Annotated in this window: 47 protein-coding genes and 8 pseudogenes (1 of these 55 only partly in view); 31 read left to right on the top strand and 24 right to left on the bottom strand. The window is 68.4% G+C overall.

Features of this window, described 5'->3' with window-relative positions:
- A partial coding sequence (locus PV410_RS24880) for a WD40 repeat domain-containing protein (RefSeq protein WP_500327805.1) occupies nt 1–1,585 on the top strand: 1,585 nt, incomplete at its 5' end.
- A gap of 120 nt (nt 1,586–1,705) precedes the next feature.
- On the opposite strand, the gene PV410_RS24885 is transcribed toward PV410_RS24880, so the two are convergent.
- Genes PV410_RS24885 through PV410_RS24895 form a run of 3 tightly spaced genes read right to left on the bottom strand, consistent with a single transcriptional unit; the run spans nt 1,706 to nt 5,514 of the window.
- Entirely contained in the window at nt 1,706–2,815 is a 1,110-nt protein-coding gene (locus PV410_RS24885) for a glycosyltransferase family 4 protein (protein WP_500327807.1), read from the bottom strand.
- Complete coding sequence (locus PV410_RS24890) at nt 2,812–4,197, bottom strand: hypothetical protein (protein WP_500327808.1); 1,386 nt, start codon at nt 4,195–4,197, stop codon at nt 2,812–2,814. The genes PV410_RS24885 and PV410_RS24890 overlap by 4 nt, the downstream gene beginning before the upstream one ends.
- 57 nt (nt 4,198–4,254) lie before the next feature.
- Nucleotides 4,255–5,514 carry a nucleotide sugar dehydrogenase gene (locus PV410_RS24895; protein ID WP_500327809.1) on the bottom strand — a complete coding sequence of 420 codons (1,260 nt, stop codon included), beginning with the start codon at nt 5,512–5,514 and terminating at the stop codon, nt 4,255–4,257.
- A gap of 30 nt (nt 5,515–5,544) precedes the next feature.
- Between PV410_RS24895 and PV410_RS24900 the strand changes: the two genes are divergently transcribed.
- Complete coding sequence (locus PV410_RS24900) at nt 5,545–6,318, top strand: glycosyltransferase family 2 protein (protein ID WP_500327810.1); 774 nt, start codon at nt 5,545–5,547, stop codon at nt 6,316–6,318.
- 126 nt (nt 6,319–6,444) lie between these two features.
- Here PV410_RS24900 and PV410_RS24905 read toward each other — a convergent pair whose 3' ends face one another.
- Nucleotides 6,445–7,344 (bottom strand): TauD/TfdA family dioxygenase, encoded by a 900-nt coding sequence (locus tag PV410_RS24905; RefSeq protein WP_500327812.1) that lies wholly within the window; start codon nt 7,342–7,344, stop codon nt 6,445–6,447.
- A 396-nt stretch (nt 7,345–7,740) separates the two neighbouring features.
- Between PV410_RS24905 and PV410_RS24910 the strand changes: the two genes are divergently transcribed.
- The 5 genes from PV410_RS24910 to PV410_RS24930 all read left to right on the top strand — a co-directional run bounded on the left by PV410_RS24910 (nt 7,741) and on the right by PV410_RS24930 (nt 14,966).
- A complete protein-coding gene (locus PV410_RS24910) occupies nt 7,741–9,057 on the top strand; it encodes an NsdA family TPR-like regulatory protein (RefSeq protein ID WP_500327813.1) in 1,317 nt (438 codons plus the stop codon).
- 131 nt (nt 9,058–9,188) lie between these two features.
- Nucleotides 9,189–12,296: an NB-ARC domain-containing protein gene (locus PV410_RS24915; RefSeq protein ID WP_500327814.1), complete on the top strand. Its 3,108-nt coding sequence runs from the start codon at nt 9,189–9,191 to the stop codon at nt 12,294–12,296.
- A gap of 379 nt (nt 12,297–12,675) precedes the next feature.
- Nucleotides 12,676–13,905, top strand: a complete 1,230-nt coding sequence (locus tag PV410_RS24920) for an MFS transporter (protein ID WP_500327815.1) — start codon at nt 12,676–12,678, stop codon at nt 13,903–13,905.
- Nucleotides 13,906–13,932: 27 nt separating this feature from the next.
- Nucleotides 13,933–14,151 (top strand): hypothetical protein, encoded by a 219-nt coding sequence (locus PV410_RS24925; protein WP_500327816.1) that lies wholly within the window; start codon nt 13,933–13,935, stop codon nt 14,149–14,151.
- A 557-nt stretch (nt 14,152–14,708) separates the two neighbouring features.
- Nucleotides 14,709–14,966: a hypothetical protein gene (locus tag PV410_RS24930; protein WP_378357614.1), complete on the top strand. Its 258-nt coding sequence runs from the start codon at nt 14,709–14,711 to the stop codon at nt 14,964–14,966.
- Nucleotides 14,967–15,270: 304 nt separating this feature from the next.
- Here the strand turns inward: PV410_RS24930 and PV410_RS24935 are convergent.
- Nucleotides 15,271–15,492, bottom strand: a pseudogene (locus PV410_RS24935) (transposase); the annotation flags it as partial.
- Between PV410_RS24935 and PV410_RS24940 the strand changes: the two are divergent.
- From PV410_RS24940 to PV410_RS24955, 4 genes and pseudogenes are all read left to right on the top strand, one after another.
- A pseudogene (locus PV410_RS24940) lies at nt 15,484–15,975 on the top strand (transposase); the annotation flags it as partial. The pseudogenes PV410_RS24935 and PV410_RS24940 overlap by 9 nt on opposite strands.
- A gap of 193 nt (nt 15,976–16,168) precedes the next feature.
- The gene (locus PV410_RS24945) at nt 16,169–16,693 is read left to right on the top strand and encodes a PadR family transcriptional regulator (protein ID WP_500327818.1); all 525 of its coding nucleotides are present in this window, start codon (nt 16,169–16,171) and stop codon (nt 16,691–16,693) included.
- Nucleotides 16,690–17,376 carry an ABC transporter ATP-binding protein gene (locus PV410_RS24950; protein WP_500327819.1) on the top strand — a complete coding sequence of 229 codons (687 nt, stop codon included), beginning with the start codon at nt 16,690–16,692 and terminating at the stop codon, nt 17,374–17,376. Before PV410_RS24945 ends, PV410_RS24950 begins: the two co-directional genes overlap by 4 nt.
- The gene (locus PV410_RS24955) at nt 17,373–19,754 is read left to right on the top strand and encodes an FtsX-like permease family protein (protein WP_500327820.1); all 2,382 of its coding nucleotides are present in this window, start codon (nt 17,373–17,375) and stop codon (nt 19,752–19,754) included. Before PV410_RS24950 ends, PV410_RS24955 begins: the two co-directional genes overlap by 4 nt.
- Before the next feature lie 641 nt (nt 19,755–20,395).
- Here the strand turns inward: PV410_RS24955 and PV410_RS24960 are convergent.
- Nucleotides 20,396–20,980 (bottom strand): CGNR zinc finger domain-containing protein, encoded by a 585-nt coding sequence (locus tag PV410_RS24960; protein WP_500320839.1) that lies wholly within the window; start codon nt 20,978–20,980, stop codon nt 20,396–20,398.
- Nucleotides 20,981–21,100: 120 nt separating this feature from the next.
- Here PV410_RS24960 and PV410_RS24965 point away from each other — a divergent pair, with 120 nt between their 5' ends.
- Together PV410_RS24965 and PV410_RS24970 are read left to right on the top strand one after the other, a co-directional pair.
- Nucleotides 21,101–22,108, top strand: a complete 1,008-nt coding sequence (locus PV410_RS24965) for a zinc-dependent alcohol dehydrogenase family protein (RefSeq protein ID WP_500327821.1) — start codon at nt 21,101–21,103, stop codon at nt 22,106–22,108.
- A gap of 134 nt (nt 22,109–22,242) precedes the next feature.
- A pseudogene (locus tag PV410_RS24970) lies at nt 22,243–22,344 on the top strand (IS481 family transposase); the annotation flags it as partial.
- A gap of 471 nt (nt 22,345–22,815) precedes the next feature.
- On the opposite strand, the pseudogene PV410_RS24975 reads toward PV410_RS24970, so the two are convergent.
- The 3 genes and pseudogenes from PV410_RS24975 to PV410_RS24985 form a co-directional block, all read right to left on the bottom strand.
- Nucleotides 22,816–23,493 (bottom strand): annotated as a pseudogene (locus tag PV410_RS24975) (IS3 family transposase); the annotation flags it as partial.
- Nucleotides 23,490–23,810 carry a transposase gene (locus tag PV410_RS24980; RefSeq protein ID WP_500327822.1) on the bottom strand — a complete coding sequence of 107 codons (321 nt, stop codon included), beginning with the start codon at nt 23,808–23,810 and terminating at the stop codon, nt 23,490–23,492. The gene PV410_RS24980 and the pseudogene PV410_RS24975, both read right to left, overlap by 4 nt.
- A gap of 124 nt (nt 23,811–23,934) precedes the next feature.
- Entirely contained in the window at nt 23,935–24,558 is a 624-nt protein-coding gene (locus PV410_RS24985; RefSeq protein ID WP_500327823.1) for a DJ-1/PfpI family protein, read from the bottom strand.
- Between the two features lie 88 nt (nt 24,559–24,646).
- Here PV410_RS24985 and PV410_RS24990 point away from each other — a divergent pair, with 88 nt between their 5' ends.
- Entirely contained in the window at nt 24,647–25,984 is a 1,338-nt protein-coding gene (locus PV410_RS24990; RefSeq protein ID WP_500327825.1) for an aminotransferase-like domain-containing protein, read from the top strand.
- Nucleotides 25,985–26,125: 141 nt separating this feature from the next.
- On the opposite strand, the pseudogene PV410_RS24995 reads toward PV410_RS24990, so the two are convergent.
- The 3 genes and pseudogenes from PV410_RS24995 to PV410_RS25005 all read right to left on the bottom strand — a co-directional run.
- Nucleotides 26,126–26,284, bottom strand: a pseudogene (locus tag PV410_RS24995) (Lrp/AsnC ligand binding domain-containing protein); the annotation flags it as partial.
- Between the two features lie 40 nt (nt 26,285–26,324).
- A complete protein-coding gene (locus PV410_RS25000; RefSeq protein WP_500327886.1) occupies nt 26,325–26,474 on the bottom strand; it encodes an integrase core domain-containing protein in 150 nt (49 codons plus the stop codon).
- A 204-nt stretch (nt 26,475–26,678) separates the two neighbouring features.
- Complete coding sequence (locus PV410_RS25005) at nt 26,679–26,909, bottom strand: transposase (protein WP_500327826.1); 231 nt, start codon at nt 26,907–26,909, stop codon at nt 26,679–26,681.
- A gap of 175 nt (nt 26,910–27,084) precedes the next feature.
- On the opposite strand from PV410_RS25005, the gene PV410_RS25010 reads away from it, so the two are divergent.
- On the top strand, nt 27,085–27,393 hold the full coding sequence (locus PV410_RS25010) for a hypothetical protein (protein WP_500327827.1): 309 nt from the start codon (nt 27,085–27,087) through the stop codon (nt 27,391–27,393).
- A gap of 217 nt (nt 27,394–27,610) precedes the next feature.
- On the opposite strand, the gene PV410_RS25015 is transcribed toward PV410_RS25010, so the two are convergent.
- Both PV410_RS25015 and PV410_RS25020 read right to left on the bottom strand, forming a co-directional pair.
- The gene (locus PV410_RS25015; RefSeq protein ID WP_500327828.1) at nt 27,611–31,009 is read right to left on the bottom strand and encodes a S8 family peptidase; all 3,399 of its coding nucleotides are present in this window, start codon (nt 31,007–31,009) and stop codon (nt 27,611–27,613) included.
- Between the two features lie 151 nt (nt 31,010–31,160).
- Nucleotides 31,161–31,655 carry a DDE-type integrase/transposase/recombinase gene (locus tag PV410_RS25020; protein ID WP_500327887.1) on the bottom strand — a complete coding sequence of 165 codons (495 nt, stop codon included), beginning with the start codon at nt 31,653–31,655 and terminating at the stop codon, nt 31,161–31,163.
- Between the two features lie 690 nt (nt 31,656–32,345).
- On the opposite strand from PV410_RS25020, the gene PV410_RS25025 reads away from it, so the two are divergent.
- Nucleotides 32,346–32,714, top strand: coding sequence for an MFS transporter (locus PV410_RS25025; protein ID WP_500327829.1), 369 nt, complete (start codon nt 32,346–32,348; stop codon nt 32,712–32,714).
- Nucleotides 32,715–32,957: 243 nt separating this feature from the next.
- On the opposite strand, the gene PV410_RS25030 is transcribed toward PV410_RS25025, so the two are convergent.
- Nucleotides 32,958–33,677, bottom strand: coding sequence for a hypothetical protein (locus PV410_RS25030; RefSeq protein WP_500327830.1), 720 nt, complete (start codon nt 33,675–33,677; stop codon nt 32,958–32,960).
- A 288-nt stretch (nt 33,678–33,965) separates the two neighbouring features.
- On the bottom strand, nt 33,966–35,384 hold the full coding sequence (locus tag PV410_RS25035) for an MFS transporter (RefSeq protein ID WP_500327832.1): 1,419 nt from the start codon (nt 35,382–35,384) through the stop codon (nt 33,966–33,968).
- 65 nt (nt 35,385–35,449) lie between these two features.
- Between PV410_RS25035 and PV410_RS25040 the strand changes: the two genes are divergently transcribed.
- The 3 genes and pseudogenes from PV410_RS25040 (at nt 35,450) to PV410_RS25050 (ending at nt 36,845) form a co-directional block, all read left to right on the top strand.
- The gene (locus PV410_RS25040; RefSeq protein WP_500327888.1) at nt 35,450–35,956 is read left to right on the top strand and encodes a winged helix-turn-helix transcriptional regulator; all 507 of its coding nucleotides are present in this window, start codon (nt 35,450–35,452) and stop codon (nt 35,954–35,956) included.
- A 120-nt stretch (nt 35,957–36,076) separates the two neighbouring features.
- Nucleotides 36,077–36,238 (top strand): annotated as a pseudogene (locus tag PV410_RS25045) (PAS domain-containing protein); the annotation flags it as partial.
- A gap of 370 nt (nt 36,239–36,608) precedes the next feature.
- Nucleotides 36,609–36,845: a hypothetical protein gene (locus tag PV410_RS25050; RefSeq protein WP_500327896.1), complete on the top strand. Its 237-nt coding sequence runs from the start codon at nt 36,609–36,611 to the stop codon at nt 36,843–36,845.
- A 447-nt stretch (nt 36,846–37,292) separates the two neighbouring features.
- Here the strand turns inward: PV410_RS25050 and PV410_RS25055 are convergent, their stop codons facing one another.
- Together PV410_RS25055 and PV410_RS25060 are read right to left on the bottom strand one after the other, a co-directional pair.
- Complete coding sequence (locus PV410_RS25055) at nt 37,293–39,485, bottom strand: ATP-binding SpoIIE family protein phosphatase (RefSeq protein WP_500327833.1); 2,193 nt, start codon at nt 39,483–39,485, stop codon at nt 37,293–37,295.
- A gap of 259 nt (nt 39,486–39,744) precedes the next feature.
- Nucleotides 39,745–40,005, bottom strand: a pseudogene (locus tag PV410_RS25060) (integrase core domain-containing protein); the annotation flags it as partial.
- A gap of 53 nt (nt 40,006–40,058) precedes the next feature.
- Here PV410_RS25060 and PV410_RS25065 point away from each other — a divergent pair.
- The gene (locus PV410_RS25065; protein ID WP_500327834.1) at nt 40,059–40,319 is read left to right on the top strand and encodes a hypothetical protein; all 261 of its coding nucleotides are present in this window, start codon (nt 40,059–40,061) and stop codon (nt 40,317–40,319) included.
- 309 nt (nt 40,320–40,628) lie between these two features.
- On the opposite strand, the gene PV410_RS25070 is transcribed toward PV410_RS25065, so the two are convergent.
- The 4 genes from PV410_RS25070 to PV410_RS25085 form a co-directional block, all read right to left on the bottom strand.
- Nucleotides 40,629–41,330 carry an SDR family oxidoreductase gene (locus PV410_RS25070; protein WP_500327835.1) on the bottom strand — a complete coding sequence of 234 codons (702 nt, stop codon included), beginning with the start codon at nt 41,328–41,330 and terminating at the stop codon, nt 40,629–40,631.
- Between the two features lie 52 nt (nt 41,331–41,382).
- Nucleotides 41,383–41,991, bottom strand: a complete 609-nt coding sequence (locus PV410_RS25075) for a DJ-1/PfpI family protein (protein ID WP_500327837.1) — start codon at nt 41,989–41,991, stop codon at nt 41,383–41,385.
- Nucleotides 41,992–42,008: 17 nt separating this feature from the next.
- Nucleotides 42,009–42,284, bottom strand: a complete 276-nt coding sequence (locus tag PV410_RS25080; RefSeq protein ID WP_500327838.1) for a hypothetical protein — start codon at nt 42,282–42,284, stop codon at nt 42,009–42,011.
- A 394-nt stretch (nt 42,285–42,678) separates the two neighbouring features.
- Nucleotides 42,679–43,107, bottom strand: coding sequence for a MarR family winged helix-turn-helix transcriptional regulator (locus PV410_RS25085; RefSeq protein ID WP_500327839.1), 429 nt, complete (start codon nt 43,105–43,107; stop codon nt 42,679–42,681).
- An 87-nt stretch (nt 43,108–43,194) separates the two neighbouring features.
- Between PV410_RS25085 and PV410_RS25090 the strand changes: the two genes are divergently transcribed.
- The 3 genes and pseudogenes from PV410_RS25090 (at nt 43,195) to PV410_RS25100 (ending at nt 46,350) form a co-directional block, all read left to right on the top strand.
- Complete coding sequence (locus tag PV410_RS25090; RefSeq protein WP_500327841.1) at nt 43,195–44,277, top strand: ABC-2 transporter permease; 1,083 nt, start codon at nt 43,195–43,197, stop codon at nt 44,275–44,277.
- Nucleotides 44,278–44,632: 355 nt separating this feature from the next.
- Nucleotides 44,633–44,937 (top strand): annotated as a pseudogene (locus PV410_RS25095) (SDR family NAD(P)-dependent oxidoreductase); the annotation flags it as partial.
- 135 nt (nt 44,938–45,072) lie between these two features.
- On the top strand, nt 45,073–46,350 hold the full coding sequence (locus PV410_RS25100) for a PP2C family protein-serine/threonine phosphatase (RefSeq protein ID WP_500327842.1): 1,278 nt from the start codon (nt 45,073–45,075) through the stop codon (nt 46,348–46,350).
- Between the two features lie 336 nt (nt 46,351–46,686).
- Here PV410_RS25100 and PV410_RS25105 read toward each other — a convergent pair whose 3' ends face one another.
- Nucleotides 46,687–47,589 (bottom strand): LysR family transcriptional regulator, encoded by a 903-nt coding sequence (locus PV410_RS25105; protein WP_500327889.1) that lies wholly within the window; start codon nt 47,587–47,589, stop codon nt 46,687–46,689.
- A 452-nt stretch (nt 47,590–48,041) separates the two neighbouring features.
- Here PV410_RS25105 and PV410_RS25110 point away from each other — a divergent pair, with 452 nt between their 5' ends.
- The 7 genes from PV410_RS25110 (at nt 48,042) to PV410_RS25140 (ending at nt 54,451) form a co-directional block, all read left to right on the top strand.
- Nucleotides 48,042–49,193, top strand: coding sequence for a CaiB/BaiF CoA transferase family protein (locus PV410_RS25110; protein ID WP_500327890.1), 1,152 nt, complete (start codon nt 48,042–48,044; stop codon nt 49,191–49,193).
- A gap of 25 nt (nt 49,194–49,218) precedes the next feature.
- Entirely contained in the window at nt 49,219–49,983 is a 765-nt protein-coding gene (locus PV410_RS25115) for a crotonase/enoyl-CoA hydratase family protein (RefSeq protein WP_500327843.1), read from the top strand.
- Nucleotide 49,984: 1 nt separating this feature from the next.
- Nucleotides 49,985–50,731 (top strand): acetoacetate decarboxylase, encoded by a 747-nt coding sequence (locus tag PV410_RS25120; RefSeq protein ID WP_500327844.1) that lies wholly within the window; start codon nt 49,985–49,987, stop codon nt 50,729–50,731.
- Nucleotides 50,728–51,678: a 3-hydroxyacyl-CoA dehydrogenase NAD-binding domain-containing protein gene (locus PV410_RS25125; protein WP_500327845.1), complete on the top strand. Its 951-nt coding sequence runs from the start codon at nt 50,728–50,730 to the stop codon at nt 51,676–51,678. The genes PV410_RS25120 and PV410_RS25125 overlap by 4 nt, the downstream gene beginning before the upstream one ends.
- Nucleotide 51,679: 1 nt before the next feature.
- Nucleotides 51,680–52,882 carry an acyl-CoA dehydrogenase family protein gene (locus PV410_RS25130; protein ID WP_500327846.1) on the top strand — a complete coding sequence of 401 codons (1,203 nt, stop codon included), beginning with the start codon at nt 51,680–51,682 and terminating at the stop codon, nt 52,880–52,882.
- 101 nt (nt 52,883–52,983) lie between these two features.
- Nucleotides 52,984–53,385, top strand: coding sequence for a tautomerase family protein (locus PV410_RS25135; RefSeq protein WP_500327847.1), 402 nt, complete (start codon nt 52,984–52,986; stop codon nt 53,383–53,385).
- 172 nt (nt 53,386–53,557) lie between these two features.
- Complete coding sequence (locus PV410_RS25140; protein WP_500327849.1) at nt 53,558–54,451, top strand: alpha/beta hydrolase; 894 nt, start codon at nt 53,558–53,560, stop codon at nt 54,449–54,451.
- 457 nt (nt 54,452–54,908) lie between these two features.
- On the opposite strand, the gene PV410_RS25145 is transcribed toward PV410_RS25140, so the two are convergent.
- On the bottom strand, nt 54,909–55,514 hold the full coding sequence (locus PV410_RS25145) for a TetR/AcrR family transcriptional regulator (protein ID WP_500327850.1): 606 nt from the start codon (nt 55,512–55,514) through the stop codon (nt 54,909–54,911).
- Nucleotides 55,515–55,793: 279 nt separating this feature from the next.
- On the opposite strand from PV410_RS25145, the gene PV410_RS25150 reads away from it, so the two are divergent.
- Nucleotides 55,794–57,025, top strand: the 5' portion of a protein-coding gene (locus PV410_RS25150; protein ID WP_500327852.1) for an MFS transporter. Its footprint extends 325 nt past the window's final position; 1,232 of the gene's 1,557 nt are visible here — the first part of the coding sequence; it begins with the start codon at nt 55,794–55,796; its stop codon lies beyond the right edge, outside the window.

Genomic DNA, 57,025 nt, shown 5'->3' on the forward strand with positions numbered 1-57,025 from the left:
CCCCGACGGCACCTGGCTCGCCACCACCAGCAACGACAAGACGGTGCGGATCTGGGACCGCGCCACCGGCACCTGCACCGCCACCCTCACCGGCCACACTGGCCACACCGCCTGGGTGACCTCGGTGGCGATTTCCCCCGACGGCACCTGGCTCGCCACCACCAGCAACGACAAGACGGTGCGGATCTGGGACCGCACCACCCGCGCCTGCACCGCCACCCTCACCGGCCACACCGACCAAATGACCTCCGTCGCGATCTCCCCTGATGGCACCTGGCTCGCCACCGCTAGCCACGACCGGACGGTGCGGATCTGGGACCGCGCCACCCGCGCCTGCACCGCCACCCTCACCGGCCACACCGACTGGGTACGAACGGTGGCGATCTCCCCCGACGGCACCTGGCTCGCCACCGCTAGCCACGACCGGACGGTGCGGATCTGGGACTGCGCCACCCGCGCCTGCACCGCCACCCTCACCGGCCACACGGCGCCGGTGGTCTCGGTGGCGATTTCCCCCGACGGCACCTGGCTCGCCACCACCAGCAACGACAAGACGGTGCGGATCTGGGACCGCGCCACCGGCACCTGCACCGCCACCCTCACCGGCCACACCGCCTGGGTGACCTCGGTGGCGATTTCCCCCGACGGCACCTGGCTCGCCACCACCAGCAACGACAAGACGGCGCGGATCTGGGACCGCGCCACCGGCAGCTCCACCGCCACCCTCACCGGCCACACCAATCAAGTGACCTCCGTCGCGATCTCCCCTGATAGCACTTGGCTCGCCACCACCAGCTGGGACATCACGGTGCGGATCTGGGATCACGGTGCTGGAACATCGGAGACAGCTGCGACTGCCCTCACCGACTGGGTACGAACGGTGGCGATCTCCCCCGATGGCACCTGGCTCGCCGCTGCCAGCGACGACCGGACGGTGCGGATCTGGGACCGCGCCACCCGCGCCTGCACCGCCACCCTCACCGGCCACACCGACTGGGTACGAACGGTGGCGATTTCCCCCGACGGCACCTGGCTCGCCACCGCTGGCGACGACCGGACGGTGCGGATCTGGGACCGCGCCACCCGCGCCTGCACCGCCACCCTCACCGGCCACACGGCGCCGGTGGTCTCGGTGGCGATTTCCCCCGACGGCACCTGGCTCGCCACTACCAGCGGCGACCAAGCGGTGCGGATCTGGGACCGCGCCACCGGCACCTGCACCGCCACCCTCACCGGCCACACGGCGCCGGTGGTCTCGGTGGCGATTTCCCCCGACGGCACCTGGCTCGCCACCGCCAGCTACGACAAGACGGTGCGGATCTGGGACCGCGCCACCGGCACCTGCACCGCCACCCTCACCGGCCACACCGCGCCGGTGGTCTCGGTGGCGATTTCCCCCGACGGCACCTGGCTCGCCACCACCAGCAACGACAAGACGGTGCGGATCTGGGGTGCCGGTGGCTGGAACGTCGTCGCCGCCCTTTGCGTCGAAGGGCAGCCTGCACACTGTACGTGGGGGGCGGACAGCCGCAGTCTGGCTTTGGCGGGAGCACGCGGCGTGTATCTGCTGGAACTTCTCACCTGAACATGCCGCATTCGACTGGCCGCCGGTTGTCCCCCCCTGGCCCGCCGGCGCAGGTCGGGGAGGTGGACGGCCGCCCGGCCGCAGTCCGAATCCCAGCCCTCGGCGGTCAGACCGCCGGGATTACGAAGCAGCAAGAAAGGTCAGTTCGCGCAGCTGGCGGCCGGTGGTCGTGATGTCGAATCGGCGCGAGTTACTGACAGCTGCGCTGGTCAGGGCCTTGCGCCGGTGGAAGTCTCGGCCCAACTCGTCGAGGGCCTCGGCCAGCGAGCGCGGGTCGCCAGGAGCATAGGGAACGCCGGCGCCCCCGAGGATCTTTCCCACACCGGGAAGATCGGAGTAGACCACCGGAAGGCCATGGGCCTGGGCCTCAATGAGGACCAGCCCGAACGCCTCCAGACCCCTGGTGGTGAAGACAAAGCCATCGAAGCTCGGCAGACGCCGCCACAGTTCGGCGCGGGGCAGGAACGGATCAAAATGCACCCGTTCTCGGAGCCCGAGTGCGATGGCTCGCTGCTCCAGTTGCTCCCGGAGGCTTCCTTCGCCGATCACGGTCAAGTGGTGCGGCTGATCGGTCAGAGCGAGGGCGTCGATGGCGGTGACCGTGTTCTTGTTGTCGTCCAGACGACCGGCGTGCACCAGCGACAGCGGTCGGGGTCCGGTGGGCGGTTGATCACGTAGCCGGGCGTCGCTCAACCGGATGCCCCACGGGATGACGGTGAGCCGATCGGTGTATCGGTGTCCGGTGAGATCGTCGATGCGGTCGGCGAGGGCGGAGGTCGGAACCACGATCGCGGCGCTTGCGGCAGCGACCTCATTCAGGCTTTCGAGTTCCGATGTGTCGCGCTCGGCCGCCATCACCTCGGGGCCGTGGGTGAGGGAGATGATCGGGATGTTGCCGGCGGTTCGCGCGAACGCCAGGCTGAGCGCGAACCCGAGGTACTGGGCGTGAATGACGTGCGGCCTGGCCTTCTCGATGAGCGCACCGACTTCGCGCGTCAACTCGTCCACGTAGGGGGCGAAGTCCGGGCCCTGGGGGTGTTTCGTGGTGGAGAGGGCGATCAGCTGATCGAACGCAGCCTCCCACGTCTGATCGACCGGCGCCCTGCCCAGGAAGGTCGTGTGGATGTCAGGCATTGCGGCGTAGAGATCGTTGACGAGGATCATGCTCCCGGACGAAGGAGCGGCGGTGCGGTTGATGCCGGTCAGGACACTCAGGATCTCGCCGGTCATGCGGACACTCCATTCATGGTTGACCGGAGGGGCGGAACCGGGGATCGGGCTCCCAGGGCCAGTTCGACTCGTGAGTCATCGGTGGCGTGCCGCGTCTCGCGCTGGCGGGGTGGCGCCCACCACGACGCCAGGTGCGGCATGAAGACGGCCGTGACCTCCTCGGCCGGATGCACGTAGCCCCTACCGTCCAGTTCTGCCGTCCATACCCGGACTGCCGATCGCGGGTAGACGGGATTTACCCCGATCTCCCCCTTGGGGAGGACTCCGTTGAAGGGGGTGGGGAGGCCCTCGCTGTTCCAAAAATCCCATGCCTCCAGCGCCTTGGCTTTCTCGAAGACGTGGTAAAGCTGCTGGTAGCGGGGCATGTACCGGATCTCGCGGAAGATCATCTGGCCGATCAGTCCGGGCGCCGCTTCCCGGAGCGTGCCGAGCTCGACACCTTGGAAGGTGACCGCTGCCGCGTCCTGGGACGGGTCCAGCGCGGTCCGGGCGAACAGGTGCGACAGTCGCCGTCGGACGTACTCGGCGACTTCCGGAGCAAGGGCCGGTTCGATGCCGTCGACGAGCTGGACGAGCCGGTGATGGCGTGGATTGAAACGGGCCAGGTCGAACAGCTGGTCCATGCCGTCCACGGCGGTGAAAGCGAGGCGTTTGTAGAGCCAGTTGTTCAGCTCTCCCGCCTCGGCGCAGGCCTTGGTCTCCGGAGCCACGGAGTGGAGCATCAGGTATTCGGAGACGACCTCGAAGTACAGGTAGCCGAGGAACGGTACGTCGCTCACGGCGGCCGACAGTTGGTCGATGAACTCGGGTGCCGGCGTGGCGTGGCCGGTGGCGTTGCGCAGCGCGATGTCGAGGAACGGTGCGGCGGTACGCAGCCCGGCCAGCACGGTGTGGTCGAGCTGGTCGTTCTCGGCCGGGGTGAGGAAGCTGCTGTAGCGCTGGTAGGTGCGCAGGTGGATGCCGCCGAGGTGCAGGTAGTCGACGCCCTTGGCCGGGATCGGGGCGTCCGGGGTGACCTCAACGATCAGGGGCGTGGTGGAGGGTTTGGTCCGCAGCAGGTAGGCGCCGAGGTTGTGGGGGCGCAGTCCCTCGCGCTGGCTGGTGAGAGGTGCGCAGTACAGGGCCCCGACCAGGCATCCGGTGGAGACGTGTAGCTGCCGGCTGGTGCGGATGGCGTCGATGCTCCTGGTGGTGTGCAGCAGGTACATCGGCCGCCCACTGGCGAGCGCTTCGGTCATGGCGTTGTGCCGGATCAGCCAGCCGTTGGGGGTTGAGCTCAGGTGGTGGCGCCAGTCGCTCTCGCTCTCGGCCAGCGAGGCGGGCATGTGGCGCTGCGCGGGCACGGTGTAGTCCGTGTGGGCGTGTTCCCATTCGGCGCGCAAGAGAACTCCCGGGGAGGAAAGGAAGGAGGGGTCGGCAGCGGGGTTGGGGGCCAGGAGCTAGAGGGTCTCGACGTTCGGTCCGGACAGGCGGTTCCGGCAGTCGAGGACGTAGGACGCGTGTGTCTCGATCACTGCGAGGTCGAACCGTGCGTGGTCCATGAGGAGCACCACGGCGTCGGCGGCTGCGATCTCCTGCGCGTTCGCGTCGACCAAGGGCACGTTGAGCTTGGTGTGGTCGCCGGCCGGAACGTTGGGATCGGCGCCGCGGACCTCGGCGCCGAGGTCGATCAGGAGTTCGGCGACACGCGCCGACGGCGACTCGCGGAGGTCGGTGGCGTTGATCTTGTAGGTCAGGCCGAGCAGCAGGATCCGGGATCCGCTGACGGGCAGGCCGCGCTTGGCCAGTGCTTCCGTCAGACGCCGGACGACGTAGTCGGGCATGTGCCGGTTCACGTCGGCAGCGAGCTCCACGAACCGGCAGGGGACGCCGAGCTCCTGCTGCACCTTCCAGCTCAGGAACATCGGATCGACGGGCAGGCAGTGCCCGCCGACTCCCGGCCCCGGGGTGAACCGGGTGAATCCGAAGCCCTTGGTCGCCGCGGCGTCGATCGACTCCCAGATATTCACGCCGAGGGAAGCCGCCAGCGTCGCCAACTCGTTGACCAGGCAGATGTTGACGAACCGGAAGGTGTTCTCGATCAGCTTGGCCATCTCAGCGACCCTGGTTCCGGACACCGGGACCGTGGTCTGGAAGATGCCGTCGTAGAAGCCCTTGATCGCATCAAGCGATGGGCCGTCGATGCCGGACACCAGTTTCGGCGTCCCGTCGAACGACCACCTCGCGTTCCCCGGCGCGATGCGTTCCGGACTGAACCCGGCCAGGAAGTCCACCCCGGCTTTCAGGCCCGAGGCCTTCTCCAGGATCGGCAGCAGCAGTTCCTCGGTGGTGCCGGGATAGGTCGTGGACTCCAGGACCACCGTCGCGCCGGGGCGGAGGTGCTCGCCCAGCGTCCGGGCGCAGGACTCGATGTAGGTCAGGTCGGGCACGCCGTCGTCCCCCAGCGGGGTCGGCACGGTGATCAGCGCGATGTCGAAGCCGGCCAGCATGGCGGCGTCGGCGGTCGCGGAGTAGGCCCCGGTGTCCAGTACCGTGCGGAGGCGTGCGGAGGTCACGTCCTCCACGTACGACTCGCCCGCGGTGAGGCGCTTGATGCGGTCGGGGTCCACGTCGTAGCCGACGACGCGGTGGCCGACCTCGGCGGCGCGCACGGCGAGCGGCAGTCCCACGTAGCCTTGGCCGGCGACAACAACATCCATGACGACTCCCTCTGGGTAAGGAGCACCGCTGTGCCCCTGGTTTCTGTGGTGATGCCGGTACACAATTCGGCGGCCACGCTCGGGACCTCAGTGAGGTCGGTGCTTGGGCAGACCCATCCCGATCTCGAGCTGCTGATCACCGACGACGGGTCCACGGACGACTCGATGGATCTGCTGAAAGAACTGGCCCAGCAGGACGAGCGGGTCCTGCCGGAGGCAGCGGCACAGCAGGGGGGCGCGGCCCGGGCCCGGAACCTGGCCATTGAGCGGGCCCGGGGCGACTACATCGCTTTCCTCGACAGCGACGACATGTGGCTGCCGACGAAGCTGGAGAAGCAGCTTGCCTTCGCCGCGACGGCCGGGACGCCGCTGACGTTCACCTCCTACTACAAGGTCGACGCCCTGTACGCGGGCGAGGCCGCCGACTTCGTCGCGAACGAGCGTGTGGTGTGGGCGCCGGAGTACGTGGACTACAGCGCGATGCTGGTCCATGACCACATCGGTGCCCTGACCGCCATGTACGACCGCAGGGTGGTCGGGACGAGGCTGATGCCGGACATGCCGAAGAGGCAGGACTACGCGCTCTGGTTGTCGATCATGCGGGATGGGACTCCTGCGCGGGCGCTGCGGGAGCCGTTGGCGCTGTACCGGGCGCAGCGGGCCGGGTCGCTCTCGTCGAACAAGTTGTCGCTCGTCCCGTACAACTGGGACCTCTACCGCCGGCACGAGCACCTCTCTGTGGTCCGATCGGCTCGGGCTCTGGCCGGGGCGGCCTGGCACTCGGTGCGGAAGTCGCGCATCTAGCACCCGTTCACGACCTCGGGGTCCGATCGGGGCGGCGCCCGACCGGGCCCCGCCCCCTGGCTGTGCCGCGTGTTCGGCGGCCGGACCGGGGGCGGGACTCGGTGGGTCACCGGTGTCGTCGGCTGCCTACGTGGCCGGGCCGTCGCCGGCCCGCTCGCGCAGGAACAACTGCAGGAGCAGCCGACGCTCGGCAGCGGGGACGGTCTCCTGCCCGCTGTGGAGCGGCTCCCGGCCGTGCAGGAAGCACCGCTGGTTCACGATGAGGTAGTCGCCGGCCTGGAGCATGAAGGAGACCTGCCCCCGCACCAGCTCCTCGGCGAGCTCGCGGGCGGCGTCGGCGTGCGCCTTGCTCAGCTCGGACCGCTCCAGCATCTTCGCGGTGAACCGGACGAACCCCTGACCCCGGTCGGAGCCGTCCAGGATCGGGAACGGATTGCACTCCTCGCCGAGGCCGTGCAGGTCGAAGAAGGTCCCGTAGTGGTAGGCCGCCTCGGCCAGGAGCGCGCGGCTGTTCTCCGGCAGCCGTGCCACCGCCGCGTGGGGGTCGGACAGGATGCTGGGGCCGCCACCGAGCGGGTCGGGGCGCACGCACAGGAGCGTGGTGTACTCCGGGGGCCGGGTCGCGTTCACCAGGTCCATGTGGAACGCGTTGTAGCCGGTGCCGGAGGACTTGCCGGGGTCCTTGTCGACCTTGACCCCGATGTCCTTCCACTCCGGCCACCGCGGGAAGGGCGAGAAGGGCACGGACACCTCGGCCGCGATGGCCATCGCCAGCCGCCGGAACCGGTCGCCGGTCCCCAGGGCCTTGGCGAGGTTCCCCAGGCGCAGCACGGCGTATCCGCCGCCCTCCCCGGTCAGAGCGTGGCGCAGGGCCACGACGGTCTCCTCGAACTGCGGGACGGCCGCCAGCTCGGCCCGGTACTTCTCCATGGTGGACTGCGCCAGGAACGGTCCGTCCAGTTCCCAGGGCGGGAGGGAACGGCCCATCAGATCGGCTTCGAGTTCGCGAGGGAGGTCGATGCGCACGCGGAGCTTCCTTCTCTCGTGGGGTTCTCGGGTGTCGTTCGGGTGCTGCAGCTGTCGCCGGGCGCAGAAGGCGGTCCGACAACGGGCTGGTCTTCTCGTCACCGCCGCACACCGTCGGCCGGCAGTTGCGGGGACGGGTATGAAGTGCCGGAAGTGAGGCGAGTGATAACTCGCTAGAATTGGTTCGCCGCCCGGGTCGTTTCCGGGGCCGCTATTTGTCCGTCAAAAATGGGAGCGGAGCCCTCTCTCCTGTCACGCAGACCGCTCCCGCACCAGGTCTGACAGTTCGATTTTCGGTCAACTGTGCTACCTGGTCGAGGGATTGGCGGGAGTCCCGCGGGAGTCCCGCCCTTTCCATCGCTACGCTGACATCACGTCCGGTGATTGGATTTCGTCGTGGACGAGCGCACCTGCGACCACCCCTTGGCCTACGCCCGGACAGCACGCGGCATGACCCGCGTGGACCTGGCGCAGCAGATCCGTACGGCCGCACAGCAGCGCGGGCTGCGCTGCTGCGTGGACAAGCAGCGCATCCGGAAATGGGAGGTCGACGGCGTCACGCCTGACCGCGATTCCCAGACCTACATCGCCGAAGCATTCGGCATCCCCGTGAGTGTCGTCGATACCGGCATCTGGCCGCAGTGGCTGCACGGCACCAGCGCGGGCGTGACCCCGCTTGGCCCGCACAGCACCGTTCCCGCCCTCCGAGAGGCCTTAAGTTCCGCCATGGATCGCCGCATCTTCCTTTCCGTTTCCGGCGCCGCACTCACCGCCCTCGCGGCCAGTTGGGCCACCGGCGACACCCGGGCCCTGACCGAAGCCCACACCGGAAAAGCCGTCGACGAAGAATTCATCTCGTTGCTGGAGCGGGCCAGCGCCGAGCTGAACAGCCTCCCCACCGAGAAGCGCCAGCACGTCCCCGCACTGCTCCACGCCCACCTGACCACCGTCACGGAGCTGCTCGAACACGGCCGCTACGCCCGGCCAGTCGGCCTGCGCCTGCACGCGCTGGCAGCCTCGCTGGCGCAGACGGTCGGCTGGCACCGCTTCGACATCGCCGACCATCCCGCGGCCGCGAAGCTCTGGGTCGCCGGCCTGCACAGCGCCCACGCCGGCGGCGACCGCGACATGGGCGCCGCACTCCTGGGCGATTTGGCCTACCAAGCGGCCTGGCGCAAAGACCACACCACAGCCGCCGGAATTCTCGAACACGCTCTGACCCGCACCGAACACCCCGCCGCACAGTCCCTGCTCCACCTGCGCCTCGCGCGGACCCTCGCAGCCCAAGGGGAACGACGCGCCGTTCTGCGCTCGCTGAACGCGGCCGAACGCCTGCTCGACACCGCATCCGGCCGCGAGCGGCCTGCATGGTGCGCCTGGCTGTCCGAAGCCGACCTCGCCGTCGACTCCGGTCAGGCCCTGCTCGACCTCGGCGACACCGCCCGCGCGCACGGCCTCATCGGTGAGGGACAGGCCTTGCTGCCCACTGCCCGCGACAAGACGCGGGGTGTCTTCTTCGCCTACCGGGCCGAAAGCCACCTCAACCTGGGCGAACCCGAGCTCGCCGCGGCGGCCGCGAGCGAATCTCTCCAACTCGCACGCCGCATCGGCGCACCCCGCTGCGTTCAGCTCGTCCAGGACCTCGTCCCGCGCTTCCGAGGCTACCGCGACGCGGAAGGCGTTCCCGAACTGCTCCACCTCGCCGCGAGCTGACGCCTGGCTCTTGCCCGGACCTGGTTTCAGGAATCACGCTGTTCCAGTAAGGGAATGCCCCATAGTGTTCTGCTGCTTTTGCGGGCCGAGCAGTGGGGGAGCCGATGCGAGGACGCGGGCACCGGGCGATCATGACGGCCACCGCCACCGCGGAACTGGTTCTGGCGGCAGCCCTCGGGGTCGCGGCCAACGCAGCCACGGGCGACGCCCAATGGCCGGGACCGTTGGACTTGCTGCGCCAGCACGCGTGGCCTGCCGTCGGTCTACTGGTCACACTGTCCCTGGTCATCTTCATTGCCCGGACTTGGAAGCCCGACGATCTGCAGGCCTGGCGTAATGACCCCCCTCCCCCACCGATCGCCTTGGTCCCTGAGTGGTTCGTGGCACGACCCGAGACCCAGCAAGCAGTGCAGGCCGTGTGTCGTGTAGACGACGACGCCACGGTGGGCATCACCACATCCTTGTGGGGAGCGGGCGGCTTCGGGAAAACCACCTTGGCTACCGCTGTCTGCTCCCACCGACAGGTACGACGAAGCTTCCGTAAACGCATCTACACCGTGACCATCGGGCGCGACGTCCGCGGCCGCGCCGCCATCGCGGCCAAGGTTGCCGAAGTAACCCGGTTCATAACCGGTGACACCACAGAGTACGGTGACGACCCCCAGCTGGCCGGCCAGCATCTCGGCCGCCTCCTCGACGAACGCCCCCGCACGCTGCTCGTCCTGGATGACGTCTGGGAAGAGGAGCAACTCGCCCCGTTCCTGCACGGCGGGCGACTCTGCGTGCGGCTGATCACCACCCGCAATCCGGTGCTGCTCCCTGCAGGCGCCGTTCCGATTCAGGTCGACGAGATGTCACCGGCGCAGGCGCGAGTACTGCTGACCTGGCAACTCCGCCCGATATCTGAGGAGCTGCTCAACGAACTCCTGCAGGCGACGGGCCGCTGGGCGCTGCTACTCCGCTTGACCAACCGGCTCATCGCCGAGCAGACCGCCACGGGCGCCGATCCCGCAGACGCAGCTAGCACCGTTCTCCAGCAACTACGGGCGGCCGGCCCTGCCGCAGTAGATGACCCCGTCAGGGGATGGAACCTGGGCGATCCACGTGAGCGCAGCTTGGCTGTCCGAGCCACCATCGAGGCAGCCACACTGCTGCTGCCCCCAGGCGGGGCGGACCGATTCGCCGAGCTCGCCGTCTTCGCCGAAGACGAGGTCATCCCCATCACCCTGGTAGCCGTGCTATGGGGAGCCACCGCAGGAATCACCGAGGCACAGACCCGCGCCCTGTGCCGGAATCTGGAACGCCTTTCCTTGATCACCATCGTGGCCGACTACGGCGGGCGGATCAACCTCCACGATGTCATCCGCGATTACCTCCGCGCCGACCTCGGTGAGACTGCGCTCATCGCGCTGAACGGCCGCTTCGTCGATGCGGTGGCCGCCACGCTGCCTTCCGCTGCCCCACTTGCCGCCACCGCGCCCGACCCCGAACACGCCTGGTGGACACTGAGCGACGGCTACCTCCTGGACCACCTCATCGAACACATCACCGAAGCTGGCCGCGTTCCCTACGCCGAAGCTGTCGCAGGAGACCTTCGCTGGGTGGAGGCCCGCCTCTACCAACGCGGCCCCACGGCGCCCTGGAATGACCTCACCCGTATTGACACACCCCACGGGCGATCTCTCGCCCATTCCCTCGCCCAAGCCGCACACCTGCTCGCTCCCACCAATCCGCCTCGCGCCCTGGCCGGCGTGCTGTACAACCGCTTGCAACACCACCCTCTGTGGGGCGACCAGGTCGCCGCTCGCCAGAGCGACCCCGACCAACTGCCACTTCTAGCGGCCCGAATGCCTCCCCCTGATCAGCCTGACCCGGCGATGCAGCGCACCCTTACGGGCCACATCAACCCGGTGTCAGCGGTGTACATATCCCCCGATGGCGCATCGATTGTCAGTGCGGCCGGTGAGGTGGCGATCTGGGACGCCGCTACAGGAACCTGCACCAAGATGTTCGCGCGACGTGCTCGCGGAACGATGGCGGTGTCCCCAGACGGCACGTGGCTCGCTACGGGAGGTGACGGTTACACGCTCCACATCTGGGACCGTGCCACGGCGACCTGCACCGCGACCCTCACCGGCCACACCAACTCCGTGCGATCAGTGGCCATTTCCCCGGACGGTACGTGGCTTGCCACGGCAAGCGACGACCGCGCGGTCCGCATCTGGGACCGCGCCACGGCGACCTGCACCGCGACCCTCACCGGCCACACCGACTCCGTGTATAGGGTGGTCGTATCCCCGGACGGTGCGTGGCTTGCCACGGCAAGCGCCGATTGCACGGTCCGCATCTGGGACCGCGCCACGGCGACCTGCACCGCGACCCTCACCGGCCACACCAACGTCGTGCGGTCTGTCGCTATCTCTCCAGACGGCACGTGGCTCGCCACAGGGTGCGGTGACGGCGTCGTTCGTATTTGGGATCGTGGCACCGCAACGTGCACCGCCAATCTACTCGGACATACGAACGCCGTTATGTCCGTGGCCATCTCTCCGGATGGCACGTGGCTCGCCACGGGGTGCGGTGATGGCCCCGTGCGCATCTGGGACCCGGCGGCCGGAAGTGCTGCTGCGGCCCTTGGCCTCATCGACTGGGTCCCGTCGCTCGCTATTTCCGTGGACAACACTTTTTACGTATCAGGAAGTTACGAGGGGACGGTCCGGATTTGGGACCACACCACCGGTATCTGCACGGCTAGGCTCGCTGGTCATACCAGGCCGGTGCTGTCGGTGGCGATCGCCCCGGACGGCACCTGGCTCGCCACCGGCAGCCGGGATAAGACGGTCCGGGTGTGGGACCGCGCCACAGGCACCTGCACCGCCACCCTCACCAGTCACGCTGGCGAGGTGCGGTCGGTGGCAATCGCCCCGGACGGCACCTGGCTCGCCACGGGGTGCGGCGACGCCACGGTGCGGGTCTGGGACCACGCGGCCGGCGCCTGTACGGCTGTCCTCACCGGGCATGAACTGCCGGTGAGGGTGGTGGCGATCGCCCCGGACGGCACCTGGCTCGCTTCCGGAGGCTACGACGGCATGGTGCGGGTCTGGCGCGTCAGAGACGCCTGCACAGTGGCTGTGGCGCGGGCTGATGGGGCCTTGCAAACATGTCTTTGGGGTTCGGATAGTCACGGGCTTGCTGTGGGTGGAGACCGAGGTGTGTACCTGTTCCAGCTGCGCACCTGAAGTGCGGTGCGGACGACTCGACAAGCAGTTTGCCTGGACCCGGGCACTGCTCATTCCGGTACGTGAAAGCTGCTGGCAGATCATTTCGCCTGCTGAACGCGCAGCTGCCTTTCGACGTGCGCAAGTTCCCACCGTCCTGCGTTCTTCCTAGCGTGATGGTCGTCCCCACGTCCGGGGGCCTCACACACCGGAGGAACCATGCGTCCGAACCGCTCCGCGCGCCCCACCCGCTCCGCCCGTCCGAACCGGGCCATCCGTCCGCTCCGGGCCATCCGCCCCAACTGAGCGACGCCACTCCCCTGGTCAGAAGGCGGCCGCACTTCCGCGGCCGCCTTCTGTCTTGCCCGCACCCATCCGTGATCTGCAAGGGGACCGGCCCGTGGCCACCACTGATGCACCCCTCACCCTCACCCGCCACGCGGCGCCCACCCGGACGGGCCGCTCCGTGGTCTGGGCGCTGATCGCCGCCTCCCTGGTCGTGAAAGCGGGCGGCTTCGCCTGGGATTTCCTGGGCTACTACGTGTCGGTCACGCACGGCACTACCGCAGCTGGGGCGTCCATGACCCTTTTCGGCGTCGGCTGGTGCCTTGGCCAGGCGGTCTCCGGCCAGCTCACCGACCGTGCCGGGCAGCGCACCGCGCTGGCGCTCATGATGACGTTCGCCGCCATCTCCTGCGTCGCGCTGACCCTGGTGGCATTGCTGCCTGCACTGCTGATCGTGTCCGTCTGTCTCGGGCTGACCATGGAAACCTATCGCCCGGCGGTCTCGGCGTCGATCAACGAACACATCGCCTCCGGCGGCGCCCGGGCCCGGGCCCAGACCGCGCTGTACTGGACGATCAACGTCGGCATCGCCATCTGCGGCGGACTCGGCGGCTACCTGGCCCACCACTACGGCTACAAGCCGTTGTTCCTCGCCAACGGCGCCGTGTGCCTGGCCTTTGCGCTGCTGGCCCTGCGCCTGCTGGCCGCTCCGCACCCGACACCGGACGAGCCACAGACGGACGTCACCTTCCGCCAGGTGCTGGCCGACCGAGGCCTGCGGTGGATCGCGCTGGTCTCGACGGCAGCCATGGTGTGCGCGTGGGGCATGGTGTCGGTCCTGCCGCTGCTGATGGCCGCCGATGGGCTGCCGCCGACCGCGTACGGCACCGCGATGATCGCCAACACTGTGGCCGTCCTGGTCCTCACCCCGCCGATGACGCGCCTACTCATCGGCCGCGGCGACCCGCTGCGGTTCTCCCCCGTCGTCGTGCTGGCGGCCGGGACGGCCATCCTCGGCGCGGGCATCGGCCTCGCCGCGTATCAGCACACCACGCTCGGCTACTCGATCGCCTGCGCCGCCCTGGTCCCCGGCGAGGTCGCCTACAGCATCGCCATCGGCGCGTACCTGTCCACCGCCGCGCCGGAGGGCGCCGTCGGCCGCTACCAGGCGGTGATCTCCGCTTCGTCCGCCGTCGCGTCCCTGCCCCCACTGGGCATCGCCATCGCGCTGCACGCCGGTGGCCGGCCGCTGGTCGCAGCGCTGCTGGGCGGCTGCGCCCTGCTGGGTGTCGCAGCCTGCCTCCCGCTCTCCCGGGCCCTGCGCCACGGCACCGGAGCCCACTGAGAACCCGCCATCCGGAAGGACTTCGTCATGACCGCCAACTTCCGCAATCTGCCCTGGCCCACCGACCCCGCACCGGTGCCGGCACAGCAGGTCGCTGAGCCTTCGCCCGCCTCCACATCCAACGCGCCGGGCACCACGGCCGGCTGCCGAACGTCGACTGCGCGCACGCCGACCATCTGCGGCCTCGAAGCCCTGCCCGACCTCGGCGCACCTCACCTGGGCCTGCGCATGCCATGGTGGTGGTAGCCACCGGAACGTCACGCGCACAGCGAAGAGCCGGGCGCGGCCAGGGTGGGGGCCCTGGTCGCGCCCGTTGCACGATTCGGCCGCCGCCGCGGGGCGTGCAGATGCGGCAGCGCTGCGCGCGACGTGGATGGAGCCGGCGATCTGGGTGCTGGTGACTTCTTCGGCGGCTCCGAAGAGCCCGTATCCGGCGTTGTTGACGACAACGTCGAGGCCGCCGAGGCCAGCATGGTCAGCGCCTTGCACCTGCGGCAAGCACAGCGCTGGAGACGCCGATTTCCGAGAGCCGACCCGTCGACAGCGGCTGAATCTGGACTCTGCCAAACGATCGTGTCCACGACATAATTCCGCCTGGTCTTCGAAGCGCCGGCGGGGAACGGGAGCGCCGGAGACGAATCGAGAGGGGAACACGCATGTCAGCACGTCGGATCCTTGCACCCCTGGCGGCCGCGGTTCTGGCGGCTGGTGGGCTCACTGCCATGACCACCACGCCAGCCAGCGCAGCAACCTGCCTGGGTACTGCCAGGAGCTTCACTCCCGTCGACAACGGGAACGAGTACGTGTGGCCCACATCCGGATACGCCTACGCCACGTCCAACTGCAACGACATCAACGTCAAGCCGTCCATCGCAGCCGGCGGCGGGTTCGACTTCGTGCCCGTGCGCACCTGCTTCTACCCCACGAGCGGCAGCTCCTACTGCAATGCCTACCGCGACATCACGGTCGGAACCTGGGGTCTGGCAGCCACCGACGTCAAGGACGGCACCAGATTCATAGTGCAATTCCAGTTCAGCACCAAGGGATCGATCGCCTACTGACCTGACTCGTGCAGCCTCCACGAGAGGCTCCGGCGCATCGCACGCGCTGGAGCCCTTCGCCCAAGCTGGAGTTCCGACGAAACGGGTCTCCGACAGTGACGAAAGTCGCTGTCGGGGCCCATTTCTCGTGTTGATCAAGGGACCTGCAGGTCGGCATGGCCGACCGTTGCGTCCCTCGCGTATCGGCGCCCCCTCGTTGGCCGTCAGTGGCCAGCGGGGGGGCTCCTTCGTGGGGGTGATGTCCTGTGTGTGATGCGCGCCACTCGGGTCTGTCCATCGAACGGTGTAACTCGGGTGGTGTGGGTTATCGGTGGCCGGCGGTGAGTCGGCCGTCGAAGGCGATGTCGAAGGCTTGCAGGGCTGGCTTCCAGCGCATGGTCCAGCGTTTGCGGCCGGAGCCGGTGGGGTCCAGGCTCATGACGGCCATGTAGACGCACTTCAGCGCGGCGGCCTCGTTCGGGAAGTGCCCGCGGGCGCGGACGGCCTTGTGGATGCGCGCGTTGACCGACTCGATGGCGTCCGTGGACGCTCCCAGCGCCGCTTCTCCATCGCCGCGCTGACCTGCTACAAGCCAGGAGAACGCTCCTGCCTGATCTACCGGCCCAGACTGCACGAGGACCACAAACGCGGCGGCCGGCGCAGCTTCGCCTGGACCGACTACCGCGACCTGCTCATCACAGCACACCGGCAGCTCGCTGGCCCGATCGTTCTCATCTGGGACAACCTGAACGGGCGCAAGGACGCTCGCATGCGGGCTTTCATCGACAGCCAGGACTGGCTCACGGTCCACTACCTGCCGCCCTACGCACCCGACCTGAACCCGGTCGCGGGCATCTGGTCACTGCTGCGACGCAGCTGCCAGGCCAACACCGCATTCGCCGACCCCGAGCACCTCATCCGCGCACTTCGCCGCGGCCTCCGAAAGATCCAGTACCGCAGCGACCTCATCGACGGCTGCCTCGCCGAAACCGGACTCACCACGACGACAACACGCCTAAAACCCCAGTAACCACCAAAACCCCGTGCACACTGCTCACGGTGGGGAACGACTCGGCACCGCAACTCCGCCCATCCCGGCAGCCACGTAGCGGCCTGGAGGGGAACGCCCGATCAGCGCAGGTCGGAGACGGTTGTGTCACACCCTCGTCACTATGCACAAGATCTATACACTGCGTGTATACGCCTCGTGTAGAGTCCTTCGCATGAGCATCGGCCACACCCTGCTCGGGCTCCTGGAGTCCGGCCCCCGCCACGGCTACGACCTGAAACGGGAATTCGACCACAAGTTCGGCCACGACCGCCCGCTGCACTACGGTCAGGTCTACTCGATCATGGCGCGGCTGCTGAAGAACGGGCTCGTCGAGGTCGACGGCATCGAGGCCGGCGGCGGCCCGGAACGCAAGCGGTACGCGATCACCGACGCAGGCATCACCGACGTCGGCAAGTGGCTCGCGGAACCGGAGAAGCCCGAGCCCTACCTGCAGAGCACCCTTTACACCAAGGTCGTCCTCGCGCTGCTGACCGGCCGCAGCGCCGCCGACCTGCTCGACACCCAGCGCTCGGAGCACCTGCGCCTGATGCGGGAACTGACCGTCCGCAAGCGCGACGGCGACCTCGCGGACCACCTGGTCTGCGACCACGCCCTGTTCCACCTCGAGGCGGACCTGCGGTGGCTGGAACTCACCACTTCACGACTGGACCGACTCTCGGCGGAGGTACGCGCATGACCACCACGGACCGTTTGCTGGAAGCCGTCGGCCTGCACAAGGCCTACGGACCCACCCCGGCCCTGGACGGCGCCGACTTCGCGATACGCGCCGGTGAGGTCGTCGCCGTGATGGGGCCCTCCGGCTCCGGCAAGTCGACGCTGCTGCACTGCCTGGCCGGCATCGTGCGGCCGGACTCCGGCCAGGTGCTGTACCAGGGACGGGAGCTGACCGCGATGAGCGACGCCGAGCGCAGCGCCCTGCGCCGCGGCGAGTTCGGCTTCGTCTTCCAGTTCGGCCAGCTCGTGCCCGAGCTGACCTGCGTGGAGAACGTGGCGCTGCCGCTGCGGCTCAACGGCGTCAAGCGCAAGGAGGCGGAGACCCGCGCCACGGAGTGGATGGCCCGGCTGGAGGTCGACGACCTCACCGGCAAGCGGCCCGGCGAGGTCTCCGGCGGCCAGGGCCAGCGCGTCGCGGTGGCCCGCGCACTGGTCACCGGCCCGCGGGTGGTCTTCGCCGATGAGCCGACCGGCGCCCTGGACTCGCTCAACGGCGAGCGTGTGATGCGCCTGCTCACCGACGCCGCCCGCGACACCAACGCAGCCGTCGTCCTGGTCACCCACGAAGCACGCGTCGCCGCCTACTCCGACCGCGAAGTCGTCGTCCGCGACGGCACGTCACAGGACATGGAGCGCGCCGCATGAGCGCCCTCGAACAAGCAGGGACCGGCGGCACCTTCCGGACCTGGATTCGCGACCTCGGCCTCGGCATGCGCTTCGGAGCGAACGGCGGCCGCGAGGGCTGGACCCGCACCGTACTGACCGCCATCGGCGTCGGCCTCGGCGTCACACTCCTGCTGCTGGCCGCCTCCGTCCCGGCCATGATCAGCGCCCGCAACGACCGCGGCTACGACCGGGACTATTCCTGGAACAAGGCCCAACCCAAGCGAACCGCCAGCACCGTACTGTTCGCGCAAGCCGACACTACTTTTGGCGGGGCGGACATCCGCGGTCTGCTGCTCAAGGCGGACGGCGACCGGCCCTCGCTGCCGCCGGGCGTCAAGACGATGCCGGCACCCGGTGAGATGGTGGTCTCCCCCGCCCTCAAGCGCCTGCTCGACGAGCCAGGCAGCGAACTGCTGCGCGAACGCCTGAACTACCGGATCACCGGCACCATCGGCGACCAGGGCCTGGTCGGGTCCGCCGAGATGGCCTACTACGCGGGCAGCGACAAGCTCGTCGCACGATCCGCGGACGGCAAGACCGGCAACGCCACCCGCATCCCCGACTTCGGACGGGAACGAGGGCCGAGCGAACCGTTGGGCGGTGTGCTGACCCTGCTGCTCATCTTCGGCATCGTGGTGCTGCTGGTGCCGGTCGGCGTCCTCATCGGCACCGCCGTCCGCTTCGGCGGCGAGCGCCGCGACCGCAGACTGGCCGCACTGCGTCTGGTCGGCGCGGACAGCCGGATGACCCGGCGGGTCGCGGCCGGCGAGGCGCTGTTCGGCTCACTGCTCGGACTCGTCGTAGGTACGGGCTTCTTCCTGCTCGCCCGGCACTTCGCGCGCGGTGTGACGGTGTACGACCTCAGCGCGTTCCCTTCCGACATCAGGCCTGCTCCGGTCCTGGCCGCCCTGGTGGCGATCGCGGTGCCCTCCGCGGCGGTCGCGGTGACCCTGATGGCGATGCGCGGCATCGCCATCGAGCCGCTCGGCGTCGTACGCAACGCCGCGGCGCGCCGACGCCGGCTGTGGTGGCGGCTGCTGATCCCGCTGGCCGGTATCGGGCTGCTGGCCCCGCTCTTCGGAACCGTTTCCCAGGAGGACACCGGGGTCAACCCCTACCAGGTGACCCTCGGTGTGGTCCTGCTGCTGGTGGGTCTCACCGCCGTGCTGCCGTGGCTCGTCGAATGGGTCGTCGGCCGCTTCCGCGGCGGCTCGCTGCCCTGGCAGCTGGCCACCCGCCGCATGCAGCTCCACAGCAGCGCCGCCGCCCGTATGGTCAGTGGTGTCACCGTCGCCGTTGCGGGCGCGATCGCCCTGCAGACCCTGTTCACCGGGATCCAAGGCGACTTCATCACGCCGACCGGCCAGGACCCGAGCCGCGCCCAGCTGGGCATCCAGTACAGGGTCGACAGCGGGGCGCAGGCGCAGCAGGTGACGAAGGCCTTCGTCGACACCCCAGGCGTCCGCTCGGTGATCGGCATCGTCCAGGGCGAGGCCGCCCAGGGAAACGCCTCGACACTCAAGTCCCTCGACCAACTCCAGTCCGTCCCCCTCTTCCTGGGGGATTGCTCCGCGCTCCGCGAATTCGCCAATGTCGGAGCAAACTGCGCTGACGGTGACGTCTTCATGATGGAGATCGGCGACTCCCCCCTCTTCAAGCCCGGCGCCACGCTCGACCTCAACATGCCCGGTCCGGAACGCTACACCGGCACGCCACAGCCCTGGCGCATCCCGGCCGACGCCCGCACGGTGCACCATCGCGTAGCGCCCGACGGAAGCATGGAGTGGGGCATCCTGGCGACCCCGGCCGCCTTGGACGTAGCACACCTGCCCAGGCCCAAGGTCCGGCTCATGCTGATCCTCGACCCGACCCCGGACGCGGTCGAGCGCGCCCGCAACACCGCCGCGCTCATCGACCCCTCTATCGTGGTCGATCAGTTCAGTGCCACCATGGTGTCCGACAGATTCGAGACCATCCGCCGCGGCCTGTTCATCGGCGCCACGCTCACCCTGGTCCTGATCGCCGTGAGCCTGCTGGTCTCCACACTGGAGCAACTGCGCGAGCGCCGGAAGCTGCTGGCCATCCTGGTCGCCTTCGGCACCCGGCGATCCGTGCTCGCCCTGTCCGTGCTCTGGCAAACGGCTGTCCCCGTCTTCCTGGGGCTCACCGTCGCCGTGGTCGGTGGCGTCGGCTTGGGCGCCGCCCTGCTGAAGATGGTGCACACGCCGTTCCATGTCGACTGGGCGAGCGTGGGCGAGATGACGGCAATGGGCGGGGCGGTGATTCCCGCGGTCACGGCGCTCACCATGCCGGCGCTGTTGCGGATGATGCGCCCGGACGGCCTGCGCACGGAGTGACCGCCGGGCTGGCGCCTCCTACGTGACCTGACGTCTCCTCAGGAGCCATAGCCGTGCGGCAGTTGTACCACTGCGGCAGGGCGCCGAACCCTGGAGCGCACCTGCACACGGCTCGAGGTGTCCTGCGCAGTACATCTGGGAGGAAGCCCGCCCCCGCGTCGATCAGGGGCTGGTGTCCATCACAGGATGCCATGCACCACAGCAGGGCCCACGTCTGCGAACAGACCCGCCGGTGCAGCAATGCCGCTGCACCGGCGGTCACTTCCTCGCGGGCGCACCTACCGTCTGCGATGCTCCCCGACGCGGCCGACGGCGCTCACGCAACGGACGGCGAGCAGAACGTCGTTGAGGACCCTGTTGCGCTCCGGCCGCACACAAGGCCGGCAAGCGGTGTGGGTGGGTCAGGTGGCGCGGCCACCGCTACGCGAGACCACGGCCCTCCACCTGGCCGGGCTCCACGTCACAGGGGTCTCGCTCCGGTCTGCCGGATGATCAGAACGGGGTGGATCCGTGCAGAGGTGTCTGCCACACCGAAACGTGCGACCTGCTGGGATGCGGTGAAGGGTGCTTCGTTCCGGTCGCCCCAGCGTTCGGAGCGCTGCCGACTCTCCCTCGGCCGCCGATAACCCACACAACCCGAGTTACACCGTTCGTTGGACAGACCCGTATTTGGCGCGGGTTCGGTGCGCGGCGACGTTGGCCCGGTTTCCGCACACTTCGTAGGAGTGCCATCGCTGGTTGCCGCTGCGTGTGGCGTCGTAGAAGGCGTGCTGGCAGTCCGGGTGGGCGCAGATCCGGACGCGGGAGAACTGGCCGCCGGCGACGAGGGCGGCGATCGCGCGGATGACGGCGCCCGCGGCGGGGGATCCGGAGACTTGGTGCTGGTCGACGCTTCCGTCGCCGTCGAAGGCGTGGTGGAAGCCCGTGGTGGCGGCCAGCCGGTTGATCTCCGTCCATGCGGCGTGCCCGGTTTCGGTGCCCGGCAGGTGGACGGCCTCGGTCAGGGCCTGCCGTAGTGAGCGCACCTGGGCGACGTCGTCGTCGGACAGGGGTGCTGCGGCTGTCCGGCCGAACAGGAGCAGCAGCGGCGCGGCGCTCGCGGCGTCCGTGAGTGTGTCGGGGGTCCGCGGGGTGGCGTGGGGGCGTGAGTTGAGCAGTTCGACGACCGCCTCCGCGAGTCCAGGCGCCTGTCGCGGCGTGGTGGGTCTGCTCCCGGGGCTGCTCATGTCCCCAGCATACGAGTAAGGGGCTATCCAGCAAGGGCTTTACGGCGTGAATAGATGATGCTAGGAATGTAAGCGGCTGGCGGCCACGCCACTCACTCTCTCGTTAAGGACTGATCCGTCATGCGTCATCTCACGCTCACCGCCGTCGGCGGAGACCTCAACGACACCGTCTCGCTCGTCGAGGGCCCCGAACCGGCTCTCGCCCCGGGCGAGGTGCTGGTCGAGGTGGACGCGGCACCCGTCAACAATGCGGACCTGCTGTTCACCATGGGCTGGTTCGCGGCCCAGCCCCGACTGCCCCAGGCGCTGGGCGCCGAGGGAGTCGGCCGCGTCGTGCGGGTCGGCGACGACGTGGACCGGTCCCTGACCGGCCGGCGCGTCCTGATCCTGCCCACCTTCGTCCAGGGAACCTGGGCCGAGCAGGTCGTGCTCCCGGCCCACACCGTCGTGCCGCTGTCCGTCGTGGACGATGCGGACGTCCTCCAGCTCGCCATGCTCCCCGTCAACCCGGCGACGGCCCGCGCGCTCCTGCACGACTACGTCGCACTGCGACCCGGCGACTGGATCGGTCTGAACCTCGCCAACTCCGCGGTCGGGCACTACGTCATCGCCCTGGCCAAGCAGGCCGGCATCAAGACCCTGGCCGTCGTCAGGCGCGAGGAAGCGGCCAAGCAGGTGAGCGCACTCGGCGCCGACGCCGTCGTCGTCGACGGCCCGGAACTCGGCGAGCGCATCGCTTCCGCGCTGGACGGCGGACAGCTGCGGCTGGCGCTGGAGGGGACCACCGACCCCGAGCAGACCGCCGCGCTGGTGCGGTCGCTGGAGGACGGCGGCACCGTCGTCACCTTCGCCGCTGCCACCGGACAGGCACCCTCGGTCCCCGTCGGCGACCTGATCTACCGCGGCATCGTGCTGCGCGCCTTCTTCATCCTCAACTGGATCCGCGACACTCCGCGGGAGAAGCGCGAGGAGGTCTACGCGGAGCTTGCCGCGCTGGTCGAGCAGGGCGTCCTCAAGGCTCCGGTCGAGGCGACGTACTCCCTTCAGGAGCACGAGGCCGCCCTGAGCCACGCGGCCAGGCCCGAGCGCACCGGCAAGATCCTTTTCGTTCCGCGGGGCGCCCGCTGACCCGTGCACACAGCCCGAAAGGTTTCCGCTAGCTGTATGGACCACGAGCGTTGTTGACACCTGCGAGGGCTTGATCAAGGCGAAGACCTCCGATGCAGTGGAGCTGTCTATGACTGCACCGCGCGGAGGTCTTCGTGTCCCACCGCAATGCCCGACTGACCGTTCACGGCAGGCGGCTCTTGGTCCAGCGTTTCCAGGCCGGGCGCCCGGTGGCACACGTGGCCGCAGAGATGGGCGCCCGGTTCCCACCCGAGGGCTGATGCTGGGGGGACCGTCGACCATGGCGGGGCGCTCGTACTCGCCCCGAGGTGCCCCCACTGCGCGCAGCGGGCCGGAGCTCGTCCGGCGCCACGGCCAGGCGCAGCTCGGGGAAGCGCGTTCACCAGGACGACCACTCCCGCACTTCCCGCGCTCCGAGGGCCGAGCGCACTATTGGCCGTATTCCTGAGGGCGTCTGCGCGTCGCGACTGGAGGCCTCCGCTGTCGAACTGGTGCGCACCGAGGGTTACACGCACACGTGACCTGACCAATGCTCGAGATCCCCTGCACTTGCAGGGTGTGACCTGGGATCTGGGAAACGATCTTGATGCACGTGGGAAACGGCCGCTTTTGGTTCCACGTAAAGCCCTGATCAGAGCAATTCGTCGGTGCCCCGTCTTGCGGGATCCGGTGCGAAAAGACTGACAGTCATACGCGTCACCGACGGTCCCGATCGATGCCGCGATGCCTGCCTCGGCCAGGCGCTCGGTGAACGCGATCGAGGTGTATTGACTGCCGGCATCCGAGTGATGGATCAAGCCGCTGACCTGCTCGTTCGGCCGGTAGCCGCGCTGCCACAGGGCCTGCTCGACCACGTCCAGGACCAGGGATGTCTGCTTGCTCCGCGACGCCTTCCAGCCCAGGATCCGGCGCGAGAAGGCATCCACGCAGAATGCGACATAGACGGTCCCGGCCCAGGTAGGCACGTAGGTGAAGTCGGCGACCCAGCAGCGGTTCGGGGCCGTGGCGACGAAGTCGCGGTCGAGAAGGTCAGGGGCCCGCTCCGCGGCCTGATCCGGGATGGTGGTGACGACCTTCCTGCCGCGGACGGCGCCGGTTATGCCCAGCTCGCGCATCAGCCGCTCGACGGTGCAGCGGGCCACGGCATGGCCCTGGCGGTTCAGCTCCCGCCAGATCTTCCGGGCTCCGTAGACGCCATAGTTGACCTGATGGATCCTCCGGATCTCCTGGGTCAACTCGGCATCGCGCACCGACCGCGCCGAGGGAGGCCGACGCTTGGCCGCGTAGTAGGTGGAGGCCGAGGCGGGGGTGCCGGCCCAGGTCAAGGTGCGGCAGATCGCCTCAAGGCCGAACCGTTCGCGGTGAGCATCGATGAAACGGATCAACGCGGCGGCTTCGGGTTGAGTTCGGAGGCGAAAAAAACGGCCGCGGCCTTGAGGATCTCATTCGCCCGCCGCAGCTCGGTGACCTCCTTCTCCAGTTCCCTGATCCGCTCACGCTCCTGCTGGGCGGCAGCCGCCTGCGGATCGGCCTGGGCCTCGGCCTTCTTTACCCAGTGCCGCAGGGCCTCGGGATGAATCCCGAGAAGATCTCCGACCTCCCGGATGATCCCCGACCGCCCCGGGGACTGCCTCTGCTTCTCGGAGACCATCCGCACGGCCCGCTCGATCAGCTCCGCTGGGTACTTCCTCTGCGCCGGCATGAGCGCATCCTTCCAAGGTTCAGCGCTCTGCACCGAACCCGGAGCGATTCAGTCGGGCTGCGAATGACCAGCCAGGCTGCCAGGGCGTGAGTTCCTGGTCGGTCACTGCTTGCGACTGGTCGTTTCAGACGAGGGCCGGTGCGGGAGCGGGCAAGTAGGGGGTGATGTTGCGCCACGCGCGCTCGATGTATTCCTCCTTCTCGCCGACCGGGGCGACATAGTGCAGTGCGCTTTCAGCGGCGTCGTTGCCCTTGAGGCGGGCGATGATCCAGGAGGCGAGGTAGTGCGAGGCGAGGCAGCCGCCGGCGGTGGCGATGTTGTCCTTGGCGTAGAAGGGCTGGTTGAGCACCTCGACGCCGGCGGCGATGACCCAGGGCTTGGTGGTCAGGTCGGTGCAGGCGGGGATGTCGTTGAGCAGGCCGAGCTTGGCCAGCACGAGCGCGCCGGAGCACTGCGCGGCGATGAGTTGGCGCGAGGGGTCCAGGCCGCGCAGGATCTTCATGATCGCCTGGTCTTCGACGACCTCGCGGGTAGCGATGCCACTGCCGACGATGACCGCGTCAGCGGCGCACGCCTCCTCAAGGGTGGACATCTGTTCGATGACCACCCCGTTCCTCGACGTCACCTTGGGGCTGGGGGTGGCAATGGTGACGCGCCAGTCGGCGGTCTTGATGCGGTTGAGCACGCCGAGGGCGATCAGGGAGTCGAGCTCGTTGTAGCCCTCGAAGGTGAGGATGGCGATGTGCATGGCGGCCGTCCTTCCGGATGAGTGGGTCTTGACGGTAAGAGCCCGTGAACAGGACAGTCAAAGAATTGTCATGGATACAATTGGGTGTATGGCAGCTTCGCGGTACAAGATCCTGGTCGACGCGCTCGCATCCGACATCCGGACAGGCCGGCTCGCCGCAGGCGAGCGGCTGCCGACACACCGCGGGCTCGCCGCCCGCGAGGGCATCGCCGTGGTGACCGCGACTCGGGTGTACGCCGAGCTGGAAGCGATGGGCTTGGTGAGCCGGGAACAGGGCCGCGGCACGTTCGTGCGTGACATCGCGGTTCCCGCCGGTCACGGCATCGATCTGCAAGTCGTCGCCACGGATGCGGTCGATCTCAACTTCAACTATCCATCGCTGCCCGGCCAGGCCGATCTCCTACGGCAGACTCTGCGAGAGGTGGCCACCTCTGGTGAACTCGACTCGCTGCTGCGCTACCAACCACATCGAGGACGTCCCCAGGACAGAGCCTCGATCGCTCGGCACCTGAGACGTCGAGGAATCACTCCTGACGCGGATCGGATCCTCATCGTCAACGGTGCGCAGCACGGCCTGGCCATCACCGTCTTGGCCGCGCTCAACGCCGGCGACGTCGTCGCGGTCGACGCACTCACCTACCCGGGTTTCAAGGTGCTCGCGCATGCCTTTCATCTCGACCTGGAGCCCATACCCACAACGACCAACGGGCCGGATCTCGATGCCTTCGAGAGGCTGTGCGTGATCCGCCCTGTGCGCGCTATCTACACCATGCCAACCTTGCACAACCCTCTGGGGTGGGTGATGTCGGCAACTGACCGCACCCGCCTGATCGAGATCGCTCGGCAGCACGGTCCGCTCATCATCGAAGACGCCGCTTACGCCTACCTGGTAGAGGACCCTCCACCGCCCCTGGCTGCAAGTGCACCGGACATCACCGTCTACGTCTCGGGACTGTCCAAAAGCGTCGCCACCGGCCTCCGGGTCGGCTTCGTCGTCGCCCCGCCGTCCAGGGTGCCGTCGCTCGAACGCGCGATTCGGGCGACCACATGGAACACCCCGGCCCTCACCACCGCGATTGCCTGCCGCTGGCTCGAGGACGGCACGGTGGACCACTTGGAAGCGCAGAAACGAGACGACGCCAAGGCCCGCCAGGCACTCGCCAGACAAGAACTGGCGGGCCTACCACTCATCAGCCACCCCTCGTCCTACTTCACATGGCTGACCCTGCCCGACGACGCGCGCGCCGATCGCCTGACCGCCACCCTTGCGCGTCAGCACATCTCGGTAAGCACAGCGGAGCCCTTCACCACCTCGAAGCACACACCACAGGCGCTCCGCCTCGCTCTCGGCTCGACCGATCTGGACAGTCTCCAATCGACGCTGCGCACAGTGCGACGAGTCACCATCGAGGACGCCTACGCCTGAACTCCACCCGACCAGCCGATTCCCGCCCGCACCGGCCCATGCGGACGAAAAGCCGTCGGCGCTGGAGCGTGGGGGCCGGACGGCCTGGGACCCGAGCCCGGTGTCGGAAGACGCCGGCTGGTCGGCTGCTGCCGTCGGCACCTCCGTCCCGCTGACCCCGGCGATCGCATAGATGCGGCGCAGTACATCCTGCAACTGCTCGGTCGTCGCAGCCCTGACCTTCACCAGGACCGAGGCGCTTCCGGCGATGACATGCGCTTCCAGGATCTCGGGGATCGCCGCGAAGTCGTCGGCTGATTCTGAGCTTGCTCCGCTTTGACGGACACCATCGGTGTGGTGGTCACGCTGCGAGGACGGTCTCGAACTCGGCAGGACTGCGGTAGCCAAGGCTGCTGTGCAGCCTGCGTGTGTTGTACCACCCTTCGATCCACTCAAAGATTGCTTGGCGGGCAGCAGCTCGGCTGGGCCACGGCTGGTCGCCGATCGACAGGCCGCCTTGAGGGCGTCGGCGACCAGTTCGTCCGCAGGTGGTCCGCGTTGATCTTCTCGGTCAGTTCCGCGTCGCGAACCATGCGCGGGCCGGGGATGGCGGTGCGGCTGGAGTAGAAGGCGGCTCGGGAGACCTTCAGCAGCTCACATGCTCGTTTGACACTGTGCCCTGCCTGCTTCTCCGCCTCGATGAACGGGTGCACCGTTATCGGGTCTCCGTCGCGAAGAAAGCCGTGGCCCGCTTGAGGACCTCTACGTCCTCCCGAAGACGGCGGTTCTCCCGCCGCAGCCGGGCCAGCTCCTCGCGTTCGTCGCTGGTCAGGCCGTCCCGCTCGCCGGCGTCGACCTCGGCCTGCTTCACCCAGTCGCGCACCGCGGTCTCGGTCAGATCGAAGTCCTTGGCGACCTGACCGACCGAGCGATCACCGCGTGGCACAGCTGAACGATCTCGACCTTGAACTCCGGCGTGAACGAGCGGCGAGGACGCGGCTTCTTTTTCGCCATGCTCTCCATGACAAACATCTTCCTTCCGAGGCGGAAGCCCCTGATCTCAGGTGTCCGTCAAAGCGAATCAAGCCCATATGCTCCTTCTCCTGATTACGCTGACACTCGTGGCAGCCATCATCGTCAGCGCGTCATCGGCAGCCGGCGCGCTGCTCGGCGCCGCCCGGGCCCTTGGTGCGACCGTGGTCTTGGCCCTGATGCACAAGGCGCCCAGCCTGTCAGAACTCGCCGCTAGCTCGGACACCACCAGTGAAGAACAGCTACGCCAGGCCAGGGTGACGGCAACCCTTGGGTACCTGCCCGGACTGTGGATCTGCACAGTCAGATCGGAGTGCTCATCCTGCTCTCCACAGCGCGCGCTACTCGGCATGATCAGGTCCGCCCCGGCTTCTGCTATTGCTGGCGATCACCGCTGACACTCGAAGTGCTTTCGCCGGGTCCGCTGGGAGTGACTCGGCAGCCCTCGCAGCCTGCGCGCCACGCCATCTCACCCACGCACGACGGGCCCGCACCCTGCAGCAGCCTTCGCAGCACTTCGCCCCGCCGACCGGTAGATCGACGGGGCGAAGCGCCAGGGCCCGAGTTGACCGACGGCATCGAAGTGTCCGGCGGGCCCCTCGCTGCCGTCGGCGGCTACTTCAGCAGGTAGGCCTTGATAACGGTCTGCTTGAAGGAATTGCCAGCGGCGTCCTTGACGTAGGTGCGCAGGCTGACGGCTCCGCCGGCAGCCTGGCGCGGGCTGTCCACGGTCACGGTGCGCTGCATGCCGGAGCCGTGGACCTCGGCCGCTTGCCAGGTCTTGCCCTCGTCGTACGAGACCTCGGTGGTGAAGGTGCGGATCGGTGACTCGGCGGCGCCGGGCGCTCGCTGGATCAGGAGCGGGATGTCGAGCTCGCGTCCGGCCCTGGCCCGGTTCCACTCGTCCAGCTCCGGCGACATGCGTACCGCGTACAGCGGCAGAGCCTGGCGTGTCGTCGTGGTCTGCGACCGGAACCGCCACTCCGCCCGCACGTCGGAGGAGATGGAGGAGACGGGGTTGCGGTCGCGCTGCACCTCGAGGTTCAGCTGGTAGTCGGCGGGGGTGGCATCGGCCGGTACCGGGGCATAACCCCACCATTCCGAGACCAGTTCACCGTTGCGCCTCAGCTGCGCCGTGGGCCGGCTGGCGGTCGTTGTTCCCGCCAGCAGGTCGAGATTCCCGTTGGCGGAGTCCTGGATGGAGTACTGGATTGTGTCTCCCTCACGGAAGGAGTTCATCCCCTCGGGAGCGAACCCCATGGCCTGTACGCCCTGGTTCCAGCGCTCCTCGACCGTCGCTCCGGCCTTGTAGCCGTGCCGGGTGCTGATGTACATCTGCCCGTTCGGGCTGTCCGGAGCGAGGAAGTCGAACTGGTCGAAGGCGGTCTGCCAGAGCAGGCCGTCGGCCGCCGAGAAGTAGTCGACCCGCTGGCTCGGAACCGGAACGCCCTTCATCATGTGCCAGCCGATACGCAGGTCGTCGACATCCGTGTAGACGAAGCGGAAGGCGGGGGCTCCCGGCGCGGTGGCGGCGAACGTGGTGTTCACCCTGGCCAGCTCCGACGTGCGGGGGTTGTAGCTGGGATTGGCCGGGATGGCGCCGTGCACCGGCCGGGTGAGGTAGTAGACCGACGAGGGGTTGCCGTCCGCGCCGGCCGGGTCGCCCCAGACGGTGTTGACGAGGTAGGTGAACTTCGAGTCCCTGTACTGCGCCGTCGGCGTCGCGTACACGCCCTCGATGTGGTCGGTGCCGATCGCGTTGCTCATGGTGACGGAGAGCAGCTCGTCGTGCAGGCTGATGGTGCCGATCTCGGCCGAGATGATGCGCGCGGCGCGGCTCGGTGCCGAGACGGTGACGGGCTTCGCCTTCCGGGCGTCGATGGCGACCTGCCGGTCGGCGGTCATCACGACCTTCGGCACGCCGACGATGATGCCCTCGGTGAAGGACGCGTCGAAGAAGAAGCCGCTCACCGAGTAGGTGTCCTTCGGCAGCCGCACCACGGTGCTGTTCTTGCCGAGTGCTTCCACCTCGTAGGCCTTGCCGTCGGCCGATTGGACGAGCAGGTAGGCGATGTCGGGGGCCGTGCCCGTGCGGCTCTTCAGGTCGATGCGCAGGTCATAGGAGGGCTGCTCGAGGTCCATGCCGAACGGGACGCGCACCGAGACCTGCCCGTCCGCGGTGGCCGCGCTCACCACGCCGCTGTACGCGGCGTAGAGCGTGGTGGCCTCCGGGGTCGCGGTGAGGGTGACGTCCGCCGTTCCGTGCGCGGGCACGGTGACCGTGTCGGCGCTGAGGCGGAAAAGGCCCTCGGGGGCAGGCACGTCCTTCTTCCCGCTGCTCGCGTTCTGCTTGAGCTGGAGGGTGACCGGCTCCGTGCCCGGGTTGCGGTAGGTGATCGTCTTGGTCACCGGCGGCCGCGCACCGTCGGTCCAGCGGATCAGCCCGAAGTCCAGTCCGGCGGCGTCGGCGGTGACCTCCTGGTCCACCGCCCGCGCGACGTCGACGCGCCCGGCGCCCTGGAAGTATGCGCCGTGCTCCTTGGCGCCGGTCGCCGACTGCATCAGCTGGCGCTTGACCTGGTCGGCCGTCCAGGCGGGGTGCTCCTGGAAGAGGATGGCGGCGGCTCCGGCCACATGCGGCGTGGCCATGGACGTACCGCTCATCGCGATGTAGCCGTCGTCCTCGGTGGTGCCGCCCGCCCTGGCGGCGACGACGCCGACGCCGGGGGCGATGAGGTCCGGCTTGAGGCCGGAGTCGCCCGTCCGCGGACCGACCGAGCTGAAGACGGCGAGGTCGTCGTCGTCCTCGGCGGCGCCGACGGCCAGCGCCCCGCCGGCGGAGGCCGGCGAGGAGACCCTGCTGCCAGAGCCGTTGTTGCCGGCCGCGGCCACGACCAGGGTGCCGTAATCACGGGTGACGGTGTCGACCATGGCCTCGAGGGCGTCGGTCTCCGGGGTGTCCGTATCGCCCAGGCTGAGGCTGATCACCTTGGCGCCGTGCTGAGCGGCCCAGGCCAGACCCTCGACGATGGCGGAGTTGTCGCAGTTGCCGTCCGCGGTGCAGACCTTGCCGAACAGGATCTGCGCGCCCGGTGCCACGCCCTTGTATTTGCCGCCGGAGGCCGCACCGGAACCGGCGACCGTCGAGGTCACGTGAGTGCCGTGGCCGTTCAGGTCGTCGGTGTTCGGCTCGCTGGTGAAGTTCGCCGACTCCGCGACGAGACCCTTGAGGTCCGGGTGGTTCGGGTCGTAGCCGGTGTCGAGGACGGCCACCTTGACACCGGCGCCGGTGTAGCCCTTCTCCCAGGCGTGGGGGGCTCCGATGCGCGGCACCGTCCTGTCGAGCTGGACCTTGGAGTGACCGTCGAGCCAGATCCGGCGGACGCCCGCGCCGAAGGTAGTGGCACCCGCCTCGGCGGGAGCGATGCCCTGCCAAAACCCCCCAGCGTCCTCGCGCTGTTCGGCGAGAGTCGCGAAGGGGGTTCCGGAGATGGGGCGGACCTTGTCGGCCCCGGCGGCGGTGAGCCGGCGCTGTGCGGTGCCCGCGTCACCCGCGTACTGGACGATCAGCGGCAGGCTGGACCGCTCGGCGTACTTCCCCTGGACCAGGGCCGAGACGTTGAACAGCGCCTTGTCGAGACGGCCCGTCGCGAGCAGGGGGAGGGCGTCGACCGGTATAACCGTCCAGTCCGAGCCGTCCTGGCGCTTGAGGAACGTGAGCCGCTCGCGACCTTCGGCGGGCTCGACCGACACACTCTGCTTGCCCGAGCGGTCCGTCTCCAGCGTGACGCGGTCGCCCGTGATCAAGGTGACCTGGTGCCGGGCGACGAACGGCGTCCGGGTCGAGGTCGCCCCGCCCTGCGCGCCCGTGCCGCTCCGTGCGGTGTCCGCGGCGAGGTCCCGTGCCGCGGCGGGAGCGGCGGCCAGGCCGGCCAGCAGCGCCAAGAGGGCCGTGGTGGCCGCGGCACGCCGCGACCCGGGACGCCGGCCCCCGGGGCGCCACCTGTCGTTCATGTATCTCATGAGGTGACAGCGTGATGTCGAAAAAGGCGCAGGTCAGCACTTTCCGGTGTCCACAAAGCGACAAGTCGCTATTACGCCACGGACGAACCTCAATTAATGGTGACAAACGCCGGAGTCCGCAACCCGTCCAAGGGGCGTCCGATCATCGGACAGCCGCCGTCGTAGTGCCGCGCGACGCCGCCCAGCAGCGCACCGACGACCGCACGTCACCAGGTGTTCGACAACCACCTATTTCCCCGGTTGGTGTCCTGCACGCCGGCGGCAGTGACGATGAGAACCATCCGATCGAGGCGGCGATACAGGCCTTCTCCAAGTGCTCGGCCAGCGTGAAGGACGTATATTGCGAGCCCGCGTCCGATTGGTGGACCAACTCCCCAAGCATGGGCGGGTATTGGTCGCGGTCGCGTTGCCACAGTCCCATGTCCAGGGCGTCCAGGACGAGCCGGGTCTGCTGGGTGGTCGAGGCGGACCAGCCGACGATCCGGCGGGAGAAGGTGTCCACGACGAAGGCGACGTAGACGACGCCCGAGAACGTGGCTACGTGCGTGAAGTCGGCGGCCCAGCACCGGTTGGGGGCCGCGGCGACGAAGTCGCGGTCGACCAGGTGGGTCCGGTGCCCGTGGCGCGGTCGGGTCAGGGATCGTGCTGATCACCTTCTTGCCGCGGACGGCGCCGGTGATCCTCGGCTCGCGCATGAGACGTTCGACGCGCGATGGCACGCTAGGAGCAGCCGGCAACCTGCAGCGGACCGGTCAGAGGCTCTCAACGACTGCGGGCGCCCGGTCGGCGTGGACGTGTAGTGCGGCTTGCCACGGCGGAACGCCGTACGCCGCGTGCCGTTTCGCGGCTGGCGGGGTCCGCTGCCGAGACCGGGCCGTCGGTCACCAGCGCAAGAAAGGAAGGATAGACACGGCACCGAGAGGGCCGAGCCAGCGGGCGCCAGTCCGCCGTACTCTGTTGAGCTCCATCCCGCTCTCCGAGTTCGCCACGCACCACCGGCGAACCGTAAAGGTTGCGGGACCCCAAGTGTCCGCGGGTGGCGATCAGGGGCCGTTTGGCGCGGCGGGTGATCCGCCGCGAGCCGTTGCTTTGACTCCGTGTGCGTGGTGACCAACGGTTCTTCCGGTACGTCGCAGCCCCTGGGGGCGGCACTGGACGGTGCGGCGATGTCGCGGCTGCACATGAGGTTCTGGCTGCAGGCGGGGCTGGGGATCTTGCTCGACGGGTCGACTTCTTCATCATCGCGGTGGCGAACCCCTGATCGCGAAATTTCGGGGGCAGTGCGGCACAGCGTGGGCTGCTGTCGGCGGCGGCGATCGTGGGGGCGGTGTTCGGGGCAGCGCTGCTGGGGCCGTTGGGCGACCGGATCGGGCGGAGCCGGGTCTTCAAGGTCGAGCTGTGGTTGTTCGTGGTGTCCTCGGTGGCGTGCGCGTTCGCGTGGGACATCTCGTCGCTGATCGTGTTCCGGCTGCTGCTGGGGTCGCGGTGGGGCTGGACTACCCGATCTCGGCGAGTTATGTGCAGCGGCCGGGGGCGAAGCAAGCCCAGACGGTCCAGGATCAAGCCGAGGCACAGACACCCAAGGCGACGGGCATGGCCGGGCAGGAGGCGCCGGAGACCGAGGACTCGATGGTCGGGCCGCAGTCGCAGGTACCGGGCGCGGCGCACAAGTAGAAGCCGGTGCCCGCGACGCTGACACGGAGTGAATCCAAGACCGCGAGGGACCAGCAAGAAGCCGAACCGAATGAGCCGCCGGTTCCCGAGGGCGGCCCCGGCGACGCAAAGATCAAGGCGAATGGGCAGCGAAGACTTTCGCCAGGTGAGGCCGAAGACCGGGCTCGACTGCTGATCGCACTGCCGACGGCGGGCACGCTGACCCCTCTTCGACCACCGCTTGTCGGTCTCCAGCTCGACGGCCCGGCCTCACTTCCGTCGAGCGTCAGCTGAAGTGGATGTCGCTGAGGTCAATCGAAACCATGACCTCCTCGCGGATGCGGTGACCGGCGGCGTCGCGGCGGTAGGCCCGGCGTTTGGTGGGAAGGATGATGCCCTCCGCTTCCACGTAGTCGTACACGTACTGCGCGGCGGCGAATCCGCCGGCCACATCGACGTGGTAGTCGTGTCGGCGGAGCAGATGATCGGGGCCGAAGTAGAAGTCCTGGTGCGTGCTGTGGCTGGCGATCCCGGGCGGGAAGCCGGCGCGCAGTCCACGCCACAGTTCGTTTCCCTCACGCCAAGGGTCGATCCCGGTGACGGTGAAGCCGGGCATGGCCAGCAGGAACGGTGTGGTGAGGTAGGTCCACAGTGCGTAGCCGTTGAAGTAGGCGCGGTCCAGCGGGTCCCAGGGGGTGTCGAGGGTGTGGCCGCTGAAGGACGACCGGGGGTCCTCGCGAGCGGCCACCACCCGCCCGTCAAGCTTGTCGATGCTCACGCGTCCGGGTGTGAAGTCGGTCTTCTGGTCGGGGGCGCCGAAGGGTCGGACCGAGGCACGCTCCTCATGGAGCAGCACGGTCATCTCTCGCGGCTCGGGATCCTGCGGCAGGCCCTTGGCGGCGAACAGGAGTCCTCCGCTGACAAGGGTGGCTCGCGCCCGGGTCAGATCACGCCAGCGTGTAGTTCCGCCGTGGGCTTCGATTGCCGCGGTGAGCAGTTCGTTCACGTAAATCTCCTGTAATTAATTGCAGGGGCCGGGTCGGTGACCATCGTCGGTATCGCCGCCACCCTCTTCGTCTCCCAGCCGACCTACCGGCGGTAGCTTGGCCGTTGAAGGCCTTCCGCGCCGTCAGTCAAGCCTGCAGGCGCGGCGGAGCCTCGTCGATTCCGGCCGACGTATCGTCTGGAGGTCCTTCTGAAGCCTTGTGCCTGACCGCCGGAACAGCCCCCACCGCCGGACGGGGAAAAGCGGCGGTCTGAACGCATCCGGCAGAGCGTGCGCTACCGCCTCGACCTACTTGGATGCGGCGACTGCCATTCGGGCCGTGCTGCCGCCGCGGCTGAGGTGCACGCCGAACACCGACGTGGTCAGGCCCAGAACGGCGGCTACGCACCAGACGATCCGGAAGTCGTGAAGTGAGGCGGCACCGACGTGGGAGCCGACCACCGCGACCAGGACCGCGACGCCGACCGAGGTCGAGATCTGTCGTACGGAGTTGACCAGTGCCGACCCGGTCGCCGCACGGTGCCCCGGTACGGCGTGCACACCGGCGGCCACCAAGGTGCCCAGGGCCAGACCGACACCCGTACCGGTCAGCAACTGGCTGGGCAGCATGTCGCGCCAGTAGTTGGGCGTGACGGACGCGAAGCGTGCGAACCACACCATGCCGCCGGCGAATAGCAGCCCTCCCGTCGCAACCAGTGGACCGTGCCCGAAGCGCTGTGCGGCGCGAGCGGTCAGGAGGGTGACGACCGGCACGAGGGCGGGGCCTGGGGTCAGGGCGAGACCGGTGTGCAGCGCGCTCCAGTGCCAGACTTCCTGGCACCACAGCACGTTCGACAGCAGCATGATCGCGAAGGCGACGCCGAACACGAGGCTGCCCGCGTTCGCCGCGCCGAAGCGCGGCAGCCGCAGCAGGTCGAGCTCGAACAACGGCCGGGGGTGCCCCAGGGACCTGAGGACGAACACGGTGCCGCTGATCACGGCAACGGCCAGGAGCAGCAGTGTCCTGCCGCTCGTCCAGCCCCAGTCGGGAGCCTGCACCAGGGCCCCGGACAGCGTCGCGACCGAGATGATGACCAGCAGGGCGCCGAGGAGGTCGGGCAGCGGGCCGGCCTCGCGGACGGCCGGCTTCGGCAGGACCGATCGGCCGGCGACGAGCGCGGCGATCCCGATGGGCAGATTGACGGCGAACACCCACCTCCAGTCCACCTCGGCCAACAGGCCGCCGATGACAGGCCCGGCGGCGGCGGCCAGTCCGCCGACCGCGGCCCAGCCCCGGGTTGCCTGGGTACGGCGCTCGGCCGGCACCGTCTCCAGCAGCAGGGCCAGGGAGGTGGGAATCTGGGCGGCCGCCCCGACGGCCTGCACGACCCGGGCCACGATGAGGGTCCCGAGGTTCGGAGCCAGGGCGCAGCCCACCGACGCGAAGGTGAAGACGGCGATCCCGGTAAGGAAGACCGGCCGCTGACCGATGCGGTCACTGGCGCGCCCGACCACCACCAGCAGGGCGGCGAAAGCGATCGCGTAGGCGCTCAGGACCCAGGACAGCGCACCGAGGCTCGTGCTCCTGCCGCCCCCGGAGAACGTCTCTCCCATCGCCGGAAGCGCGACGTTGACGATCAGCAGATCAAGGTTGGTCATGAACACGGCCACCAGGACTACGGCAGCCGCCGTACGAGGGTGCTTTGAAAATCGAAGCATCACAGCCATGCCGCAAGGCAAGCACAGGGTGGTTTGGAAATCAAACCAACGGGGGCGACAATAGGGACGTGACCATGCGCATCGATCCCCAGGACATGGCCGGCCGCCCCTGCTCTCTCGCTGCCGCCCTGCAGACCATCGGCGACCGATGGGCCCTCCCGGCGATCCGCGAGGTCATGCTCGGCAACCACCGGTTCCGGCAGATCGCCAGGAACACCGGCGCCCCCACGGACCGCCTGGCAGCACGCCTGAAGGCGCTGGTGGAAAGCGGGATCCTCGAACGGCGCCCCCTGCCTGACGACGCACACCACAGCGGCTACTACCTGACAGAGGCGGGGCGCGACCTGGGGGCCATCACCCGCGAGCTGATCGGCTGGGGCGACCGCTGGGCCGTCACCACGCCGCCCAGCCGGATCCTTCACCGAGACCATGAACTCGTCACCCATACGGTCTGCGAAACCTGCGGTGAACAGGTCCACGGCGAGGACATCCACCGGGAGGAGCTCACACCCGGCTGGGACCAGTCCGGCCCAGTGCAGTCCCCGGAAGGAACCACGTCCTCTCAAGCCGGCACGCCGTAAGGCTGAGCACGCTTCGCCCGCCGGATTGAGGGGGCGGCCGGAGGCCTCCTGTCGAGACATCGCGAGAAAGTGCGCGAACATAGCCGAAGAGGCTGTTTCGGTATGGCCCGGGAGCCACAAATGGACGCCTCGGACGAACTTCTTCGCCGGGCTTGCCCGTCTGTTCTACTGACGCTGGACGGTGCCATTCGCGGCCTCAACGCTGCGACGGCCACGGCGCTGGGCCGACCGGCGGAGCAGTGCCTGGGACGTGACTTCGGGGACCTGTGGCCTGAGAGTCAGCGGATGTCGCCCGAGAGCTGGTGGCCCATGCCGCCAGGGCGGATGCGGTCGCGATGCAGGAGTTGGAGTTTCCCGGGCGCAGCGGCGTATCCGTTGCCTGCCTCCTCGAGGCGCGACGCCCTGGATGCGCGAAACGACCTGGCCAGCCTGCTGATCCCGTTCCAGCTGGCCACCGCGGCCGCCGGGCTCGGCCTGTGGATGTACGCACCCCGAGGGGACCAGTTGGAGTGGCTCGGTGGTCTGCCCACCCTGGTCGCGCTGCTCCCGGATCCCACCGCTCCGATCTCCCGGGTGATCTCGCGGTGCACCCCGCCGACAGGGAGGCATACCGGCAGCTCCTGCGCTCGGCCTCCGTCCAGCAGTCCCCCTGGTGGGGCTGCGGTACCGCACCCCGCACGACGGCTGGCACCGGCTGGCCGTTCAAGTCCGTCGGCTCCGGCTGCGCTTCGACGGCCCCGAAAGCATCTTCGTGGTGGTCCGCGACACCAAGCAGGAGAAGCACAAGCTGAGTGCAGGCCGCGCTGGCCGCCGAGCGGCAGCGTGCAAGGACACCGCCGACTTCTCCTCCGCCTTGATCACCGCGGCCACGGGCGGCAGGTCGTCGTGACCCGGCTCGCCCGACCTTCGGCGCCTGCGGCGCCGTGCTCGCAATCCTCAGTTCATAGCTACGCCATCTCGATCACCCCCCTCAGCGAGCCCGGCGATCAGCCACTCGGGGCGTGAGCGATGGTTTACCACGCGGATAACTGCCGTCCCTAGACGAGCGGACCCTCGTGGGCACGCTGGCCGACCTGGCCGGTCAGGCACTCAAGCGGATCAGGTTCCACCAAGCACGCGTCGAGTTGCCACGGCGCTGCAGCAGACCATGCTGCCCACGCGCCCGAGCACCTCCTAGGCCTGGAGGTCGCGCGCCCGCTACCGGCCCAGCCGGGACGGGCTGGACATCGGCGGACGATAGAACGTGCAGCTCTTCGCGTCGAGTGCGCAAGGTCACTGCGGTGCCGGCCAAGGCCCCGGCCTGGTCGAGGGTAACCACATGAGAAAGTGCGCCGTGTCAAGCATCAGCGCCATGGGCAGCCGGCATCGGCAATTCGAACCACACGGTCTTCCCTCGTCCGCTCGGTGAATTGCCCCATGCCGAAGCCAGCGCCGAAACGATGACCAGTCCTCGTCCCCCCTCGGCCTGATCCTCATCGCGGGGAACCGTTACGGGCTGCGCGAGATGCGGATCGCTGTCACGGACCTCTACGCGTATACATTCGGGATACTTGTGCACGTAGACGTATACGTCGCTGTCACCGTGTACCAGGCCGTTAGTGACGACCTCCGACACCAGCAGTTCCTCATCGTCAGCCATGGCGGACAGCTCCCACCCCGCCAACCACTCCCGCAAAAGTCTGCGCGTCCGCTCGGCTCCTTGCAGATCGCGCCGGTGGATCCTCAACTGCCGGACATTGTGCTTAGCTTCAGCCGAGGGCCCTTCGTAGACGACCAAGAGCAAAGCGGCATCGTCGGAGCACCGCAGGGGCGACTCGCTGAAGCCCCTGATGAGCCGGTCGCCGACGGACTCAAGATTCCCCGGGTCGTCGAAGGCCACGCTCACCACCTCGTGGTCCACATCGCCTCCGGGGCCGGCCAGACCGTCCGTGTAGAAGGCGAGCAACGTACCCGGCTCGAGTTGCAGGTCCATCGCCTCGAAGGTCGCCTCCGGGTCGATGCCGAGAGGCATGCCCGCTTCGAGAGAGACGAGTGGCATCCGGCCGTCAGGCGTGCGCATCAGAGGCGGTGGATGCCCGGCGGTGGCCATCTGCGCCCTGCCGGTGTCTGGATCGAGCCAGGCACAGCAGCAGGTGGCGAAGAGGTCTGTTTCCAGGCCGATCAGGAGCTGGTTCGCCCGGGTAAGGACAACTCCGGGGTCGTGTCCTTCGGTCGCGTATGCGCGCACGCCGCTGCGCAGCTCGCCCATCACCACTGCCGCAGCCGTGTTGTGACCCTGGACGTCCCCGATCACCATCATCACCCGGCTGTCGGGGAGCATGATGAGGTCATACCAGTCTCCTCCGAGTTCGATTCCGCTGGTCGCCGATGCGTATCTGCTGGTACTCACCACTCCGGCCGGCTGGGGCAGCACGGGTGGTAGCAGTGCGTGCTGCAGGTCATCAACCAGCGCGTGCTGTACGTGGTGCATTTGGGTTCGTTCTACCGCCTGACCGACTGCCGTGGCCAGCGCTGTCAACGTTCCCTGCTCGGCGAGGATGTCCCTGCGTTCGGCGCCGAACGCCATGGCGAGGGCACCCACCGCCTTCCGCCCGGCAAGGAGCGGCAGGACCATCCAGAAGGACTCCTGGTCCGACAGCGCCTCTGGCAACCGGCCGGCTGTCAGTGCATCCCGGGGGCCATACAGCATCGGCCGTCGTCGGTCCACCGCCTCCGTCTCCGGCCTGCGCTGCGCGAGCAGTGAGCCATTCAAGGTGCGGATGAATTCCCTTGCGCAGCCGGAGGCACATGCCACGCGGAGCCGATCTCCATCGACCAGGCTGACGACGGCAGCTCGGGCCTGGAACCCGTCCAGCACGCGCTCCATCGACATCTCGACGACGTCTCGGGTGTGAACGGTCGTTGCCAGGAGCGTGGCGAGTTTGTGCAGGTGGTAGACGAGGGGAGCGGTTGATGAGGTCATGCTTTCGGCGCCCGCCCCCTGCCCCTCTACGGTGACCACGTGCGGTACCAGGGGCGGGACCATCGATGTCCCATGATCGGCCAAGCGGTCCAGGTCGTGGGCCAGCGACGAGGCCGCGACGACGAGTCGCTCCTGCTCTGACTCGGCGATCTCGTCACCTACGGGCGGCCAGAAAGCCGCAAGCGTCCCGAAGCGGCGGGTCGGCGAGAAGAGCGGCGCGGCCGCGGCCTGCAGTGGGAAATGTGCGTAGGCTGCCAAATGCGGGTGGCCTGTCATGAAGTCCACCTGATGCGCGGTCTCCACATGGCCCGACTGCCACGCCCGTGACGACGGGTAGGTGCTGTCATTCAGGGGTACGTCTTCGGGCGCTCCGATCCCCATGGCGGTCACCGCCACGACAGCAGCCTGCAGATGCGGGGTGTCCGGCACTTTGAGGTAGACCGTCGCGGCCGATGCGCCCAATTCGGCGACAACGCTCTCGGCCGCCGATACCAGCAGCCGTTTTCTATCCCGCGTTGCCGGGTGTAGACAGTCCCAACCCGGCGGGATGGGCCCATCCTGTTCCATCTCTTTCGCCGCCCGACTGCCGTTGGCGCTGCTACTCGCTTATTTTACTACCGCTGCCCTAACCTTCTCTGATTCTTGTCCCGACCGCCGGCGCTGCTGTTCTCAGTCGGCTCAAGCACGGACGTCGTGAGGAATCTTCTCTGGCGCCGGGCGATCCTCGGGGCGCTCGGGTGCGGCGTGCCGTGGTTGCGGTGACCCACAGTGACCTCGCGCCCACGACCCCGTGGGGGGCCCAGGTGTACTCGGTCATGAGGTTTGTCAGTCGGGTGATGGGTGGTCGGCCGCCGAGTGCGGTGTGCCGTCGTTGGGTGTTGTAGTACTGCAGCCAGGGGGCCGGGGCTTGTTCGCGTGCGGTGTTGCTGGCGGCCCATTCGGTCTGCAGAGTGCGGTTGAAGCGTTCGACCTTGCCATTGGTCCAGGGGCAGTGCGGTCGGATGAAGCGTTGCTGGGTGCCCAGAACTGCCGCTGCCGCGTGAAAGTCGGCAGGGTCCCGGTAGCACTTGGCGTTGTCGGTGATCATTTCGCTGGGGACACCAGGAATGAGGGAAGACCCGCCGGGCAGGAAATCCACCGTTGTCGAGGATCAAGGCCGGATCCAGGCGTGTCCTGGTGCCGATTGCGCTGTTGATCACGGGCATGAACACACTTCCCGATGACTCACCGGCCTCGCTCCATCCACGCGTGGTCTTCGTCGAACTGCGCGGGCCGGCACAAGAGGTTGCAAAGGTGCAGACGTGGATCGAGGAACGCGCCCTGTACTGCGACGCCGCAACCGTTGGCGTATTCGGTGACCAGGCCACGTGCCACATCAACGTTGTCGTCGATCAGGAGTAGGCAACGCTCCCACCATTGACGCCAGCCCCCTGCGCGGGACAGCACACCTAGGTTGCAGGGGGCGGGCAGCGTTGTGCGGTCCGTGTCCAGGGTTGCTGCGGGCCCCTTCTCTGCGGCGCAATTATCTTACGGACTTCCAACTGACACGCCGCCCATTCGCGGCGGCGGTTTCCCGGTCCGGGCCGCCGCCGCGGGCGCATGCGTCACCGAGCCTGGACGCGGCTTGGCCGGGGAACGTGCTAGCAGTGCCCAGGTTCCGGAGCCTCGAGGCCTGCGGTTGATCACGCCGGACGGTCGCGACAGGATGCGTCAGGCTGCCAACTGGGGGTACAGGGCGGCAAGGTCGTCTGCGAGCCCTGCCTTGACCTGGCGGGAGCGCTCGTCGGCCAGTACTTCGTAGGCGTCGGACTCGATTCCGTCCAGGGCCTGCTCCGCGACGCCGTGCGGCGAAGACTTCGGGGAGTCGACGTGCGCTGCCAGGTCGGTGTCGACGTAGCCGACGTGCAGGCCGGTGACGTTGATGCCGCGCGGCTGCAGCTCCAGGCGCAGCGCGTTGGTCTGTGACCACAGCGCGGCCTTGGAGGCACTGTAGGAACCGGCCAGGGCGATCCAGGACAGGACGGAGTGCACGGTGAGCAGGTGGCCGCCGCCGTTGGCCTCGATGACCGGGACGAGAGCCCTGGTCATCTGTAGGGGGCCGTAGAAGTTGGTCTCGAATTCGCGGCGGACATCGTCGACCGGGGAGGTCAGGAACGATGCCCCTATCGATCCACCGGCGTTGTTGACCAGGATGGTGACGTCCTGTGCCTGCGCCGCGACGGCGGCCACCGACGCTGGGTCGGTGACCTCCAGGGCCAGTGCGACCGCGCCGGGATGGGTGACCGTCCTGGGGTCACGGGCGGTGGCGTAGACCTTCTTGGCTCCTCGGTCGTAAAGGGACTCCACCAGGGCCCTGCCGATTCCCCGGCTGCCTCCGGTGACGAGGACGGTCGAACCTGCGATTGCGGTCATGGGTCTGCTCCCATCGTGTGTCGGACGCCGATCGGTTGTTCAGCGGGAGGAGTCAGTGCAGTGCGGCCTCGCCGGCGTGGACGGCACGCAGGGCGCGCTCGACCGTCTGCTGGTTCTCGCCGACCGGAGCCACGTAGTCGAGGACGTCGCGGGCGGCACCCTCGCCGAGGGTCCGGGTGATCACCCATGTGGCGAGGTACTGCGATGCCAAGCAGCCACCCGCAGTGGCAATGTTGCCCTCGGCGTGGAACGGCGCGTCCAGCACGGTGACGCCGGCGGCCTCAACGAAGGGCCGGGTGTTGATGTCCGTGCACGCCGGCATGTCGCCCAGCAGCCCGAGGCGTGCCAGGAACAGCGCGCCGGAGCACTGAGAACCGATCAGCTGGCGTGAGGGGTCGAGCCGCACCGTGGAGATCAGCCGGTCGTCGGCGACCACGTCGCGGGTCTTCACGCCGCTGCCGATCAACACGACGTCGGCATCGGTCACGAACTGCATCGGGCGCTGCCCGGTCACCTCGACGCCGTTCATCGACGTGACCACCGGCGTCGGCGTCGTGATGAAAGCCTCCAGGCCCTCCTTGCGGCACCGGTTGATCAACGAGGCGGCGATGAAACTGTCGAGCTCGTTGAAACCGTCGAAGGTGACAACTGCTACCTGCATCGTGGCCCCCTTGTGTGTCATCGGATGCTCAGTCTCCCTGGCGCACCGCTACGGGCTGATAGCCAATCGTCAGGTGATGGCCTGTCTGCCGGCACTGTGCCGTGCGGGTACCGGGTCGGTATGCCCTCGTCCGTCGGCTTGCTCAGGTCCCAGAGCGCCGGGTTCTGCACGGCGCGAGCACCATCGTGCTCGGCCTCATCCGTGGTGCCGGCCGGATGGTCATCGGCGCCGCGCAGGATGGCCAGAACCGAGGCGTACGTGCGGGCATTGTCCTGGCTGTCGAGGGTGGGCATGTGCCCTCCTGGGGGTCGCGCCAACCTCAGGTCGGGCGGAGCCTTGATGCATCAACCGTGTGTGCTTCTGACGGGGAACGGAATTATCGAGTCGCTCCTGCCGGTGTGACCGCAGCGGTCACAACCTCGCCATTGATCAGCTTCCGCGTGAAATGGTCGGTGCGGCCTGGACTGAGCCGATGCCCAGGAGGACGGGCTGGCCGTCCATGTCTGGGCCTGCCGGGAAGGCCGCGCCGCCGGAAGACCGTCAACCGCTTGGCGCCCGCGAGCGAGGAAGACCGGGCTGTCCTGCGCCTGGAGCGAGAACTGGCCACAGGTTCGGCTGCTGGGACTGTCCATGCGGAAGAGGCTGCCCGATCGGCGAGCACGGGCACGGGTGGCGGCGATATCTCCGTCAGTCAACGTCGGCGGCGTTGTAGCGCCGCAGGTAGACGGCCAGCTGGGCCAGGTCGCGGTCGTCCCAGTCGGTGAACCGCTCCCGGAAGGAGGAGCAGCGCTGCCGGTTGGCCTCCTTCAGCTGGTCCAGGCCCTTCTCGGACGCCTTGAGGATCTGCCTCCTGTGGTCGTCCGGGTCGGTCTCGCGCACGATCATGCCCTCCGCCTCGAGCATGGCGATCTGCCGGCTGACGGTGGACTTGTCGAGCATGAAGTGCGCCGCGAGGTCGGCGGCGTGGCAGCTGCCGTTCCGGCGCATGTGGTCGAGCATGCTGTGGGCCACCAGTGTCAGCTCCTGGTGGAGCTGGACGGCCTTGTGCCGGGCGCGGCGGGCGAATGCGGTCAGTTCTTGCTGAATGACGTCCGTCGACGTCTCACGGTCGGGCATGGCGGGGCACTCCCTTCTTCGCTGGTTGCAACATGCAACCTAATTCATATGTACGTTACAACTACCCAGTGAAGGAGGGCACACGTAATGAGCACCCACCGTCTGGCCGGAAGGCGGCCGACAGCGACCAGCACATCCCGCACCGTCCGCCATGTGGTGGTCCTCCTGATCACCCCGCTGCTGATGTGCCTGGGCATGGGGCTGGCTTACCTCGGAGCCTTCCACGCACCGCATGCGCAGGGCCTGAAGGTCGCCGTCATCGGCACCTCGCCACGGGTGCAGCTGCTGGCCCAGACGATCAAAGACAAGGCCGGTGATGCGCTGGACGTCACCACCGAGCCCGACCGGGCCGCGGCTCATCGCCGGATCATGGACCGGGACCTGGTCGGCGCCTACGTGCCCAGCGTCAAGCACCCCGAACTGCTGGTCGCCAAGGCCAACTCCGACACCTCCGCCACCGCCGCGGAGATCGTGTTCACGACCGTGGCCGGCAGGCACGACGCGCCCCTGCACGTCACCGACCTGTCCCGGCTCTCCAGCGGCGACCTGACCGGCCAGGGCCTGTTCTTCCTGCTGGTCGCACTGACCATCGGCTCCAACGCCGGCGTCGCCGCCATCAGCGCCGCCGGTGCCGTGCGCATGGGGACCCGGGCGGTCATCGGCGTGGTCACCGCGCTGGTGATGAGCGTCATAGCGGTGGTGCTGGCCGGGCCGGTCTTCCACATCGTCGACCACAACCTGCCCGGGGTGTGGGTCATGGCCTGGCTCTACTCGGCCGGCATCCTCACCATCGGCATCGCCCTTCACACCTTCCTCGGGCGCTGGACGACGGCGGTCCAGATGGTGCTGTTCGTGATGCTGAACTTCACCAGCTCCGGCGGCATCCTCCAGCCCGCGCTGCAGAACGGCTTCTTCGGCGCGCTGCACGCCTTCTGGAATGGCGCCGGCTTCGTGGAGGGCGCACGCAGCCTGCTGTACTTCGACTCGACGGGCTTCGGCGGCCGCATCCTGTCCCTGGTGCTCTGGCTGGCCGCGGGAGCGCTGCTGACGACTGCCGCCACGGTCGCCGAGCACCGCGCCGCCCCCGACCTGGCCTCGCCGGCGAAGCGGCAGCGGGACACCGAAAAGGAGACGGCCGAGGTGGACCTGGGTGAAACCGTCGCCGCCTGAGGAGAGCTGCAGAGCCCAGGTCCGCCGGGTCGGTGGTCGGGACGGTCGGATGGGCGACAACGTCGTTCCCGACTGCCGGCAGGTGTGCTGGCCGACCCTGTGCGAGCGAACCGATAAGGTCACAGCACTAGACGCAACTCTGGGTCCGGTGAGCCCGTCCGGTAGTGCGATTTCTGCCCATATGGTCTTGCCGTCGTGCCGTTGCCGGGTGCCCCAAGTCCCAGCCTTCCAGTCGGGACGAGGCGAGGTCGCGGGCGCCGGCGACCTCGGCCCTCCGTGAGGTCCCATGCGGCGGCATGGGTGCGTCGAGCTCGCGGGCGCGGGCGTCGCGGGGAGGTCGTGGCCACCCGCCTCTACCTGGATCGCTCTTGCGGGTTCCTACAGCGCCTCCAAGGCCGCGCTGTTCTCCCAGACCAACTCGCTGCGCCTGGAGCTGAAGCCACGCGGCATCGACGTGACCGGGCTGCACGTCGGTTACGTCGAAGCCGACCTGGCCGCGCGCGTCAACTCCCCGAAGACGTCACCCGAAAACGCCGCCGGGCAGGCCCTGGACGCAATCGAAGCCGGCGCCTACGAAGTGCTGGTCGACGAGCGCTCCCGCCATGTCAAGGCAGGCCTGGCAGCCCATCCCGCGGCTTGTACCCGCAGCTGGCTCTCTGAGGAACGAGGGCAAAGTCATCTGGGGCCGTTCGTGGAAGAGCGGTGCCATCTGGCCGGACCGGTGGAAAGGCGTCGGGTCCGCCGGCGTTTTATCGTCGTCGTGTAGGAGTTTCCTCACCGAACGAGGTCGGTGAGATGGACACCGTGGATGGGGCATCCGCCGCCGGCACCCCGGCCCTCACTGGAGGTCCGGCGGCGTTCGTGGTGGACGCCGCGGGGCTGGTGTCCAGGTGGAGTCCGGCGGCCGAGCGTCTTTTGGGCTACGCGACGGCCGACGTCGTAGGCAGACCGGTGAGTGAGCTGTGCCCGGTGCTTCCGTGGGACTGCCTCCAGCAGATGTTGCTGGCCACGGGCACCGCCAGCACTCCTTGGCTCTCCACCGTCCTCATGCATCGGCACGGTCGTGCTGTGCCGGTCGCTCTCATGGCCTGTTCCGTGACGTCCGTCCTACCGGGCAGCAAGCGAACGGTGATCTTGGCATCCGCCGGTCCGCTACCGGAGATCTCCGAAAACGAGGCGGTGCGGAGCTGGCTCGACCACCACGAGCACCTTGCAGCGGTTGACCTGAGAAGGCGTATGGAGACCGTTGCCGCACCGGACCACAGCGCGGCTGAGATCACCCGGTCGTACCTGCCCGCCCGTAGTGGGACGGGGGTGAACGGCTCATGGATCGATGTGGTCCCTCTGTCCGGCATGCGTGTCGCCTTCAGCGTCGGTGACGTCTCGGTCTCCGGCGTGCAGGCCACCGTCTGCATCGGGCTGATCGGCGCAGCCGTTCGGGCGCTGTCGGAACTCGATCTCGCGCCCGAGGAAGTACTGGCCCGGTTGGATGACATCGTCTCGCGCTATGCCGCGGGCAGACACAACGAGTGGTCCGTGTGGTTTGTGGAACGACTGGTCGGCGCGACGTTCCTCTACGCCGTGTGGGACCCGGTCGGGCGCCGCTGCGTCGTGGCCAGTGCCGGCCACCCCCCACCCGCAGTCGCCGACCGAAATGGACTCGTCCACGTCCTCGATGCGCCCGGCAACAGGCCCTTGGGCATGGGCGAGCCGGTCTTCGAACCACTGAACCTCGAGCTCGCCGAAGGCAGCACTCTGCTCTTCTACACGGGCAGTCTGGTGCGCGCATGCGGCACGAACGATGGTGTGCCCCGCCTACTGCGCACGGCCATGCAGCGCAGCGGGCCATCGGTCGAGGACGTCTGCCGGGAACCGCGGACATCGCGGCGCCGCTCCTGGCGGCCGAGGACGACCTGTCGCTCCTTGTCGTTCGGACGCGTGCGCTCAGCGGCAACCAGGTGGTCACCTGGAAGCTGCCATGCGACCCTGCCGCCGTCGCCGACGCCCGCTCCCAGGTCATATGGCAACTCGAACAGTGGGGCCTTGGTCCCCTTGGCTTCGCCACGGAGCTGATCGCGAGCGAGCTGGTCACCAACGCCATCCGCTGACGGCCGAGAGCCGATCCGGCTGCGGCTGATACACGACCGGACCCTGATCTGCGAGGTGTGCGACGGCAGCAGTACCTCTCCGCACATCCGCCGGGCGAACACCACCGATGAGGGAGGGCGCGGCCTGTTCCTCGTGGCTGAATGCTCGCAGCGCTGGGGGGTGCGCTACACCGGCCAGGGCAAGACCATCTGGGCCGAACAGGCGCTTATGGCTGAAGCCACTGCGGACCTTCCGCAGTAGCCGGGCATCCTCAAGGGGCGGCTAGGTGTACGTAGGAGCGTTGCGGACTGGGCGTCCGGCTCAAACGTGGAGCGGGTCGGCAAAAACCTCACGGGCGGCTTCGACGAGTTTGTCGAGGTCCCCTACAGCGGCCCGGTCGCGCCGCCAGATCAGGGCGGTCTCCAGCCGGGGCTCGAAATCCGCAAACGGCAAGACCCTCGTGTTCTCCATCGCATAGCCGTGCATGGGGCTTTCCGCGTGAAGTATGGAAAAGTAGAAGGCCATCCCTCCGGATACCACTTCGGCGATTCCGTCGTAGCCGGTGTCGGTGAGCTTGATACGTTTCCTGACCCCTCGTTCCGCCATTTCCCGGTCGAGCAGTTCGAAATAGGTGGGCCTGATCTCCCTGGGGGAGACGACGAAGGAAAGATCGCTCAGGTCGGCAAGGGCCACGCAGTCCCTCCCCGCGAACCGGTCGGCGGGCACCACCGCTCCCAGCTGTTCCGACAGGACGGGCAGGACGTCCAGTACGGGGTCGTTGATCGGCAGCCGGGCCAGCGCCAGCGCGAGTCTGCTCTCGCACACGCCGGCGATCAGTGCCTTGGAGCTGCCCGGCCAGGTGAGGAGTTCGCACCACTCCCCGACACGCTCGGCGAGCGTGGTGACCTGTTCCCTGATCCGCGGGTGCACCCCTGGAGGGATGCCAACGAACATGGTGCTGCGCACCACCCCGGACGCCTCACGGAGCCGCCAGGGAATGGAATTGACCCGCTCCAGAACGTCCCGAGCGATCGGCAGCAGCGCCTCGCCGGCCGGCGTGAGGGTGACGTGGTGCGTGCTGCGGTCGAAGAGCCGCTGGTCGAGCTCTCGCTCCAGGTCCCTGATCCGCTGACTCAGCGGCGAGGTGGCCATGTGCATGCGACGGGCCGCCGCCGAGAAGTTCAACTCCTCCGCAACAGCAACAAAGTATCGCAAATGGAACATTTCCACTCCAACACATTATCCCTGATCCACGGGTCGGAGCCTGCACGTGAGCAAGTCGCTCCGACTGTGCGATGCCCCAGGGCCGGACTCGCCCGCTCACATCGGCCCGGCCGCGGCCGGGCCAGTCGGTTGGTTCACCGGCACAGGCTCCAAACTGAATTCGAAGAAAGCGAGGATTAAAACGAGGATCAGGCGGCACCATTGCGCCCAAAAGTTTCGAGGCGGCGCTGGCCACCGGAAGAACGGCCTGATCGCGTGGTGAAAAGATTTTTTGCGCGGCACACGCTGGTGCAGGGCCCGTACCGACCACTTCGCAGCCGAAGGGCCTGCATCGGTGTGACCGCTGCGGTCACACCGATGTCAGCAATACGATAATTCCGTTGCCAGCAATGTGCGCTTAGCGTTTCTTTCGTATCCGACAAAAGCAGCGAAAGGACGCGACCGTGGCGGAAATGCACTCCCCCGGACCGCTCGATGGGGTGCGGGTGATCGACCTCTCGACCGTGGTCATGGGCCCGTATGCGGCCCAGATCCTGGGAGATCTGGGTGCCGATGTCATCAAGATCGAGTCACCCTCGGACTCCCTTCACGTGGGTGAGTACCGCAACACGCCGGGCATGACCCCGCTGCACCTCAATGTCAACCGCAACAAGCGGAGCGTGGCCCTGGATTTGAAGGACGAGGCCGAGCACGCCCAGGCCTTGGAGCTGATCCACACCGCCGACGTACTGATCACCAACATGCGCCCCCGCGCGCTCGCCCGTCTGGGCCTGACCTACGACGACCTCGCCGCCGACAACCCGGGCCTGGTCTACGCGCACGCCGCCGGCTTCCGCGGCGACTCCGACCGGGCGGACGCCGCCGCCTACGACGAGACCGTGCAGGCCGCCTCCGGACTGGTCGACATCGCCAACCGCGCCCTGGGCACGCCGCTCTACCTGCCGTCCATCCTCGCCGACAAGGTCTCCGGCCTGACCATCGCCTACAGCGTGCTCGCCGCCCTGGTACACCGGAACAGGACCGGGCGCGGCCAGCAGATCGAGATCCCGATGGCCGACACGCTGATCACGTTCAACCTGGTCGAGCACCTCGCCGGGCACACCTTCGACCCGGCGACAGGTCCCACCGGCTACCCGCGGTCGCTGTCGCAGCACCACAAGGCGCGGCGGACCAAGGACGGCCTGGCCGCCGTGATCCCGTACACGCCGCAGAACTACCGCGACTTCTTCCATGCCGCCGGCCGTCCCGACCTGGCCGCCGACCCCAGGGTCAACGGCCCCGTCCTCAACATCGCCGACGCCGACGACCTGTCCGACCTGGTCGACCAATGCGCGCCCGCGCTGACCACGGCCGAGTGGACCGAGGTGTGCACCAAGCACAGCATCCCGATGGGGCCGGTGCTGGAGCTGGACCACTCGCACGAGGACCCCTACGTCCGCGAGGGCCACTTGCTGGAGACGGTCGAGCACCCGACCGAGGGCCCAGTACGCACGATCGGGATCCCCGTGAGGTTCTCCGCCACGCCCGGCTCGATCCGCCGTCTGGCACCGGTTCCCGGCCAGGACACCGCTGAGGTCCTCGCCGAGTTGACGGACGCCGGCTGAGCCGCGCGGAGCAGTGGGAGAAATCATGAACAGCGAAGTGCGCGTCCAGCGGATCTGCTCGACGCTCCTGATCACGATCGACCGCCCGCAGGCACGCAACGCGGTGAACTCCGCGGTCGCCGCCGGCCTGACCGCCGCGCTCGACGAACTGGAGAGCGACAGCACCCTGCGGGCCGGTGTCCTCACCGGAGCGAAGGGCACCTTCAGCGCCGGCATGGACCTCAAGGCCGCCCTGAACGGCGACTTGCCCGTGATCCCGGGCCGCGGATTCGGCGGCCTGACCGAAGCCGAACTGACCAAGCCGCTGATCGCCGCCGTGGAGGGCTTCGCCCTGGGCGGCGGCTTCGAGCTCGCCCTGGGGTGCGACCTCATCGTCGCCGCCGAGGACGCGACGCTCGGCCTGCCCGAGGTCAAACGCGGTCTGATCGCCGCGGGCGGCGGCGTGATCAGGCTGCCCCGGCGCATCCCGTACCACCTCGCCATGGAGTTCCTGCTCACCGGTGAGCCCGTCAGCGGTCGCCGCGCCGGGGAACTGGGCCTGGCCAACCGGGTCACCGCGCCCGGCGAGGCCGTGGCCACCGCCCTGAAACTCGCCGAGCAGCTCGCGCACAACGCGCCGCTCGCACTAGCCGCGGTGAAGAACCTTCTGCGGCACGCCGACGGCACACCCGAGACCGACGCCTTCGCCGCGCAGCGCGAGGCGCAGGACAACTTGATGGCCTCGGCCGACGTCCGCGAAGGCATGACCGCCTTCGCCGAACGCCGCGCACCGCGGTGGACGGGGAAGTGACATGCGGATCCCCGACGTACGCCGCCACGCGACCACCCCGCTGACCAGCCCGGCGTTCCCACCCGTGACACCGCGGTTCACCGACCGTGAATACCTCAGCGTCGTCTACCGCACCGACCCCGACGTGCTGCGCGCCGTCGTCCCCGAGCCCCTGCGCATCGAGGAGCCACTGGTCCGGTTCGAGATCATGAAGATGAACGACGTCACCGGGTACGGCCCTTACACCGAGGGCGGCCAGGCAATCCAGGTCAGCTTCGAGGACGAGCGGGGCGAGTACCTGCACGCGATGTACCTCGACAACTTCCCGGCGACAGCGGCCGGACGCGAGATCGGCGCCTACCCGAAAGTCATGGGCGCACCGAAGCTGTACGCCGACCACGACACCCTGGTCGGCACCCTCGACTACGGCACACTGCGGGTGGCCACCGCGACCATGGGCTACAAGCACCACCCGCTCGACCCACGCGAAGCCCGGGCGCAGATCACGGTGCCGACCTTCATGCTCAAGACCATCCCGGGATACGACGGCACCCCGCGCATCCAGGAACTGGTCCGCACCCAGATCACCGACGTCGTCGTCAAAGCCGCCTACACCGGCCCCGCGCGGCTGCAGTTGTTCCAGCACGTGCTTGCGCCGCTGGCCGACCTGCCCGTCCTGGAGATCGTCTCGGCGAGCCACATCCTCACCGACCTGACCCTCGCGCCGGTCACACCGGTCTTCGACTACCTCCAGGCAGGCACACCATGACCCACCCCTTCCGCACCGCCGCCGTGATCGGCGCCGGCACCATCGGGCTGTCCTGGACCGCGCTGTTCGCCGCCCACGGCCTGACCGTCCGGGTCAGCGACCCGCGCCCCGACCTCGCCGAGGCCGTCGACACCGCGCTGGCACAGTTCACCCCGCACCTGGCCGCCCTGGGCCTCGACGTCGGCGCCCTGGCCGGCCGGGTACACCTCGCCGGCGACGTCACCGAAGCCGTCCACGACGCCGACGTCGTCCAGGAGAACGGCCCCGAGAACCTCGACTTCAAGAAGCGGCTGTTCGCCCGACTGGTGAAGGAGGCCCCCTGGCACGCGCTGCTGCTGAGCTCGTCCTCCGCGATCCCCGCGACCGCCTTCACCGGGCACCTCCAGGACGCGAGCCGGATCCTCATCGGCCACCCGTTCAACCCGCCCCACCTGATCCCGCTGGTCGAGGTCGTGCCGGGCAAGTGCACCAGCGAGGACGCCGTCCAGGACGCCGTCGACTTCTACACCTTCCTCGGCCGCACCCCCGTCGTCGAACGCAAGGAGATCCCCGGGTTCGTCGGCAACCGCCTCCAGCGCGCGGTCAGCCGCGAGGCCACCTACCTCGTCCAGCAGGGCGTCATCACCCCGGACGACCTCGACACGGTGCTGACGACCTCGCTCGGTATCCGCTGGGCCACCGTCGGCCTCTTCCTCGGCCAGCACCTCGGCGGCGGCCCGGGCGGCTACCGCCACCTGATCGAGCACATCGGCGCATCCATGGGCCACCTGGCCCCCGGACAGCCGTCGAACGACCCCGCGGACCAGGAACGCGTCGTGAAAGCCGTGGAGCAGGCTTACGGCTCCCACAGCTACGCCGACCTCGCCGGCGAACGCGACCGCAGGCAACTCGCCGTCCTGGCCGCACTGCACCGCACCGCCCAGACCAACCGCACCAAGGAGAACTGACATGGACCACGAGCTCACCGCGCTGGAAGACGATCTGGCCGCCGACTTCTACCACTACGAGGCGCTGCTCCCGGACGAGGAACGCAAGATCCTCCTCAAGGCCCGCACCCTCATGCGGGACGAGATCAAGCCCCTGGTGAACGACAACTGGGCCAAGGGCGAGTTCCCCGTCGAACTGATCGACAAGTTCCGCGGCAGCGGCCTGGCCGCACTGTCCTACGACGGCTACGGCGAGCACCAGTCGGCCGTCAGCCACCTGCTGGGCGGCATGATGGCCATGGAACTCAGCCGTACGGACTCCTCCGTCGCCACCTTCTTCGGCGTCCACAACGGACTCGCCTTCTACTCCATCCACCACGGCGGCAGCCAGGAACAACGCGACCGCTGGCTGCCGCAGATGGCCACCATGGACAAGATCGGCGCGTTCGCCCTCACCGAGCCCCTGGGCGGCTCCGACGTCGCCGGCGGGATGCGCACCACCGCCCGCCGCGAAGGCGACACCTGGGTCCTCAACGGCGCCAAGAAGTGGATCGGCAACGCCACCTTCGCCGACTACGTCGTGGTGTGGGCACGGGACGTCGACGACAACCACGTCAAGGGCTTCGTCGTCGAGAAGGGCACGCCCGGGTTCGTCCCGGAGAAGATCGAGGGCAAGATCGCACTGCGCATCGTGCAGAACGCCGAGATCACCCTCACCGACGTGCGCGTGCCCGAGACGGACCGGCTGCAGAACATCAACTCCTTCCGGGACGTCGCGGAGATCCTGCGCATGACCCGCAGCGGAGTCGCCTGGCAGTCGCTGGGCCTCATGATCGGCGCCTACGAACTGGCCCTGGACTACGCCAAGGAGCGCATCGCGTTCGGCCGCCCGATCGCCAAGTTCCAGATGGTGCAGGACCTGCTCGTCAAGAGCCTCGGCAACATCACCGCCTCCTGGGGCATGCTGGTGCAGCTCGCCCGCCTGCAGGACGCCGGCATCTTCCGCGACGAACAGTCCGCGCTCGCCAAGGGCTTCGTCTCCTCACGGATGCGCGAGGTCGTCGCCTGGAGCCGCGAGATCTTCGGCGGCAACGGCATCCTGCTCGGCTACGACATCGCCCGGTTCTTCGCCGACTCCGAAGCCCTCTACTCCTACGAGGGCACCCGCGAGATGCAGACCCTGATCGTCGGCAAGTCCATCACCGGACAGAGCGCCTTCGTCTGAAGTCCCCGGCGACCCGCGGGCGGACATGCGCCGCAGCGCCCCTCCTCGTCGCCACCGCGCCCGACCGACACAGCACCGCACCGTCCTCCAAGGAGGATCCCATGCCCGTCTTCCACGCCCACGTTCCCGCACGCCGCTACACCGCGGAGCAGAAACGCGCGCTCGCCGATGCCCTCAACCAGTCCCTGGTCCAGGGCCTCGGCATCCCCGAGGGCGACCGCTTCATCATGATCAGCGAACACGGCGAGAACGAGCTGTTCCTGGACCCGACCTTCATGGGCATGCAACGCAGCAGCGACGCCGTGATCATCACCGTACTCCTCGGCGCCCACCGCCCCCTCAAGGACAAGCGGGCCGTTGCCGCCACCATCAACAAGCTGGTGGCCGGCGCACTCGGCATTTCACCCGACGACATATTCATCGCGCTGATCCCCACCCCGAACGAGAACTTCTCCTTCGGCAGGGGCCAACTCCAACTCGCCGACACCGCGCCACGCTGGTGAACCGACAGCCGCCCAGTACGACGAACGCGCCGTCACACACGCTACCGCGCAGCCCGTGACCGCCCCTCGGCGAGCATCCAGAACCCGGCCTGCGCATTCACCGAGCGGCGTCGTTGAAGCTCATCTGATCCATCCGGGACCGAGTCCCGGCATACCAAGGAGGCCGTTGTTCATGGTCAAACGAAAGAACGTCGAGTTCGCCGCAGACCCAGGAGTCACGCTGCGCGGCTGGCTCTGCCTGCCCGACGGGCCGGGGCCGCATCCGGCGATCACCATGGCCCACGGCTATGCGGGGATCAAGGAACACGGCCTGGAACCGTTCGCGCGGGCCTTCGCCGAAGGCGGATTCGCCGTGCTGCTGCACGACCACCGCACCTTCGGGGCCAGCGAAGGTGAGCCCCGGCAGGACGTCGACCCCTGGCAGCAGATCACCGACTGGCGACGGGCCATCTCCTACCTGGAGAGCCGGCCCGAGGTCGACCCTGACCGCATCGGTCTGTGGGGCACCAGCTACGCCGGCGGCCACGCCATCGTGCTGGGCGCCACCGACCGCCGACTGCGGGCGGTGGTCGCCCAGGTGCCCACCATCAGCGGATTCGAGCAGGGGCAACGCCGCGTAGCACCGGACGCCGTCGCCGCGCTGGAAGAATCCTTCGCCGAGGACGAGCGGGCGCGTTTCCGCGGCGAGGTCCCGCGCACGCAGGCCGTCGTCAGCAGCGATCCCGCGGTCCCCGCCGCCTACCGCACACAGGAAGCCCTCGACTTCTACCTGCAGCCCGCGCCCGGCGGCATGTGGGAGAACAAGGTCACCATCCGGTCCACCCGCGCGGCCCGCACGTATGAGCCCGGAACCTGGATCACACGGGTCTCCCCCACCCCACTGCTCATGGTGATCGCCCTGAGCGACACCGTCACCGTCACCGACCTCGCCCTCGCGGCCTACGAGCGAGCACTCGAACCCAAACGGCTGCATCTGCTCCCCGGGGGCCACTTCGACCCCTACGTCGAACAGTTCGACCAGGCCAGCACCGCTGCCCTCACCTGGTTCCGCGAACACCTCGGCTGACGGAGCACGTACAGCGCGGGAATACCTGTACCCAGGAAAAATCTGGGACGTGTCCGGCCGATCGTGTGCGGGGCCAGACGGCGAGTGCGGCTGCGGTGGTAGCGCCGGGCAAGACGCAGCCACGCTTGGCATACCGGGTGGGCGCGACCTGTGCTGCTTGAGCCGGGTCATCGCTCGCTCGGTGGTGTCGCGTTTCTTGTACCGGTCTTCGTCGAAGCCGGTGGTTGTCTGGATTTTCGCTGGCTGTCGGTCCGGGATGGTGCGTCGGATGCGGCGGCATCGCAAGTCTTCGTGGATGGGTCGCTGCCGTAGGCCCTTGTCCGCTGCGAGGATCTCGGCTTCTTGCCGGGTCTGCCCGGTCCGAGTTCGGGTACGAGCAGCCTCGAAGGCGCCGGCTGCGCCAGGGACATGGTCAAGCGACGGGGCCGAACCGAAACCGGGGCGGTCGCCACCGCCGTCACTCGGCCCGAGTCGGTCCGTGCGCTTGCGGCTCGGATTGCCTGGTGCCGATCTCGGTGAGAGCGGTGTGCGCGGCTTGCAGCAGTTCTTCGGAAATCGGGTTGCCCCGGGTAGCGCGGGCGAGGAGGAGAGCGCCGACCATGGTGCATAGCTGAGCCAGTCCGTCGTCGCCGGTGGCCAGCCGTGCGGCCCGGTTCCGCACCCCGTTGATGTAGACCTGCTGGGAGCGGGCGGCCTGGTCAGGGTCACGCCCCAGATCGGGGGCAAATCCGGAGACGGGACAGCCTTCCCCGACGTGATCGCGGTGCCAGGTCGAGAGGTATTGCTCGATCAACGTCCGTCGGACGGCTTCGTACTCCCCGGCCTGATCCTCGAGCGGCACGGGCGAGTGGGCCGTCGGGTCCTCGAAGGCGTGGGCGATGGCCTCGTCCACCAGGTCATCCTTGGACGCGAACTGCTTGTAGAACGCGCCGTGGGTGAGCCCGGCTGCCTGCATCAGGTCGGCGATCCTGACCGCGGTGCCGCGCTCGCGGAACATGCGTGAGGCGATGCCCACGACGTGCTGCCGGTTCTCCTGTGCCTGCGCCCTCGATACGCGGCCCACGGGACCACCCTCCTCAGATAGTCGCATATTGTCATCTATCCTATCCCGTGTTTAGTCTGATCCCGACATCTATTTCGCCGATGAGGCCCCTCTAGGCAAGTCAGGCAGGGCTTTGCGCTGCCCCTTGCCGCCCGAGGCCGACCGCCTCCGCACGGCACTCGCGGATCCACCGACAGCACTGGAGACCCTGTGGCGTCACCGCCCACCCCCGCCGAATCCTCCTCACCCGCGCCGTCCTTGCCCCCCGCGGCGCCTGCCCAGCAGCGAAGGGTTTCCGAGGTGGTCCACCGCCGACGCTGGGGCATCCTGGCTGTGCTCGCGTTCAGCCTCCTGGTGGTGATGCTGGACAACTCGATACTCAACGTGGCGATGAAGACGATCGCCCAGCCTGCTCCCACCGGGCTGGGTTCCACCCAGAGTCAGCTCGAGTGGGCGGTCAACTCCTACACGCTGGTCTTCGCCGGGCTGCTCTTCACCGCAGGCCTGCTCGGTGACCGGCTCGGCCGCAAGAAGGTACTGCTCTTCGGCATGGCCGTGTTCGGCGTGGGATCCGTGCTGTCCGCGCTGTCGGACTCCTCCGGGCAGCTCATCACCTTCCGCGCCATGATGGGCTTCGGCGGGGCCTTCATCCTGCCCGCCACCCTGGCAATCATCATGAACGTCTTCGAGCCCGAGGAGCAGCCCAAGGCCATCGGCATATGGACCGGTGTGGTCGGGTTCGCCATCGCCGCCGGCCCCATCGCCGGCGGCGTCCTGCTGGAGCACTTCTGGTGGGGCTCAGTCTTCCTGGTCAATGTGCCGATCGTGGTCGTCGCGATGGCCGCCATGGTGGTGGTCGTCCCCGACTCCAAGGACCGAAGGCCCGGCAAGCTCGACCCTTTCGGAGTGCTGCTGTCGATCGTCGGTCTGGCCGTACTGGTCTACGGCATCATCAAGGGCGGCCAGTACGGCGACTTCACCCGGCCCGAGGCCTGGGCGACGATCCTCGGCGGCTTGGCGGTCCTCGCCGGCTTCGTGGTGTACGAGGCACGCAGCGACCATCCGGCCCTCGATGTCACCTACTTCCGCAACCGGCGGTTCTCCGCGTCGGTCGCGGCCATCGGCCTGGTCTTCTTCGCCCTGATGGGCGTCACGTTCTTCAGTGTCTTCTACAACCAGAGCGTGCGAAGCTACAGCGTCCTGCAGTCCGGACTGCTCGTCCTGCCGCTGGCCGCCTCCCAGATGTTCTTCGCCCCGCGGGCCCGGTTGGCCGTCAACCGCTTCGGAGTCCGATCCGTGTGCGCCGCCGGCCTCGTTCTGACCGCCCTGGGCTTTGGCGGCTTCCTGCTCCTCGACCAGAACACCCCTATCTGGGTACTGGAAGTGCTGTTCTTCTTCATGGGCACGGGCATGGCGCATGTGATGCCGCCCGCCACCGTCGTGATCATGTCGTCGCTACCACGGGAGAAGGCCGGCTCCGGGTCCGCGGTCAACAACACCTTCCGGCAGGTCGGCGGAGCCATGGGCGTCGC

Source organism: Streptomyces sp. PA03-5A, from assembly GCF_033792725.1.
Classification (GTDB): Bacteria; Actinomycetota; Actinomycetes; order Streptomycetales; family Streptomycetaceae; genus Actinacidiphila.

Excerpts from the sequence above, each read along its gene's own strand:
- PV410_RS25055 (WP_500327833.1), bottom strand. The coding sequence starts at position 39,485 with ATGGAACAGGATGGGCCCATCCCGCCGGGTTGGGACTGTCTACACCCG.
- PV410_RS24955 (WP_500327820.1), top strand. The coding sequence starts at position 17,373 with ATGAGCGCCCTCGAACAAGCAGGGACCGGCGGCACCTTCCGGACCTGG.
- PV410_RS25090 (WP_500327841.1), top strand. The coding sequence starts at position 43,195 with ATGAGCACCCACCGTCTGGCCGGAAGGCGGCCGACAGCGACCAGCACA.
- PV410_RS25140 (WP_500327849.1), top strand. The coding sequence starts at position 53,558 with ATGGTCAAACGAAAGAACGTCGAGTTCGCCGCAGACCCAGGAGTCACG.
- PV410_RS24980 (WP_500327822.1), bottom strand. The coding sequence starts at position 23,810 with ATGCCGGCGCAGAGGAAGTACCCAGCGGAGCTGATCGAGCGGGCCGTG.
- PV410_RS24950 (WP_500327819.1), top strand. The coding sequence starts at position 16,690 with ATGACCACCACGGACCGTTTGCTGGAAGCCGTCGGCCTGCACAAGGCC.
- PV410_RS25130 (WP_500327846.1), top strand. The coding sequence starts at position 51,680 with ATGGACCACGAGCTCACCGCGCTGGAAGACGATCTGGCCGCCGACTTC.
- PV410_RS24895 (WP_500327809.1), bottom strand. The coding sequence starts at position 5,514 with ATGGATGTTGTTGTCGCCGGCCAAGGCTACGTGGGACTGCCGCTCGCC.
- PV410_RS24885 (WP_500327807.1), bottom strand. The coding sequence starts at position 2,815 with ATGACCGGCGAGATCCTGAGTGTCCTGACCGGCATCAACCGCACCGCC.
- PV410_RS24985 (WP_500327823.1), bottom strand. The coding sequence starts at position 24,558 with ATGCACATCGCCATCCTCACCTTCGAGGGCTACAACGAGCTCGACTCC.
- PV410_RS25100 (WP_500327842.1), top strand. The coding sequence starts at position 45,073 with ATGGACACCGTGGATGGGGCATCCGCCGCCGGCACCCCGGCCCTCACT.
- PV410_RS25040 (WP_500327888.1), top strand. The coding sequence starts at position 35,450 with ATGCGCATCGATCCCCAGGACATGGCCGGCCGCCCCTGCTCTCTCGCT.
- PV410_RS25105 (WP_500327889.1), bottom strand. The coding sequence starts at position 47,589 with ATGTTCCATTTGCGATACTTTGTTGCTGTTGCGGAGGAGTTGAACTTC.
- PV410_RS25135 (WP_500327847.1), top strand. The coding sequence starts at position 52,984 with ATGCCCGTCTTCCACGCCCACGTTCCCGCACGCCGCTACACCGCGGAG.
- PV410_RS25085 (WP_500327839.1), bottom strand. The coding sequence starts at position 43,107 with ATGCCCGACCGTGAGACGTCGACGGACGTCATTCAGCAAGAACTGACC.
- PV410_RS24965 (WP_500327821.1), top strand. The coding sequence starts at position 21,101 with ATGCGTCATCTCACGCTCACCGCCGTCGGCGGAGACCTCAACGACACC.
- PV410_RS24990 (WP_500327825.1), top strand. The coding sequence starts at position 24,647 with ATGGCAGCTTCGCGGTACAAGATCCTGGTCGACGCGCTCGCATCCGAC.
- PV410_RS24945 (WP_500327818.1), top strand. The coding sequence starts at position 16,169 with ATGAGCATCGGCCACACCCTGCTCGGGCTCCTGGAGTCCGGCCCCCGC.
- PV410_RS24925 (WP_500327816.1), top strand. The coding sequence starts at position 13,933 with ATGACCGCCAACTTCCGCAATCTGCCCTGGCCCACCGACCCCGCACCG.
- PV410_RS25125 (WP_500327845.1), top strand. The coding sequence starts at position 50,728 with ATGACCCACCCCTTCCGCACCGCCGCCGTGATCGGCGCCGGCACCATC.
- PV410_RS25075 (WP_500327837.1), bottom strand. The coding sequence starts at position 41,991 with ATGCAGGTAGCAGTTGTCACCTTCGACGGTTTCAACGAGCTCGACAGT.
- PV410_RS25110 (WP_500327890.1), top strand. The coding sequence starts at position 48,042 with ATGCACTCCCCCGGACCGCTCGATGGGGTGCGGGTGATCGACCTCTCG.
- PV410_RS25120 (WP_500327844.1), top strand. The coding sequence starts at position 49,985 with ATGCGGATCCCCGACGTACGCCGCCACGCGACCACCCCGCTGACCAGC.
- PV410_RS25115 (WP_500327843.1), top strand. The coding sequence starts at position 49,219 with ATGAACAGCGAAGTGCGCGTCCAGCGGATCTGCTCGACGCTCCTGATC.
- PV410_RS24960 (WP_500320839.1), bottom strand. The coding sequence starts at position 20,980 with ATGAGCAGCCCCGGGAGCAGACCCACCACGCCGCGACAGGCGCCTGGA.
- PV410_RS25015 (WP_500327828.1), bottom strand. The coding sequence starts at position 31,009 with ATGAACGACAGGTGGCGCCCCGGGGGCCGGCGTCCCGGGTCGCGGCGT.
- PV410_RS25035 (WP_500327832.1), bottom strand. The coding sequence starts at position 35,384 with ATGGCTGTGATGCTTCGATTTTCAAAGCACCCTCGTACGGCGGCTGCC.
- PV410_RS25080 (WP_500327838.1), bottom strand. The coding sequence starts at position 42,284 with ATGCCCACCCTCGACAGCCAGGACAATGCCCGCACGTACGCCTCGGTT.
- PV410_RS25070 (WP_500327835.1), bottom strand. The coding sequence starts at position 41,330 with ATGACCGCAATCGCAGGTTCGACCGTCCTCGTCACCGGAGGCAGCCGG.
- PV410_RS24915 (WP_500327814.1), top strand. The coding sequence starts at position 9,189 with ATGACGGCCACCGCCACCGCGGAACTGGTTCTGGCGGCAGCCCTCGGG.